Raw genomic sequence first — 57,671 nt, forward strand, 5'->3', positions numbered from 1 at the left:
TCAGCAAGCTGGACTCCTACGGCCTTCGGCCAGAAGCAAAGGCGCTGTCAACGCCGCAACCTACCCTCGGCCAAAATCACCCCCGCTACCCACCACAACCCGCCTCTGCCCGCAGGGCGTAGGAGCCTGGCTTGCCGGCGATCTGCCGCCAAGCGGCAGCAAAACCGGTGCACGCGGTACGTCTGATACAACCGAGCCGTCCGGTGCCATGGTCGGTGCCCGGCAGGTAAATCGCGCCCAATAAAAAAGGGTCGCGTTCACACGCGACCCTTCTCTTTATGTTATGCAACCAGCTTACAGCCTGGTTACCCGCTGTTTTTCATGCCGTGTTGCTGGCCAAATCAGAACGATTTGCCGGACTTCACACGCTCCAAGTCGCTCTTGACCATCAGGTCACACAGCTGTTCCAGCGTGGTCGTGGCTTCCCAGCCGAGCACACGCTTGGCTTTTTCCGGGTCGCCGATCAGCAGTTCGACTTCGGCGGGACGGTAGAACTTGGGGTTGACCTGAATAACGGTCTTGCCGGTCTTGGTGTCGATGCCGTGCTCGTTGTCTGCGCTGCCTTTCCATTCCAGATTGATGTCGACGGCCTTGAAAGCCATGGACACGAAATCACGAACGGTTTCGGTGCGGTTGGTGGCCAGCACGAAGGTGTCCGGCTCGTCGGCCTGCAGCATGCGCCACATACCTTCGACGTATTCCTTGGCGAAACCCCAGTCGCGCTTGGCGTCCATGTTGCCCAGTTCGAGCACGTCCTGCTGGCCCAGCGAGATGCGGGCAACGGCGTCGGTGATCTTGCGGGTCACGAATTCCTTACCGCGCAGCGGCGATTCGTGGTTGAACAGGATGCCGCTGGAACCGAAGATCCCGTAGGACTCGCGGTAGTTGATGGTCATCCAGTGGGCATACAGCTTGGCCACGCCGTACGGGCTGCGCGGGTAGAAATCGGTGTTTTCGGTCTGCGGGACCTGTTGCACCTTGCCGAACATCTCGGAAGTCGACGCTTGGTAAAAGCGAATCTTCGGATTGACGATGCGGATGGCTTCCAGCAGGTTGACCGCGCCAATGCCGGTGATTTCGGCGGTGGTCACAGGCTGTTCGAAGGACACACCTACGAAGCTCTGGGCGGCCAGGTTGTAGATCTCCGAAGGCTCGGCCTTCTGCAGCAGACGTATGCTGGCGCCCAGGTCGGTCAGGTCGTGCTCGACCAGCTCCAGATTCGGGTGGTTCAACGCGCCGACTTCTTCAAGGCGCCAAAAGTTGACCGAACTGGTACGACGATAGGTGCCGTAAACCTTGTAGCCCTTTTCGAGAAGCAACTGGGTGAGGTAGGCGCCGTCCTGGCCGGTGATGCCCGTAATGATCACTGATTTGCTGGGTGCATTCATTGCTTCGCGTTCCGCTGTGGGACAGAGTCCGTTTTACTGTTGTTACTCAACCAGATGTTCACGCTGTCGACGCTTTCCTCGGAAAGCTTGCCAGCCCAACGATTGAGGATGAACAGGTTCGTGATGAAGTCGTACTGAGTCTTGAGCAGGTCACGACGAGCCTTGAACTCGTTCTGCGTCGCAGTCAGGACATCCACGGCATTCACCACCCCGTAAGAAAACGCCTTGTCTGCCGCAATGCTCGACTGCGCGGCAGAACTGAGGGCGTTTCGATTGGCGCGTATTTTTTCGACACTGGAGTCTGCGGTCAAGTAAGCATTTGTGGTTTCTTTGACAACCTGACGCCGCGTTGCCTCCATTTGCTCCTCTGCGGTGATCTGATCCTGATAAAGACCGCGCACACGCGCAGAGGTGGAACCGCCACTGTAGATTGGAATCTGCACGTTGACGCCCGCCACATAGCTGTCGGTCTTCGGCGCCAGGGCGTTGTTATAGCCTTCGTTGGTATTTTGCGCGCTGAGGTTCAGGCTGATGGAAGGGTAATGTGCGCCCTTACCGCCCCGCAGCGCAGCCTCTGCCGCTTCGACGGCATGTTGGCTGGCGAGCAGCTGAGGGTTGTTGACCGTCGCCAGCTCAACCCAGCTGGCGAGGCTTTCGGCCGAGACCTTCAATTCGACGTCATCGCGAACCCGGCTTAGACGCTCGGTGACCGGACGGCCGATGATTTCCGACAACGCCGCGCGGGTCACGCGAACCTGATTGCGGGCATCGACTTCCTGGGCTGCCAGCGAGTCCACGCGCGCTTGAATATCGAGCTTGTCGGTAATCATCGCCAGCTGTTTGGCGTACAGCGCGTTGACCCGATCCAGGTTTTTCTGGGTGGCGCGCAGTTCGGCCTGCACCAGTTCCAGCTCGTCGTCGGCCGCCAACGCGGCGAAGTAGCGCTGCGCCAGGTCTACCGTTGCTTCGGCCTGGGCTTCCTTGGATTCATCGCCGGCCTGCTTGGCCAGGCTCTTGAACTTCTCGTAGTTCTCCCAGGCAGCCTTGTTGTAGATGTGCTGGCTGAGCTGGATGCCGTAGTTCTCACTGCTGTACGACTGGGTGACCAGTTCGTTTTCCTGGTGGATGCGGTTCTTTCCCGCGGTGATATTCACCTGGGGCAGCAAACCACCGAATGCTTCGCGCTGTTGTTCCTTGCTCGATTGAGCGCGGGAATAGGAAGCCAGGACCCGAGGGTCCTCCAGGCGCGACTCACGATACAGCTGCATCAGGTCAGCGGAATACGTCGTGGCGCTGACGCTGCTCGCCGGCGGCTTGGGCTTGGAGGGTTCAGCGGTTTTCGGCTCAGCGGCCTGGACTTGCAGCGCCAGCATTCCCAACATCAGGCATGGAAACAGACGCACATTCACTCCTCGATCATCGATTGCGAGATGGCGTTGCGGGCAGGCTGCAGCAGGTATTGCAGCATGGTCCGCTCGCCCGTCTTGACCAACACGTCGGCCGGCATACCCACCAGCAGTTTGCGGTCGCCCAGCTTGTGCGCACCGGCTTCGGTCACTTTGACGCGGGCCAGGTAGTAAGGCTGGCCGGTTTTCTCGTTGGTCAGGCGGTCAGCCGAAACGCTGGTGACAACGCCTTCGATGACCGGCGTGGTCGCACTGTTGAAGGCACTGAAACGGATGTCGGCGAATTTGCCGATGGCGACCCGGTTAATGTCCTGCGGCGGCACTTGCGACTCGACCACCAGATCGGATACCGAAGGCACGATGTCCAGCAGCGGCGTGGCCTGGCGTACCACACCACCGACGGTGTGCACGGTCATGCCAATCACCATGCCGTCGTCGGGGGCACGGATGATGATGCGGGTCAGGCGGTCAGCCAGCGCGGCGGTTTTCTCTTGCAGGTCGTAAGCTTTGGTCTGGACTTCTGCCAGTTGCTTGGCGACGTCAGAGTTGAAGTCCTTGTTGATCTGCAGGATCTGCAATTGCGTTTCGTTGATCTGCAGGCGGGTCTTGGTGATGGTCGAACGATGGTCCGCCACTTCCGATTTGAGCATGTCCAGCTTGCGCTGCTGTTCGAGCATGCGTTGCTTGTCGACGAAGCCTTGAGCCAACAGGTCGCGCAGGTCACCGATTTCGCCGGTGTAGGAACTTTCAAGATTGGTTTTGGTGCCAATCATGTCGTCAGTGCCCTTGATCTGCTGGTTGAGCTGACCGATACGCTCCTGCAACACGGAAATCTGCCCCAGACGGGCACCGCGACGGGCATTGAACACTTGAGTCTCGCCAGCCCGGGCCTCGATACCGCGCGGGGTATCGGCTTCGTCCATCGAGCCAAAATTAATCGCCGGCAGGTCGTCGCGCTCGGCCATCAACCGCGCTTCCATCGCGCGGGCGGCAATCAGCTGGTTGTGGTTCATGTCGTATTCGGCGCGCAGTTGCGCGTCGTCGAGAACGATCAGCGGGTCGCCCTTCTTGACGATATCCCCGTCGTGCACCAGCACGTCTTTGACGATCCCGCCTTCCAGATGCTGAACGGTTTTGCGGTAAGCCTGCACGGTCACGACGCCTGGCGCATACACAGCGCCGTCAATGGGGGCGAATGCTGCCCAGCCGCCGAAAATACCGAAGGTGACGAGCAGGATGCCGAAGCCCAGGCGACGGGTCTTTTTGTCCGAAACAGGTAAATCCGAGAAGTTATCGGGTTGAATACTGAGGGTGCGGGTCATCGATATCTTCCTGTCAGGCGCGAACGGGCGCGCCTGTGCCAACCTGGGCTTTTTGTTGAGCGGCGACTTGTTGCTTGTTCAACTCTTCCATCACCTGGTCACGCGGACCGTACATGCTGATACCGCCGGCACTCATGACCAACAGGCGGTCGAGCTGGGACAGAATCGTGGTGCGGTGGGTGATGACGAAGATGGTCGCACCGCTCTGCTTCAATTCCAGAATGGCCGTCGCCAGCGCGCGCTCGCCGACCTCGTCGAGGTTGGAGTTCGGCTCATCGAGCAGGATCAGGCGTGGCGAGCCGTAGATGGCGCGAGCCAGGCCGACACGCTGACGTTGACCGCCGGAGAGGTTGACGCCGTCGCTGCCGATGACGGTGTCGTAACCTTCAGGCAGTTGCAGGATCATTTCGTGAACGCCTGCGGTCTTGGCGGCCTTGACCACCAGTTCAGGGTCGACATCGGCAAAACGTGCGATGTTTTCACTGATGCTGCCTTCGAACAGCTCGATGTCCTGCGGCAGGTAACCCAGGTGCGGGCCCAGCTCGTGCTTGTCCCAGTTGGCGATATCGGCGCCATCGAGGCGAACCACCCCGTGTTGTGGCGCCCAGACGCCCATCAGCGCACGGGCCAGCGTCGATTTACCCGAGGCGCTCGGGCCGATAATGCCAACGACGGCCCCGGCGGGCACGGCGAAGCTGATGCCACGAATGATCGGCGTCTTCGAACCCGGTGCCCCGACGATCAGGTTGTCGACCAGGATATTGCCCTGCGGAACCGGCAGCGACATACGCTCAGGCTCGGCTTTCTGCTTGTCGAGGATGTCGTTAAGACGGTCGTACTGCGAACGTGCGGCAATGAAGCCTTTCCAGCTGCCGATGATCAGGTCGATCGGCGCCAGTGCACGGCCCAGCAGTACGGAACCGGCAATCACCAGCCCCGGGCTGATTTCGTGGTTAACCGCCAGGTAGGCGCCCAGGCCCAGAATCAGGGACTGGATCAGCATGCGGAAGGTCTTGGAGACGGAACTGACGATCCCGCCCTTGTCGCTGGCATGGGATTGCAGCAACAGGACATTGCGCTGACGACGGCTCCAACGCTCGATGAGCGTGTTGAGCATGCCCATCGATTCGATGACTTCGGCGTTACGCAGATTCTTGGTGGTGTACAGCGTCGCGGCGATGTTTTCCTTGTTCGCCTGACCCAGCGCCTTGCCGGTAAAACGCTCGTTGAGGAACGCCAGGATAAGCAAAACGATTGCACTGCCGATCGCCACCCAGCCGTACCAGGGGTGGAACATGAACATCACGGCGACGTAAATCGGCAGCCAAGGGGCGTCGAAGAAGGCGAACAGGCCGTTACCGGTAAGAAACTGGCGCAGGCCGGTCAGGTCATTGAGCGACTGCGCCGAGGCGTCCATACCGCCAGTGCTCAAGGCGCGTTTGAAGCTGGCCTTGTACACATCGCGGCTGAGCATCACATCCAGACGCGTACTGACCCGCACCATGATCCGCGAGCGAATCCACTCCAGCGACCCCATGGTGATAACTAGGACGGTCATGATCAGGGTGAGCATGGTCAGCGTTGTCAGGTTACCGCTCGTCACGACCCGACCGTAGACCTGAAGCATATAAAAGGTAGGCACGAGCATCAGCGCATTGACGAACAAGCTGAAAAAGCCGACCGAAATAAAACTGCTCCTGCAAGATTTCAAGGCAGCCTGCAAGCTGTTTTCGTGTGTGCTGCGCATATTTTGAATGCCGAAATGGGTATCAGGAAAAGCGCGCGAGTGTAACATCGCCAATACCCCTGACAAATGAAAAGGTGTTTAACGCCGTAGGTATCTTCCAGGCGGCTCGTAAGACTATTCAGTGAGCATTGAGCGCACAGGCCGCGTAAATCGCCGACGCAAAGAATTTGCCTGTCCACTGCAAGCCCCCTAGACTCGGCTCCGGCCGTGCCAACGTGGCTTGAACGCGCCTGCTAATCGTCAGAAAACTGGCGTTGATGTCGCCCCGCTCTATCGTTTTCGAGGGGATGGTTTTGGATGATCCTGCAGCCCATGCGATGGACGGCAGGCTCATCTCCGGTCGTCGCTTGACCGCTGAGCGCTGTTCCCAGTGAGGCGCGCTCGCTCAACACCGACAGCCGGTTCGACACTGCCCGGCCTTGTCCAGTGGCAAAACAATTCCTGCTTCGATTGCCGCTAAGGATCAGCATGATCAACTCTTCAAAAATCGCCGTCGTCATCCCCTGCTACAAGGTCAAATCCCACATCCTCGACGTGCTGCACAACATCGGCCAGGAAGTCGACCATATTTACGTGGTGGATGACTGCTGCCCCGATCAGTCAGGCGAGTTCGTGACAGCCAACTGCACAGACCCACGGGTCAAGGTCATCATGTGCCCTGTGAACCAGGGCGTCGGCGGCGCAGTGATGACCGGGTATGAGGCCGCGATTGCCGAGGGTGTCGACATCATCGTCAAGGTTGACGGCGACGGGCAGATGGATCCGGCGCTGATTGCCGATTTCGTGTTGCCGATTGCCAACGGTGAGGCGGATTACACCAAGGGCAACCGTTTCTTCGATCTCGAAGAGATCCGCCAGATGCCCAAGGTGCGGCTGTTGGGCAACGCGGCGCTGTCGTTCATGACCAAGCTGTCGTCAGGCTATTGGGACTTGTTCGACCCGACCAACGGGTTTACCGCGATCCACGCCAACATTGCCTCGCACTTACCGATGAAGAAAATCAGCCACCGGTATTTTTTCGAAACCGACATGCTGTTTCGTTTGAACATCCTGCGCGCGGTCGTGATAGACGTACCAATGGATGCCAAGTACGACGATGAAGTCAGCAACCTGAAGATCTCTAAAATCGTGGGCGAGTTCCTGCTAAAGCACATTCGCAACATGAGCAAACGTGTGTTCTACAACTATTATCTGCGCGACATGTCACTGGCTTCGATCGAACTTCCGGTCGGCGTGCTGCTGGTGCTGGCCGGCGCCCTCTTCGGCCTGAACCACTGGGCGGGCGCGTTAAGCTCCGGCGTTCAAACCACACCCGGCACCGTGATGCTCGCTGCGTTGCCGATCATCGTCGGCACTCAGTTCATTCTGGCGTTCCTGGGGCAGGACATTGCGTCCGTGCCTCGGCGCGTCCTTCATTTGCACAAGAAGAAGAAAGCCTTCTCCCAGAGCCCTAAACCATGATTTATTTCGTTGCGCTGATCTGCGTCCTGGGCATCGCCGCCGGGCAGATCCTGTTCAAACTCAGTGCTACATCGCTGCACAAGACCGGCAACCTGTTCGACCCTTCCACGCTGATGACGCTGTTTTCGGCCTTCGCGCTGTATGGCATCACGACCCTGGCATGGGTCTGGGTCCTGCAGAAGATCGAACTGGGTAAAGTCTATCCGCTGATGGCCCTGGCCTTTGTCATCGTTCCCATCGGCAGCTACTTCGTCTTCGGCGAAAAATTCCAGACCCAGTATTTCGTCGGCGTCGCTGTCATCATCGCCGGGATCATCATCACGGTCAGGGCTTGAACCACCTGCCGGGCTGACACCGCCCTTGCGAACTGCCCCTGCCCGACGCACCGCGCCGGCTGGTTTTGCTGCCGGTTCCCGGCAGATCGTCGGCAAGCCGGACTCCTACGCCTTCGGCAGAAGCGGGCCAGTGTGAACGCGCCTCTGCGGCAGAAAAATCGAATGGCGCTAAAGACACAAACGCTCTGATTCCGCCCGCAAGCACATAACCCAATGACGCCAAAAACTTCAGGCTTTTGATTCGGCCCAAAAGCACATAACCGAATGACGCCCAAAACCTGCGGCTTTTGATTCTGCCCGAAGGGCGTAGGAGCGCAGCTTGCTCGCGATCGGCTGCGCAGCAGTCGTAAACCCTGCCACCCCGGCCTGTCTGACACACCGCGCCGGCTGGTTTTACTGCCGGTCCCCGGCAGATCGTCGGCAAGCCGGACTCCTACGCCTTCGGCAGAAGCGGGCCAGTGTGAACGCGCCTTTGCGCCAGAAAATTGAATGACGCCCAAAACCTGCGGCTTTTGATTCTGCCCAAAGGGCGTAGGAGCGCAGCTTGCTCGCGATCGGCTGCGCAGCAGGCGTAAACCCTGTCACCACGGCCTGCCTGGCACACCGCGCCACCTGGTTTTGCTGCCGGTTCCCGGCAGATCGTCGGCAAGCCGGACTCCTACGCCTTCGGCAGAAGCGGGCCAGTGTGAACGCGCCGCTGCGGCAGAAAATTGAATGGCGCAAAAGACACAACCGCTTTGATTCTGCCCGCAAGCAAATAACCGAATGAAGCCAAAGACCTTAGGCTTTTGATTCGGCCCAAAAGCACATAAACGAATGACGCCCAAAACCTGCGGCTTTTGATTCTGCCCGAAGGGCGTAGGAGCGCAGCTTGCTCGCGATCGGCTGCGCAGCAGTCGTACACCCTGCCACCACGGCCGGCCTGGCACACCGTGCCGGCTGGTTTTGCTGCCGGTCCCCGGCAGATCGTCGGCGAGCCGGACTCCTACGCCTTCGGCAGAAGCGGGCCGGCGTGAATATGCCTCTGCAGCAAGCACATCCGGCCAGGTTCAGAAGCCCAGAGAAACATCGAGCAAATATCCTCCCGCACGCTTCCTTGATCATCTCCTAGCCTTGCTCCTACGTTGATCACCAAGGTGCAAAGGAATGCCGACACTCCCTCCACACGCCCGACAGTTACGCGCTGGTCGGTACTCCGGCACGCATCAAATTTACCTGCTGACGTCGGTTGTACAGAATCGCTACCCCTTATTCACCGACTGGCGACTCGGACGATTGGTGGTGGATGAGTTCAGGTTGGCAGAAGAGCAAGGAGCCGCGCGTTCATACGCATGGGTGGTCATGCCTGACCATTTCCACTGGCTTGTTGAATTGCGCGACAGCACGCTACCGACCCTGATGCGTCGCGCCAAATCACGCAGCGCGCACAGCATTAACCGACGGTTGGGCAAGCGATGCCGGGTCTGGCAGAAGGGCTACCATGACCGTGCACTGCGTTCGGAAGAGGACCTCGTTCACGCCGCACGGTACATAGTTGCCAATCCTTTGCGGGCCGGGTTGGTGTGCAGGATGGGAGACTATCCGCTGTGGGACACAGTGTTTTTGGCCTGACAGAGCCACGTCATCTGCTGTTGAGGCCGGTTCCCGGCAGATGGTCAGCAGGCCGCACGTCTACGCCATCGGCTTCAGCGGTTCGGTGTCTGCCGCCTCCCGCCTTTGGATGCGGACCGCAGGGCGCAGGCGTGCAGCCTGCTGCGATCTGGCGCAACGCCGCAGTAAAGCCGGTACCTGCGATACAACTGACGCCACCGCGTCGTCCGGTTTGCAGAAGCGTCCAGCGGTAAATCCTGCGCAAGCAATGCCCCTCTACGCCGCCCTCACGTCCACGGCGCCGGATCCCCAAACAATCGCCCCTGCACCCCTTTTATTCCCATTTCGGCAATCACCTGATGCTCGCCTTCGGTCTCGACGCGTTCGGCGATCAAGGGCAGGTCGATGCTGTGCGCCGCACGCTGGACCGCCTCTATGAACAGGCGTTTGTGGCTTTCTTCATCGATGGCGCGGATGTAGCTGCCGTCGATCTTCAGATAAGCCAGGCCCAGATGCGCCAGGTTGCCGATCATGCTGAAGCGCCCGCCGAATCGCTGCAGCGCGAGCGTGAAGCCGGCGGCCTGCAAACGACGCGTGAGCTGTTCGAGAACCGCTTGATCGGGCAATTGCTCTTCGCCGATTTCAATGGTCAGTTTGCCGCCGAGCTTGGGATGCTGGCGCAGGGCATCAAACACCTGGTTCAGCACAGCAGGATCGTTGAGGGTAGCGGCCGAGAGGTTTAGCGCCAGCGGCTGGCCGTGGCTGTCGAGGTGCCTGAGCACTTGATGCAGCATCAGCAGATCGAGGCGGCTCGACCAGCCGAAGCGTTCGACCCAGGGCAGGAAGCGGCCTGCGGAAATGGTGTGGCCTTGCTCATGCACGAGCCGCGACAGCGCTTTGTGATGCAGCACCTGGCCGGTATCGTGCGTCGCAACCACCGGCTGGAAGAACAACTCGAAGCTGCCGTGGGTCAGCGCATGATCGAGCACACGATGCCAGGTGTGTTGATCCTCAGTGACTTCGGTGAGCTCGGTGACTTCGCCTTTTTCGACGTAGTTCCAGGTCCGCTCGCCTTGGGTTTCGGCCTGCGATAACGCCTGGTCTGCAAGGCCGAGCAAGGTCAGCGGCGCTTCGCCTGGGGTATACGGGGCCACGCCCATGTGAGCGACCGGCGACACATCGCTGGCGCCCGTTGCGCTCAGGGTTTTCAGGGCTTGCTCCAGATCCTCGGCCAAGGCCAGCGCTTGCTCACGGGCCATGCCCGGCGCCAGCACCGCGAACTCGCCGCCCCGTGAGCGGCTGATGAGATTGCGGGTCTGGGGGTACTTGTCACACTGCTCAAGCAACACCTGCGCCACCGCCACCAACAAGGCATCGGTGCGCTTGCCGCCCAGACGAAGGTTCAGTCCCGCCAGATCGCGCACGCGCAACAACAGCAGATGGCCTGCCCGATGCTCTTCCTGATTGCTGACGTGGGCCTTGAGCTGCATGTCAAAGTAACGCCGGTTGGACAGGCCCGTCAGGCTGTCCTGATACGACTCGATGCGCAGTTTTTCACTGCGCTCGGCGCTTTCCTTGAAGAGCGCCTTGAGCTTCTCGACCATCTGGTTCATCGCCTCCACTACCCGCCGCAACTCCGGCGTACGTGGCAGCTTCGAGAGTGTGAGGAACTCTCGACGAGCGATGGCCTGGGACTGCGCGACCATGTAATCCAAAGGTTTCAACTGGCGACGCAACAGCAATGCGCCAAGAAGGGCGCTCACCACACCACAGACCATCAGCCAGCCCAAGGTGCCAAGCACGCTCTGCCATAGCCGGGTCTGAGTGAACACCGGGTTGCTGACCACCTCGACCCGCGCCGCCGGCTGCCAACCGCGGCTGACGATGGCCTCGGCCCCTGCCGCGTCCAGCCCAATGCAGTCGATGAACCACTGCGGCACTTGTGGGTTGTCCAGCGTCGTGCCGCGCTCGACCATCACCGCGTTGGTCGCCAGATTAACCACGCGGATACGGGTGTAGTACCCACTGTCGAAGATCGACGAGGCCAGCAACTCGACCATCGCCGGGTCGTCGATGTTGGGGGTCAGCGACAGGGCCAGGGACGTGGCGGCATCCTGCGCATGAGACCTCAGCTGATTGATTGACTGTGCACGCGAGCTCTCGAAGCTAACGACGACGCTGCCGGCGAACGCAACCAGCAGCACCAGACAAATACCCATCAACAGCTGTTTCAGCAGAGACATCAGCGCTCCTCATTCTCAGGCTCGGTCGGGAAGCCTTCGGCGGTCATTTTCTTCAGTACGTCCTGCCAGCGGGACAGGCGCTTGGTGTCGCCCACTTTCTTGTTGCCCTGCGCGCCCGGCAACCACAGTCCCTCGGCGTTGAAGGCGTAGACCGGCAGCAGGTCCGGCCGCTCGCTGGCGGGTTTTATGTCGTTGATCAGACTGTCGAGCACCAAGGGTATCGCGGTCGGGCTGGCGTAATAGGTCAGGACCATGTGCGCACGATTCAGGCGCAGCGCCTTGACATAGGTAATCAGCAGCTTCTCGCCGGGCACGCCCAACCGGCGCAGGCTGAAATATTTGGCGATGGCATAGTCTTCACAGTCACCGCCGCCCTTCCACAATGACTGGATCGGCGTCGCCCAATAATCGACCTCGTGCCACAGGTCGATGTCTTCCACGTAACGCATCTGCGTGTTGAAGAACTGGTTGACCCGCGTCAGCTTGTCCATCTCGCTGGCCTGCTTTTCGGTAGCCAGCAACTGCTGCCATGCATCGATCCGTTGCTTGCCGGCGCCCAGCGGCCCATAGAGCGCCTCGGCCCGACGACTGATCAGGGAAAAATCCCAATCGGCGCTCAGATGGCCCGCAACCGCCGTGCACGCCAGCGCAAGCGCCAGAAGGCACCACAATGCTGGGCGCGTGTGAGCTGAACGTACCGCCAATTCGTGGAGTCCATAACGCAAGCGGATAACTGGAAAGCGATGGTGAGGGGTTGATTGGGAAAAGACAATGGCGTCAGCGGTGCACGTCACGCTGCACAGGCGGTTCAATGCACAATCGAGTCGCGATAACGGATATAGCGAAACGATATCGCAGGGTCGCGAAATCGCCAGTACGCGCCCCAAGCGGGCTTGTATACTGAGGCCCCGTCACCTGTGGGGGCGTGACCCTGCATTTTGATCCCGTTTACGCAAAGCGCCGGGGTGCACGCCGCTTGGGAGAGAGTCCGGAGCGCGCAGGCCAGACGCTCTACTGGATGAAGAAAGCGCTGTGCGTTCGAACTTAAATATGGCCTCAAACTCAGACATAATCAGTCACCCCTAAACTCAGACATAATCAGTCACCCCTGTTACCATTCGCGCGCCATTCTCGTGACCCAATCAGAGTCAGCAGAGCCTCGGCGCTTGATTCCTCGCGTCCAAATGGCGGGTTGCAAGTCGAGAAAGCAAATTGCAAATGTGAGAGAAAGCTGTGACCAAAGCGGAATTTTTGAAGAGAGAAATGGCGACCTTCGGCGAAGGTTGGCATGCATGGTATTTGCTGGCGTTGCACGACGTCAAAGGCCGCTACCGACGATCAATCATCGGGCCATTCTGGCTCACACTGACCTCGTTATTGTTCGTCATCGGCCTGGGGCTGGTGTATTCAAGGCTTCTCAATCTAGACCTTAAGGAATACCTGCCTTTTCTGGCCTGCGGCATTATTGCGTGGACATTCATCATCACTTTTGTCAACGAGGGCGCCAGCTCGATCATTAACTCGGGCCACATCATCAAGCAGATAAACATGCCGATCCTTACCCACGTCATGCGTGTGGCGTTCAGGAACGTGCTGATCTTCCTGCACAGCTGGATCATTCTTATCCCGCTTTTGATGTGGTACGGCTACCTGACGGTTTACGGGCTGCTGTGCTCGATCATCGGCATCGTGCTGGTGGTGTTTGTCCTGACACCTCTCGCGGCACTGCTGGGGGTAACCTGCGCACGTTATCGCGACGTCCTGCCGATGATCGCCAGCGCCATGCAGTTACTGTTTTTCGTGACCCCGGTGATGTGGCACCCGCAGCAACTGGCCGGGTTGAGCGCCGTGATTCATTACAACCCATTCGTCTATCTGATCGATCTGATACGCGAGCCCATGCTCAATGGGTATTTCCCGCTCGCTTCTGCCGGGCTGGTGTTTGTGATGGGCGTCGTGTTGTGGGCCGGTGCGCTCACCACGCTGTTTCTCAATCGTAAAAAAATTCCTTATTGGCTTTGACGATGACTTATCTAACCGCAGACCGCGTCACGGTCGATTACCCCATCATGGATGTCTCGCACCGGTCATTCAAAAAAGACGCCCTGTCATGGGTGACAGGTGGACGGATTGGCGAAACGCCCCAGCATCACCTGACCATCCGGGCGCTGGACAACGTGAGCCTGGATATCCAGCCCGGGCAAAAGATCGGCTTGTTGGGACATAACGGCTCAGGCAAAAGTACCTTCCTGAAGGTCATGGCACAGGTGTACTGGCCGACCTTCGGGACACTGAAGTCCTCCGGCAGGATTACCTCCCTGCTGGATCTGACACTGGGCATGGAAGTCGAGGCAACGGGCTACGAGAACATTTACCTGCGTGGGGCGATTCTGGGCGTCAGGCCGGGAGAAATTAAGCAAACGGTCAATGACATTGCCGAGTTTTCCGGCCTTGGCGATTATCTGCGGCTGCCTCTGCGCACGTACTCGTCAGGCATGCTGGTGCGCCTGGGCTTCTCGATTTCGACCGCATTCCCCGCCGACATCATTTTGATGGACGAATGGCTGGGGGTGGGCGACGCCCAGTTTCAGGAGCAGGCCAATACACGCTTGAACGAGATGACCTCCAATGCGTCCATTCTCGTGCTGGCGTCCCACTCTCCGGAGCTAATCAACAGCGTGTGTAACCGCTGCATCAGACTAGAACACGGAAAAATCGTTGAAGACTTTCCTATCGGGTGACCGCCATGAAAATAGCTATCGTTTCATCGTACAAGCTTGAGTGCGGCATTGCCCGATTCTCAGAAGTGCTATACCGCAATTTTGCGCCGTCCAACGATGTAACTGTATTTGAGCTACCGCCGCAGGAACTCAAGAAGAGCTTCGGCGCGACCGATGTAGAGGCTGACCGTTATATTGCCGGGCTGTGCGAACAACTCAAATCGTTCGATGCCGTTTCCATCCAATGCGAATATGGGTTGTTCTCCGACTCGATCGGGCTGTCGATCGCGCGAATCAAGCGGTTGCTCGGTGCCAACCCCAATTCCACGATCACCTTTCATACCGTTTTCAGTAGGTCGGTATCGGCGGAGACGACTTTCCCTTCCGCAGGGCGACTGCTGACGCAACCCCGCTCGTCGCTGATCGAGTATTCGAAAAGCTGGCGTAGCAGCAAGACTGCGCGTTATGAATTGAGTCTGTTCGAGTACATCCGCAAGAACAAGATCAAGGTCATCGTCCATACCGACACCACCAAGCGTGTACTTCAGCATCGATTCAAACTGACCAACGTCCAATGCCATCCGCTTTGCTACACCAGTGAAGCCGAAAAGGCCGGGTTCAGCCATGAACAGTGCCGCGCCGAACTGGTGGACCGCCTGGGGTTCAGTGAGAAAGACAAACTGATCGGCGTATTTGGCTTCTTCGGCGGCTACAAGGGGTTCGATTACGCGATCCAATGCATCGCTCGACTGCCGGAAAACTACAAGCTTCTGATATTCGCAGGCCTGCACCCGACTGCCATCAAGCAGTCCGATACTTCACAGATAGACCAGTTGGTCGGACTGTGCCGCAAGTACAAGGTGCTGGGCCGTACGTTCTTCATGGGCAGCGTTGATGACACGTCGATGTACCGGGCAATCGCCGGTGTGGACTTCTCCTGGCTACCCTATCGAGAAGTCGGTCAGGAAGCGTCTGCCATCTGCAGTGAAGTGGCAGAGCTGTCTCAGCGCATGATCATTTCCAGAAACTTCGCGTTCGTTGACTACATGAAGTTCAACCTGCGAGACGACTATGAGTTTTTCGAGATCGGCAACGTGGAGGAGCTCAGACTCAAGACTGTCCACTATGATGCGTATCATCCGCCGGCCGCTGCTTCGATTCGCGATCACGCGGCCTTGCAGACCAAGTTTTATATTGAGGTATTGAGCAAACAGGCGTCGTAACACGGGTGACAGGCATGGAAGCCGATCACCGCCGGGAGCTGGGCAACGCGTTAATGGGTGAGCAGAGACTTCTTCAGCATTTGAGCTACATTGCTTGCAACAACTGGTGAGCCAGGAAGTACACCATGACCGTTAAAATGTCGCCCGCTTTTTCGATATATCTGGATCTGGTTCGCCTGGCATCGGCAGGCGTCGTCCTGCTGTCGCACTACCCCACCACGGTGAGCCAGGCAGCCATCACCAACCGATTCAATTTTGCGTATGACGCCGTCATCGTGTTTTTCGTCCTTTCCGGGTATGTGATCAGCTACGCGGTGGACACGAAGGAAGATAACGGTGTCGTTTATAGCGTCAATCGCATCGCGAGAATATTACCTGTCGCGGCAGTAGCGGTTGTACTCTCGTTGTTGCTCATGATGTGGGGAAGTCAGACTAGCCCGGCGATGTATCCAGACGTCTCACAACTGCAACTCCCTTTCTATTACGTGGCCCGAACACTCTCATTCACTAATGAGTTCTGGTGGGATGACATCCGCCCATTCATGAATGGGCCATACTGGAGCCTGGCATTCGAGGTGTGGTGTTACGTCATCTATGGTCTGGTCGTGTTCACGCGTGGACCATGGCGCGTAGCGTTTGTGTCATTGGCGTTACTGGTGACCGGCCCCAAACAATGGTTGATGCTGCCTATCTGGTTCGCAGGTGTTGCTGCCTACCGGTATCGAGACCGCTTCAGTCCCTCCCGAGGGCTACTTTGGTTGCTCTGCCTGGGGCCTGTCGCGCTGTTTGCTGGCATCCAGCTGAATAATCCGCGGGACTGGTCCTATCCGTTGGTGGGTATGCAGATAGAGCGCGTGTTGGGCCACGGCCTGGATAGTGCTGCCAATTTCGGCTGGGGGTACGTGCTCGCAGCGCTCATGTCCGTTCACCTTATCGCGGTACGCCAGCTCTGCCGGACGACCACGCTCGATACCGAAGGGCGCGCTGGTACGCTGGTAAGACAACTCGCTTCCTACACCTTCAGCCTTTATATCCTGCATTACCCGTTGACGCTTTTCTGGCGAGCACAGCTAGAGCCGGCACAAGAGTCCTGGGATCCGGCCCTTCGGGCGTTGATCTATGCAGGTATCTTGATCCCGGTGTTCGTTCTGGGGCAGCTCGTCGAGCGTAGAAGAAAGGCGTTTCGGCAAGCAGTACGCAGGGTATTGACCCTTGCGCAGCGGTTAACCGCGCCACGAGCGCAATAGGCCGCAGACCGATCCGATCATGACGAGACCGAGGCAGTTTCGCCGGCGGTTCTCTGGTATTCTTGCAGCCCTTCAGAATAAGGCGAAGCCCTTTGAAACCGGTTGAATCGGGCTGCTTCGTCTCTGTGCATTCACAGGACTGAGCGCAATGAAAAATGCCAGCTCGGTACCTTGTTATTCCAGTTGCGCCATTTGGCACTTTAAGGATTTTGAACCATGGGATTGATACCCGTAATTTTGTCTGGTGGCGTAGGTAGCCGGTTGTGGCCCGTGTCTCGCGAGGCCCACCCCAAACCCTTCATGACACTGCCAGACGGGCAGAACCTTATTCAGAAAACCTTTCTGCGTGCAACCGGGCTCGACGGTGTGTCGGAGGTGCTGACTGTCACCAATCGCGAGCTTCTCTTCAAGACCGAAGATGAGTACCGCACCGTCAACTCCAGCGGGGTTGCCCAGAGCTATATTCTTGAGCCATTTGGTCGTAACACGGCAGCCGCCGTCGCGATGGCCGCCTTGCAGCTCAAGGAGGCTCATGGCTCCGATGCTCATATGCTCGTACTCGCGGCTGACCACCTCATTCAAAACGAAGCTGCGTTCGCCCAAGCAGTGGCCAAGGCTGTGCAGCTTTCCGAAAAAGGCTTTCTGGTCACTTTCGGCATCAAACCCCAATACCCTGAAACCGGCTTCGGTTACATCGAAGCCGGCGCCGCCATCGACGCTAACGGTGGCCTGCAGGTCGCGCGCTTCGTCGAGAAGCCGGATCTGCCAACCGCCGAATCTTACCTGGCCGCTGGCAACTACTTCTGGAATTCGGGCATGTTCTGCTTCCAGGTCGGCACCGTTATCGAAGAGTTCGCCAAGCATGCGCCGGACGTACTGAGCGCCGTCGCCGTTGCGATGGAGCGCTCGCGCCTGACGCAAGCCGATCGCTACCGCTGCCTGGCACTGGACGCGGAATCCTTCGGCGACGTGCCTGACATTTCCATCGACTACGCGCTGATGGAACGCTCCGACAAGGTTGTCACCGTCGCCTGCGACATCGGCTGGAGCGATATCGGCTCCTGGAACGCCGTCAGTGAACTGACCCCCGAAGACGAAAACGGCAACCGTTTCGAAGGCGAAGTGTTGTCTCACGGCGCGAAGAACAACTACGTGAACAGCGAAGATCGCCTGACCGCGCTGGTCGGGGTTCAGGAACTGCTGGTGGTCAATACTCCGGATGCGCTGATGATTGCGCACAAGGACCATGCCCAGGACGTCAAGCATATCGTTGGCCAGTTGAAGAAATCCGGCCACACGCTGCACATGTTGCACAGTACCGTCCACCGTCCCTGGGGCACGTACACGACGCTGGAAGACGGCGAACGCTTCAAGATCAAACGCATCGTGGTCAAGCCAAAGGCGTCGCTGTCGCTGCAGATGCACCACCATCGCAGCGAACACTGGATCGTGGTCAGCGGCATGGCCGTGATCGTCAACGACGATCAGGAACTGATGCTTAACACCAACGAGTCGACGTTCATCCGCGCCGGTCACCGACACCGCCTGAGCAACCCGGGCGTCATTGATCTGGTGTTGATCGAAGTCCAGAGCGGCGACTATCTGGGTGAAGACGATATCGTGCGATTCGAAGACGTCTACGGTCGAGCCAACTGACCCATCCCGGCCTGCCTGTTGCCATTAACCGATGCCCTTCATCCCTCATGGGTGAAGGGCATTATCCGATGCCAGGATTCTGCGCAACACATTCGCCGCGCACCCGTACTCTTACGCTCGGGACAGCAATGATTAAAGTTCTGCACTTCTTCAAAACCTACTTCCCGGAAACACCCGGCGGCGGAATCGAGCAAGTCATCTTCCAGCTGGCCCAAGGCAGCGTGAATCACGGCATTGAGCCGCAGGTGCTGTACCTGAGCGCCAATGGCTCGGCGCGTAACCAAACGGTGGGTAACCACATTACCCACCGCTCGCGACAGGATCTGTACATCGCATCCACCGGGCTGTCGTTGTCCGGCATTAGTGACTTCAAGCAGCTTGCAGCGTCCGCAGACGTCGTGCATTACCACTTTCCGTGGCCGTACATGGACGTGGCGCATTTTGCCAGCCGACTGAAGAAACCCTCGCTGGTGAGCTACCACTCCGACATCGTTAAACAGAAAACCCTGCTCAAGTTTTATACGCCGCTGATGAACCGGTTCCTTGGCAGCGTCGACCGGATCGTGGCCTCTTCCCCCAACTATGCGGCCAGCAGCGAAGTGCTGACGCGTTTCAAGGACAAGGTCGAGATCATTCCTTACGGGCTCGATCGCGCGACCTACCCTGCCCCGTCGCCGTCGAAGCTGGCGTACTGGAAGCAGCGATTGGGCGAGCGTTTCTTTCTGTTCGTTGGCGCTTTGCGCTATTACAAGGGCCTGGATTTTCTGCTCGAAGCCGCGCACCAGACGAAATTGCCGGTGGTGATCATGGGCGGCGGGTATGAAGAGCCACAACTGAAAGCCAAGGCCAGGGCGCTAGACCTGAACAACGTGACCTTTCTTGGCGGGCTGGACGATGAGGACAAGAACGCATTGCTCACACTCTGCGAAGCCTTTGTGTTCCCCTCACATCTGCGCTCGGAATCCTTCGGTATTTCGCTGCTCGAAGGCGCCATGTATGGCAAGCCGATGATTTCCTGCGAGATGGGCAGCGGGACGACGTTCATCAACATCGCTGACGAAACCGGCCTGGTCGTGCCGCCGCGTGACGCGAATGCGCTGGCCGCGGCCATGACCACACTGTGGAATGACCGGGATCTGGCGAGCCGCATGGGCGCCAGGGCAGTTCAGCGCTATGAAGAGGTGTTTACGGCAGACAAGATGGTGCGGTCCTATGCAGCGCTCTATCAGGACATACTGAACAAGCGTTGAGTCGTCCTGGCAGCCGCCCAGCCGGGCGAGAGAATGTCACCCGGATGGGGAACGACTCGCAGCTATTAAGGCTTACGCTTGCGCGGCCCGGTATTGAACGCCGGGACTTTTCTCACTGGCTTCGCCGCCGGGGCGTCGGCTGCCGCTTCGCCACTGTCGACCCACTTGCCCAGATTGCGCTTTGCACCGCCGCTGGTTTTCGGTTTTTTAGGCTTTTTCGGTTTTTTCAGAATCTGCCCGCTCGCATCAGTGGTCGGTACGCGGTGCTCCGGAATGAAGTCCGGTTCTTCCCTACGCTGCAGGGTCTGACGGGTCAGCACTTCAATCGCGCTGAGCAGTTCAACTTCGTCGGCGCACACCAGCGAAATCGCCTCGCCGGTTTGCCCGGCCCGACCGGTACGGCCGATGCGGTGCACGTAATCTTCAGCAACAATTGGCAAGTCGAGATTGACCACGGCCGGCAGGTCGTCGATGTCCAGGCCGCGCGCAGCAACGTCGGTCGCAACGAGAATCTGAACCTCACCGGCCTTGAACCGATCCAGCGCCCGCTGGCGGGTCGCCTGCGGTTTGTCGCCGTGGATGCCGTCGGCATTGATGCTCAAGCCTTGCAGGCGATCCACCAACTGATCAACCCCGACGCGAGTCTTGGCAAACACCAGCACCTGGCTCCAACGCTGCTTTTTCAGCAAGTGAATGAATAGCTCGCTCTTGCGCTTCTTGTCGACCGTGACGACCCACTGCTTAACCGATGACGCCGCCACGTTGCGCGGGCTGACTTCGATGCTCAGCGGATTGTCCAGCATCTGCCCGGCCAGGGCGCGGATCGAGTCAGAAAAGGTTGCGGAAAACAGCAGGGTCTGGCGACGCTTGGGCAACGCGGCATAGATGTCACGCAGCTCTTCGGAGAAACCCAGATCAAGCATGCGATCAGCCTCGTCGAGGATCAGCGTCTGGACCTGGGAAAACTTAACTGCGTTCTGACGATGGAGATCGAGCAAACGGCCCGGCGTCGCGACCAGCACATCAACGCCACGGCGCAGCTTCATCATCTGCGGGTTAATGCTGACCCCGCCATACACCGCGTAGGTGGCCAGCGGCAGGTGTTCAGCGTATTGGCGAATTGCTTCATGCACCTGTTCGGCCAGTTCACGGGTCGGCACCAGCACCAGCGCGCGCACTGAGTTGGCAGCGACTTTCGGGCCTTCCATGGTCAAGCGCTGCAGCAGCGGCAAGGCGAATCCGGCGGTCTTGCCGGTGCCGGTCTGGGCGGCAGCCATCAGGTCGCGGCCTTCCAGCACAGGCGGGATTGCCTTGGCCTGAATAGGAGTTGGCGTCTGGTAGCCAAGCGCTTCAAGGGCGCGCAGCAGAGGTTCGATCAGGCCGAGAGAGGCGAATGTCATGGGAATACCGTTGAAAGGATCAGCGCAAAAAGCGTCTATGGATAGACGATGGCGCGCAGTTTACCCTTTCTGTAGCGGTTTCTGCTTGCGCCACTGTTCAACGACCACGCTAGGTGCGGTACAGCGAGCGGTTACTATCGTTGCAGCAGCAATACCGTCAAAATATACAATAAGCAACTTAGAACCAATGTCGCGAGACCACTCTACACAACTTACAACCTGTATGAAGCAACCTATACAACTTAGAGAAACGTCTCGTTCACAAACCCGCTAGACTTTCCCGGCATCAGCGAAAAGCTTCTGGTATCGAATACGCGGAGAGAGCAACGCGTTTTCGTCTGGCTTTGCTATGGACAATGAGTTAGTGAGTGATTATGTCTACCGAGATACCAAAGCACATGCGGATACTTTCCAGCCTCATCATCAATGACTTGAAAGCTCGATATTTAACAAATTACCTTGGTTTCTTCTGGGTTCTCATACAACCGTGCGCGACTGCGCTGATTCTCTGGTTTGTCTTTGAGCACGGCGTCAAAGTCGCACCCCATCACGACTTTCCATTTCTGCTATGGCTGATATGCGGATTAATCCCATGGTTTTTTATAACCGAAGCGCTCAATACGGGATGCCACGCCATAAAAGACAATAGCTTTCTAGTTAAAAAAATTGTATTCACGTATCACTTCTGCCGTTAGTCAAACTCACATCCGCCCTTACTGTGCATTTGCTTTTTGTTTGAATTTTGATTGGCCTGTTCCTGGCTTATGGATATTCCGTCAATGTTTACTGGCTACAATTCCTTTACTACATCACCTGCCTCTATGTTCTCTTGCTTGCACTTGCATGGCTTACAAGTTCATTGGTCATTTTTTTCCCGGACCTCACGCAGGTCATCTCTATGGCCACTCAGGTAGGTTTCTGGTTGACCCCTGTGTTTTGGGACATCACTGCACTCCAGAGTTCGGTCACTTCCGCCTCGTGCGCGACGTTAACTTCGACGCTTATGACTACGTTGCGTTTTCGGATCAAGACGACGTGTGGTACCCCGACAAACTGAGACGGGCTACCGAGATGCTCAAGAATAAAGGAGCAGAAGGGTATTCGAGCAACGTTCGGGCGTTCTGGCCAACAGGGCATAAATGTTTTGTAGACAAGGCTCAAGCCCAAGTACGTTGGGATTTCTTGTTTGAGGCCGCAGGTCCGGGATGCACCTATGTGCTAACAAAACGTCTGGCTTGTGCGCTGAAAAAATCGATTTCTAGACAATGGCGGGAGTTGCAGCGGGTTACTTTCCATGACTGGTATTGCTACGCCTTCGCTCGCAGCAATGGTCATCGGTGGTATATCGACCCCCAGTCGTCAATGGATTACCGGCAGCACGCCCACAACCTGCTAGGCGCTAATATTGGTCTGCGCAGATTGGTAGAAAGATACCGACGCATTCAAGATGGTTGGTGGTTTGGCCAAGTTCACCTCATCTCACGCCTGATAGGCGAACCGTCAAATCCGCTAAAAACCACTAGCAAGCTGCCCTCCCCTAGACAGCTCCTCTTCCTGTCTCTCAACGCCTGGCACTGCCGGCGCAGGATGAGAGATAAGATAGCGTTCGCTGTCGCCTGCTGGATCGCAATCCTCAGTATTCGCAAAGGTTGAATGCTCGTGTCCTCTCTCAAGCTCATTACTCATTGGTAGCTTGCATCGGTTTCTGCTTGCGCCACTGCGGCAGGCCGATCAGCACTACTGCGCTGATAATCACGGTCATGGCCGCCGCTTCTGCCGGGCCGATGTGTTCGTCAGCGAAGAGCACACCCAGTAGCACCGCCACGGCAGGGTTAACGTAGGCGTAACTGGTGGCGGCGGCGGGACGTACGTTTTTCAGCAGGTACATATAGGAGCTGAATGCGACGATGGAACCGAACACCACCAGGTAGGCCATCACCAGCCAGCCGGAGAAACCAGGCGATTGGGTAAGGCGCTCGCCGCTGGTATAGCTGCCGACCAATAGCATCACCCCGGCCACCAGCATTTCGCAGGCGCTGGCCATGGGGCCGGGCGGCAACGGCAGGTAGCGACTCCAGACCGAGCCGAACGCCCAGGCTGCCGCCGCCGATATCACCAGCATCGCGCCCATGGGGCTGGCTTGCAGGTTCGAGCCTAGATTGAGCAGCGCGATGCCGATCAGACCGAGCACGATTCCCGCCCATTCCAGCCCGGTATTGCGATGCCTCCAGATCAGGCCGAATAACAGCGTAAACAGCGGCACCACGGCCACCGCCAGCGCTGCGACACCTGAGGCGACGCCTGCATGCTCAGCCAGCGTGACGCCACCGTTGCCACAGGCCAGCAGCAGGAAACCGACCAGTGCCGCCGCTTTCCACTGCTTCCAGCTGGGCATTGGCGCTCCGCGAAGACGCATGAACGCGAAGAGAATCGCCCCGGCGATCGTGAAGCGAACACCCGCCATCATGAGCGGTGGCCAGGTTTGGATTCCGATACGAATAGCCAGATAGGTCGAACCCCAGATCACGTAAAGCGCGAAAAAGGCTCCGATGAGCAGCAAGGGAAAGCGGCGAGGGGAAGGCATGGCAGGCTCGACTTTGTTCTGTGGTTGATCCCTTGGCTGGGTCGGCAACCTGATGTTTTGAAGCGCTATTCTAGGAAAGCCGGGCTGGTGGGATTAGTAACAAATGGGGAGTATTCGACCCGTACACTTTTTTACAGCAAGCGCGGGTGCGTTAGATCCCGCGATGCTTGCTGATCGCCTCGGCGATTTTTTTTGCCGGCACCTTCTGCAAGGTGCAAAGCAACTGGTGGGAAACCCCGGCGACACCGTGGGTGTTCCGCAGTTGGTGGCTCAGATGCACCGTGAGATTGGCAGCCATTTCGGCGTCAGCCATCGCTCGGTGAGCCTTGCCGGTGTGCGGCAGTCCTGCCCAGGACGTGAGCGTACCCAGCTTGTGATTCGGCGCATTGGGCATCAGGCGTCGCGCCAGCAGCATTGAACATGCGAAGCTTTGCTGCCGATTGCGCTTGATGCGCGACAACTCGAAGTCCCAGAACTTCTGGTCGAAAGACGCGTTGTGCGCCACCAATGGCGTCAGACCGACGAACTCAACCACCTCGTTCATGACTCTTTCGGCAGGTGGCGCGGTGCGCAGCATGCTATTGCTGATGCCGGTCAACGACTCGATGAATGATGGGATGCGCACGCCTGCGTTCATCAGGCTCTGATAGCGCTCGACGATGACACCCTGCTCCATGATCACCACAGCAATTTCGGTGGCGCGGCATCCGCTGCCAGGGGATATACCGGTGGTTTCAAAGTCGATGACAGCAATGCGTTCGTGCATGAAAAAACCTTTGATGCGATCAATGTCTGTAGCTGAACGGGCTGGCCGGTGGTGGTGATTTCGAGAACATCACCGCTGGCAAGCCGCGCTGCTATGAGGTGGGGCTGGGTCAATGCTTGAGCAACAACCCACCCTCGACCGGCACATATCGGCTGGCGGCGCGGATCAAGGAGTTAGCGGTTAGCCCAGGCACGCCATAGGCCACGGCCTCGACCCCGTGCTTGCTGATGATGCGATCAAGCAGGAGATCGAAATCGCCATCCCCCGATGCCAGAACGACTTCATCGACGTGGGGGGCAACGTCCATGATGTCTATGGTGATACCCACGTCCCAGTCGCCCTTGGCCGAGCCATCGCTGCGCTGGATGTAGGGTTTGAGTTTGACGGTGAAACCGAGGTTACGCAGGATCTGCTGGAACTGCTGCTGCTTGCTGTCGCCACGGTCGATGGCATAGGCGTACGCCTCGACGATCTGCCCGCGCTGACTGATGTCCGCCCACAGAGCGGCATAGTTGAAATGACATCCATGGGCCTGACGCACGGTGTAATACAGATTCTGTACGTCGGCGAACACCGCGATTCTTCTCACCAGGACTCCTCGATGCGCTGACAAGCGACGATGGCCGAAAACCGGACCGGCGCCCAGTATGCCATTTTGAGAAGGGGATTGAAGCGACGTGTCGGATTTGTGCAGGTGTGCACCCTCGGCCGCCCGTCGAAATCAGGTAGCAGCACGGCCTGTCGGGGCCATCCACAAGGGAGTGAACGCCGACAAGCCGGGCTGCTAGAGGGTCCGACGCAGGCCGGTTTTATGAAGCGTCAGACGTAAGAGTCGTCATCGTCACCGCCGAACATGCCGCTGTCATCGCTGCCGTAGTCGGTATTGGCGAAGCCGCCGGCGTCATTGCCCCAACCATCGTTGCCGGTGACGCGTTGCTGATCGTCGCCCCAGCCGCTGTTGCCGCCAAATTCACTGTCACTGGCAGGTTGAGCCGGTTGTTGCTCGATGATTTCGACGATCTCCTGCGGCTGGCTGTTGTGGTGAAACAGGCTGCTGATGCCTTCGGCCAGCATGACGCCACCCGCCACACCGGCTGCGGTTTTCAGTGCGCCGCCGAGGAAACCGCTGCCAATCGGGGCGGCAGGCGCCTGCTGTGGCGGCGACGCGTAATTACCTTGCTGCGGCGGATTATACGGTGGGGGGCTCGCCGGCCCGTTGTCGCGCCAGCCACCGCCAGCGGACGGCGCGCTGGCAGGACGGGAAAAGGACGACGCGGGCTGTTGTGCCTGTGGCTCGCGCGAGCCGCCACCAAAGATGCTCGACAGAAACCCACCGCTGCTTTGCGCAGGCGCGGTTTGTGCCTGAGCCCTCACGCGCTGGAGTTCGGCCTGCAACTGTTGGATCTGCTCGTCACGCTGGCGGCTCTGGGCTTCCAGCTGTTTGACTGCGACTTCCTGAACCAGGATCGCCTGCGCCATGTAATAAGGCGCAGCGGGCTGGCGCGTCAGGTGTTCCCTGATCAGCGCCTCGGCCTGGGCGTCTCGGGGGGCGGAATCGGTTTCAGCTTGCTTGAGCTTGCCAAACAAGCCGTCGATCAGGGTTTGCTCTTCGCTGTTCATGGCGACCTCGTTAGATTGCCGTAGGAATTCTGTGGCTGATCCGTGTCAGACACGAACAGTAATGGGGCGTTTCAAAGGTGTTTCAATAGGGTGTAGAAAAAGTTAACCAGGCCCCCCACCGTCCATCTGATTGGCCCACCGGGTGCCTCTACGCTAAAGTGTCGGCCTGCTTCTGCCTGTGACGCATTCATGAATCCGTTGACGATCATCCAAGACTCGCTGTACTTCTTCCGGCGTAATTTCGCCAGCATTCTCACGCTGTGCCTGCCGCTGGTGGTTCTTGAGGCCCTGACCAAGCAGTTGCTGGCCAGCGCATCGGGACCGGATAGCTCGGCAAGTTGGCAGCTGCTGATCGGCCTGTTGTTCTACCCGCTCTACACTGGCGCGCTGATCCTGTTCCTCAGCGCCAAGACCCGCAGCGAGACACCCGCCAAACGCGATTTGCTGGCAGCAACCCTGCGCATGTGGCCGACCTTTGCCGTACTGACCGCGCTGAGCACCTTGTTGATCATGGCCGGGCTGTCGCTGTTCATCGCTCCTGGGGTATGGGTGATGATCAAGCTGGTGTTCTCCGAGTATTTGCTGGTATTGCGCGGGTTAGGGCCGCTGGAGGCGATGCGCGAAAGTTTCCGTATGACCCGTGGTCACATGGTGCGAATTCTGACCTGCGTGCTGTTCGTTTACATTCCACTTTCGGTCCTCGAAGCGCTGAGCTACTACGTCTTGCCTGATCAGCAAAGCCCGCTGCTGTCGCTGGCAGTGGACAGTATTTCGAGCTTTTTGCAGCTGTTCATCAGCGTAGCGATGTTCCGGCTGTTTATGCTGATCGACGAGCCCGCGCGCCCGGCCTGAGGAGCGCCGATGCAACGTTCACTGCGCTACCTCATCGTGCTCATGGTGCTGATGGTTTTGACCGCAGGGTTGCTTTACGACATTACCTGGCATCCGGCCAGGCATGAACGAATGCCGGTCATCTGCAACCCCAAGGATGCCGCTCCCCCGCTTCTGGTGCCCGGCCAGGCGTTGAAGGTCATGACCTGGAACATCCAGCACCTGGCTGGCAAGCGCTACGTCTTCTGGTACGACATGGCCGACGGCAGTGGTCCGGATGAGCGCCCGACCCCCGAGGACATCGCCTATAACCTCGATGAAGTGGCGCGAGTAGTCCGCGATGAGCAACCGGACATCGTGCTGTTGCAAGAAGTGGATGACGGCGCCAAGCACACTGACTACACCAACCAACTGGCGCTGCTGCAGGAGCGGGTAACCGATCTTTATCCGTGCACTACCGAGGCGTTTTACTGGAAGGCTGACTTTGTCCCTGACCCGCATATCTATGGAAGCGTCGGCACCAAGCTGGCCACATTGAGTCGCTATCGGCTGGACAAGGCCGAACGCTTGCAATTGCCCTCACCCGAGGGCCATCTGATTGACCGCCCGTTCGAGCCAAAGCGCGCTTTGCTGGTGAGTTATCTGCCGCTGCGCGACGGTGGGCACCTGGCGGTGGTGAACACCCACCTGGGGGCGTTTCGTCCTGGCGACGACACCCTTCAGCGCCAAGTGGCGGCGACTAGCCAACTGCTGACGACGTTCGAGCGCGGCGGCACACCCTGGATCAGCGGCGGCGATTTCAATCTGCTGCCTAAAGGGCAGTACGAGCACCTGCCTGCCGAACAACGGGCACGATACGCTCCCGAAAGCGCGCTGCATGCCCTGTGGGAAAAATTCCCGATGATCCCCAGTAACGAGGACGTCAGCGGTGAGGAGCGTCGCAAGTGGTACACGCGCTTCCCCAATGACCCAAGGGTAAGCGGACCGGATCGCACCCTGGATTACCTGTTCTACAGCCCGACGTTACAGCGCGTCGATGGGCAGGTACGACGGGAAGATACGCTGTTGATCTCCGATCATTTGCCGGTAATCGGACGATTTTTGCTGCCGGGTGCGGCGCAATGACGGGTGTGTCACGCGATCGCGCTTCTGGCCGCACGCAGTGGGAAATGGCTTGCCTGCGATGGGTCGGTAACCAGCGATTAACCCCAAGACGTCATGTCGGCCAGCCTGTGTAGGCTGATCTTACTGCTGGTACGCACGTCGTCCGCAAACTAACGCCCACGGCCGTCGGCCAGACTAAAAGCAATCGCAACCATGGCGGTTATTGCCTGGATTTGACCCGTGCCGTCGGCTCTGCAATCAGCGGGTCATCCGGCCAATAGTGTTTGGGGTACCGGCCCTTCAAATCCTTCCTTACCTCGGCATAGGTGCTGCGCCAGAAGTTGGCCAGGTCTTGCGTCACTTGCACCGGCCGGCGCGCCGGGGATAACAGGTGCAGCTTGACGAGCTGACGCCCGCCGGCGATACGAGGCGTGTCGCAAAGACCGAACAGCTCCTGCAGCCGCACCGCCAGAATCGGCGGAGTTTCGCTGTAATCCAGCCGCACCGAAGACCCCGACGGTACGCTTAAATGATGGGGTGCCTGTTCATCCAGTCGTTGCGGCAGCGGCCAGGGCAGGAGGCTGCGCACGATCGAAGACAAATCCAGATTGCCGAAATGGCTCAGGCGCGTGACCTTGCCCAGGTACGGCAACAGCCATTGTTCGAGGCTCGCGAGCAAGGCATCGTTGCTGACATCCGGCCATTGGCTGCTGTCCTGCTTTTGCAGATCCAATTGTCGCAACAAGCTGACCCTGGCTTGCCACTGCCGCAGCTCTGGTGTCCAAGGGAGCAACTCCAGCCCTTTTCGCCGCACCAGCGCCAGCAAGGCCTGACCGCGCGCAGAGTCATCCAGCCCCTTAAGCGGTTCACGACTGATGATCAGCTCACCGGCCTTGCGCTGTCGCTCGGCACGAAACACGCCCTCGCGCTCGTCCCAATCCAATTGATCGAACAACGTGACTTGCTCTGAAAGCACCGAGTCGAACAGCGCCGGATCGAACTCGGCCGCCAGATAGATACGCTCTTCGCGCTGACCCTGGCGGCTTCCTAGCTCAGCGATGACCAGCCACGCGTGCTTCATCAGCGCATCGGGCTCGGCGAATAAGGCCGCGCGGCCGTTGGCCAGTCGATATTCAGCGCCGCCGGCCTTGCGTTGTTGGGCGACGCGATCGGGATACGCCAGGGCCAGCAAGGCGCCGAGCCAGCGTGGGTGATCGGGATCGGCAACCGGCTGTTTCGGGGCTCCTTTCAGCGCGCCGCGGTATTGCCTGGCCAGCTGTTTAGCCCGCTGCACCCCGCCCTGGGCACCCCGGCCTGCGCGTTCGGTGCCCCCCAGCAGGGTCAAGCGGGTATGCAGGTCCGCCCCCGCACCGCGCAAGATGTCGCGCTCGCCCAGCAAGGCCGCGACGTCACAGGCCAACACGCCAAGCCCCAGCGCCTGACCGCGCAGCAGCAGGTGCGCGATCCGCGGATGGGCGGGCACCTGCGCCATCGCTTGGCCATGCGGCGTGAGTTTCCATTGTTCACCCGGCTTACGGCTCAGCGCGTCGAGACGACCGAGCAGATCCTGCGCCTGTGCATAAGCCGCTCCGGGCGGCACATCCAGCCAGGCCAACTGCGCAGGCTCGACGCCCCAACGCGCCAGTTGCAACGCCAGCCCTGCGAGGTCAGCCTGAAGAATTTCAGCTGCGTCATAGGCCGCCATTTGCTCGTGCTGTGTTTCGGACCACAGGCGGTAGCACACACCGGGCGCAAGGCGCCCGGCCCGACCGGCACGCTGCGTGGCGCTGGCGCGGGAGATGCGCTGGGTATCGAGTCGGGTCATGCCGCTGCCCGGATCGAAACGTGGGACCCGTGCCAACCCTGCGTCGATCACCACCCGCACGCCATCGATGGTCAGGCTGGTCTCGGCGATATTGGTCGCCAGCACCACTTTGCGCTTGCCGTGGGGAGCAGGTTCGATGGCCGCACGCTGAGCACTCAGATCCATTTCGCCATGCAGCGGGCACAGCATCACCTCACTGCGCTCGCCCAGCACATCAGACAGCTGTTGGTTAACCCGACGAATTTCCGCCTGCCCCGGCAGAAACACCAGCAGGCTTCCGCACTCACTGCCCAGCGCATCGAGCACCGTTTGCACCACGCGCGGCTCGATGAACTCGCCCGGTTGAAACGGGCGCCCCCACTGCATCGTCACCGGGAACATGCGCCCTTCACTGCTGATCACCGGCGCGTCATCCAGCAAGTTCGACAGCCGCTCGCCCTCCAGGGTGGCCGACATCAGCAAAATCTTCAGCAGCTGCTCGTCGCGAAATAACGCCCGGCCATTGAGGCTCAACGCCAGCGCCAGATCGGCATCCAGACTGCGCTCGAGCATTTTGCCACTTGCACTGACTTGTCAAATCCACGAGAATATAGATATCACAAGGGCTATGGGCACGCAATACCGTGGATAAAAATTTGACAATCATCAAAGGAATGCTTGCCTTGGTGAACTATCCGTTCACCACCCTCCCGGAGGACGTCGTAGCCCTGATGACACGCACCTACGCTCCGATCGCCATGGACGGGATGAGCCAATTGATCAAGCTGTTCGATGCGTACTGCAACGTCACCAAGGCGGAAATCACGTACATGGGGATGTCCTCGCCCAGCTTCGAAAGCACAATTCGTGGCTTCTTAGGGGCCCTGTCCGATGACACCTTTATTGGTGTGACCCGTGGCCTTCGAACGAGTTATGCAAAGGAATTCGTTCGGCTGATCCACGAGATGGCGAAAGACGTTCCTTTGCTTCCGACCTTTGAAGGGAAAGATGGCTGGCCTACGCCCAATGCAAGATATTGGGCAGTTGCCAAAGAAAATCTCGACCCGTCCGCAGTTAGGTTTTGGAACGGCTGGCCCGTAGAAAGCGCCGACGGTAAGACTATCTACATGTCCTTTGCCAATCTCTGGATCTCGCACGGGGCGGAGTTTACGGAGCAAGCGTACAAAGCCCTTTGCCAGTGGGCGATCAAGATGCGGCGCCCAAGATGCAGTGAGTTCAGTGCATTCCTAAATTTTGTGTCAGAGCGGGCCAATAGTTGGCCTGTGGAAACATTCCGGGATCCTATTCAGATCAAACATCTGTTCTTGGATTTCATGGTTTGGTATTTCAAAGACCAGCTCGCGCAAGACAACGATCTTGCGACGGCTACAAAGTCATATGCTGCTTTCATCAACCTGATCACCTCTACCATGCTGGCCGGGGGATCGTGGGTGAAGCCGTTCATGGGAAATTTGCCAAAGCCAAAAGTTATCAATGTCGCCGGTGTAGACACGAATAAAAAGAAGAACAGCAAAGGTGAGGTCATCAAGGCGAAACTCATTACCGAGATTCCGTATGAAGTAACCGATACACAAGCCATCGAACTATTGTTTAAGATCATCAAAGCTGACAATGATATTTTGTACCGCTGGGCAAATGCTCAGGCCTGGAAAACCTCGAACAACCGAAAAGCCAGAGAACGCCTAGCCAAGTCCGGAAGTTCCGACAAGGTTATCTATGCCACACATTCTCAACCCCATGACCTCAACCCTGCCGACGTGTGTGCAGCTTTCCAAGAACATGGCTTTGACTACGTCAAACGAGACTTCTCAAAGCGGTTTGGGAAAAATGTCAACCGCGAATTCTTGAATGGCTTTCTAAATGTTCCAACACCTGATGATCTGTATCCATTCAAGCTACTCCTGGTACATGCTTACCCTTGTATCACGCAATCGTTCATCGATAACTTGGAGCTATATAACGAGCAGGGCGTACTCCATGGCTTTGTGAAGCTAGAGGGCTACTATCAGCTCACTGGCTACAAAGACCGAAGAGGCGGGAAACTCAGTGAGATCAAGGTCAAGCTGACGCCTCGGGACGCGGTGCGTGTGCGGCAGGTGATCAGGGCGACACAGCCCCTGAGAGATTACCTCAGAGACCAGGACGACGACGCATGGCGATATCTGTTCATAGCCTGCTCTCGCGGCCTGACGCACCCCACGAAAATGGTAGCGACGAACTGGAATTCAGGCACTTTGGCAACCCGCTATCAACACCTTTTCGACGAATTCTCCCCCTACCTGAAGCGCCCGAGGGAGGAGGTAGAGGACTACATCTGCCGGATCTCGATTACGTCACTGAGGGCGACCAGAGCGGTTCTCACCTACATCGAGAGCAACAGCATCACGGACACAGCGAAGGCACTCGGGCATTCCGACGTGTCGCTCGATCTGCTTGAGCGCTATCTACCTGAGCCGATCCTGGCTTTTTTCCAAACAAGATGGATCCGAGTCTTTCAGAGAGGAATAATTTGCATGGCCATGAAAGACAGTAAGTATTTGCTGAAAGTCTCGAATTTTCAAACCTTCGATGAGCTTCATACCTTTCTGGAGAACAATGCATTGAAGGACATTCCAGAAAGCATGCGTGACCCAGAGGCCCTGAAGAATCCAAAGCTCTCAAGATCGTCCCCCCAGGACAAAGAAGCAGCAGATCGGGTCGTCATCTCGCTCGACGTCGGGATCTTGACCGCGTTGCTCTCCATTGAGGAAGCCGTTCGGATGTCTACCCGCCGCGATGAGATCAATGCTAAGGCGCTGTACTGGGCAAAACTGACCAGCCTTCTTGTCAACGATATCGCAGACGGGAACGAGTTTGACCTGCAGGACTACTTGGCAACCGCGCGCGGTCAAGTCGACGCAGCACAAATGGAGGCCATCATTTATGCTACTGCCGCCTGAACTCGCTTTCTTGGCCCCCCTGCTCCGATCACCTCGTGAGGAGTATAAGTCAGCAGCTTGGCTGATCAGTGACTTCGACAGCACAATATGGCAGTACTCTTTTGAGTACAAAAAAGCCCCAAAGGAGCTGGACTGGAATGTCCCTTTGTCCGATGGCAGCTCGCTTCTCGACGAAAAAAACAGAGACACGCTGCTGGGGTTTAAGTACTTCCTTACCTGTAGCACTCGCAACGAAAGTGATACTGGCGAAACTAATGATCTCAAAGGGCAACAGGCAAGGCAATTCTGGCGCGCCTGTCACATTATTGATTTCTTGCTCATCAACGACTCTCGCTACCAAATTTTCAGGTACGGCCTGGCAGGGCTAACGGGAGGCAATCTGATTGAGTTGCTGGACACCCTCTCAAAAAACACGTCTATTTCCGAATCAGTCTACAGTTGGACTCCGACTCTGCGGGAGTATTGCTACACCCTTCTTAAAGAAACGGACGATAGCAGGATCTTTGAGACCCTCAAGGCACGTCCCCAGCTTATGATCCTTACCAACGAACAGAAGGATGAAGATGAGCTGGGCATCCCGTTCGACCTGATCCCGCCAATTAGGGCTTGTTTATACCTAAATGACATGTACGGCTCGCCTCAAGTTGATTATGGTCTTCAACCCAATACGATACGTCTTTCTCAGGTTCTTTATCCACAGTGCCTATGGGGCAGGACGCAGGCTAAGACCGTACATTCTGTATTAGGCTTCAACGATGATACATCGATGTTCACTCGTGAATACGCTGGTGTGCCGGCGCATACGGGCACGAACACAATAATGCGTGACCAAACATACTTCGATTATCGATCGAGCTTGTACAATCTTGGGACGCTCTTGGAAATCGGACTACCGGCCCCTCAAATTTCAGCACTTGTGGAGGCGGACGCCTATACCCCAAAACTCGGGCTAAAGGGAAGGTTTAGAACCGTACCCTCCGATACTGTATTCAAATCGATTCGACACGCAATCGAATTCCACATTGAACACGGCGAAGAGATTATCAAAGGGTTTTGTCGAATTGCCCTGGAATGCCAAAAGCGGGGCGTCGCCCCATCAACGCTTTCGGAAGCTGAAGTCAAGAGTATTATTGGCCCGTACCTGGTCAATCTGGGTGTATCACAGCTGTCTCTGAGTTCGCGGATCATCGACACAAAAACGCTGCGCGAGTCAATCAAAGGCAATAAAGAAGAATATTTTATCAAGCTAAGGAATAATGTAGGACTATACGATCTGCTAGCCGCCTATGTGGGCGGAATCCAGCTCACGGTCGGCGTGCTAATGGCCAGGCGGGTTAGCGAGCTTTATACACTTAAGGCTAACAAATGCCTAAGTGAATGTGGAGACTGGCTTTATTTCCGCAATGCCAAGAGTAGCAAGCACCTGTTCGGCCATCGCCGCTCCGAAGCTCGCCCTATCGAACCTATCGCTGGGGATATGATCAAAAATTTAATAAAAATGCAAAAGATCCTTTTGCGTATCGGCTACATTAAATCCTACCACACCCTTTTTGCGCTTCCGCAGATGCGGGGCAATCGGGGCTTGGTAGATTCGGGCAATGCCGCTTACAACCGCAATCTCGATATTTTTTGTGATTACTTCGAAATGCCGGTCAATGCACTGGGGCAGCGTTGGTACCTGCGCCAACACCAGATGCGACGCTTCTTCGCAATGCTCTTCTTCTATTGCGGCAGTTTTTCAAGCCTTGATACGCTGAGATGGATGCTCGGCCATACTGACATCAAGCATGTTTGGAACTACCTCACTGAAAGTACGGAGGGCGCCATCCTGGCCTCGGCCGCTGCGCAGCATGCAGCCGAAAACATCCACATCGGGAATACAGAAAACTTCAAGGAACTCGTAGAGCTCATCAAAGAGCATTACCAGACTGAAAACTATACTCTCATTGCAACTTCCGAGCTTGAAGATTACATCAGCGACCTTATGAGCGAAGGCATGGTTGAGATCGAACCCGAGTTCTTCACCGATGCTGACGGCACCCACATGAAGATCGTTTCTCGTTTGAAATACAAGGAGGCAGCGTGATAGACAACAAGCCTTCTCGGGCTGACAGTGCCCGTGCGGGCGCTGTGGCTTTGCAACGCCTTCTGAGCCAGGTCATCACAACTCCGCACGCCTTTGCTGCGGACAAACCGCTGATTGCCGCTCTGAATTCCCAAGCTGGCCTTGCAAACCTTGATCTAACTGTCCAGGCCGATAATGGGGATACACTTAACTGCTTCCCCACAAGCCTTAATACCCTCAAAAAATACAGTGATGAGGTGCTCATAGGCGGATTCAAATCCCTCAACGCGCTTCGGGCAAAAGCCCTGGAAGCCATCGAGCGCCATGACCGCCAGAAAACCAAGAGTAATAAGCGTACAAAAGAGGGCCTAAAGCTAACAGTCGCCGACCATGAACAAGAGCTTGATATGCTTCGCCAGACCAACTTCTTGCTCCTGCGAGCGCTGCAAGAGTCTATGGGTCAAATCAAAAGCATCAGCACAGCAAGTGATCCGTTAACCCGCGAAAAATGGGCATCAGATGCCATCGCTACCCTTTTGGCGATCACAAGCCTCGCTATCCCCCCTTTTAATCTTGCTGACACCCCACAACAACAAAAGCATAGACCTTCCACGGTGGCGGACATCAATGACTACCGAAAGTAAGCACTCAGATCGTTATTCTAAAAAAATGTACACGCTTTTAGGCGAGCATAAAACATTCGGAAGCTTCTCGGTTGACCGGATATTGATGCGCGACGCCACCAACATTTCGTTTATGAGTTGGCCTAATGGCTCCCCATGCATCATTGGAAATCTGTATATGCTTACCCTATTCAATAGGAAGGGGCGAGGCGGTGGACATGGCCTGTCCCGATCGGGCCAAGGCGGAGGGACAATGGGCGACTATGCCGCCAAGCTCAGTCAGCTCCTCCGTCGTTGCTACCGGGATGCACGCGATCCGATAAGAATGAACGACGGCGATTTTGCAGACTATATAGAGGAACTAAGAACAGAGCCTTCCCCTACGAACCCATCAAGGAAAAAGCGTACTGAAGATTCAATTTCTGAAGTTGGCCGGGTATGGCTAGATTTTTTAGGATTCGTAGGGCGCATCCACGGATACGAGGACTTCGTCTCCCCGGAAGGTCGAATCCGCGCCGAGCAGAAAACATTTGTGTTTGTAGACCACGCAGGCAACAAATCGAACCGTAATTTTTTGACTCACCACTCCTTTGGCCCCCCTTCTAGAAAAAAATCCAGAAACCCTATCACCAATGAGCAAATTATACTTCTTAAGGAAACCTCTAGGAAGTCCAACGACACTAACTTTGTTAAAACTAGGCGCTCATTACTGATTGACGTCCTGACGGATACTGGTGCCCGCCGCTCGGAAATTCCCAACCTGACTATTGACGACATAGAAAGGGCAAAGGCGATGCCAACTCCGACTTTGTCAATGACCACATTGAAAAGAGGAGGCGAAGTATTCATAAGAGAAGTACCTGTACATCCTTCCATGCTTCAACTTCTGGATACATTTATTCAGAAGCAGCGTCGGAATATTATGAAAAAATTTCTCAAGGGCAAAAAAGATCACCGTTTCCTCTTCGTATCGGAAACAACCGGAAAACCACTGACCAGTAAAACGTTGTACAATGAAATAGCAAACCTTAGAGACCTCGCCGGAATCGAATCTCAAACCTGTCCGCACATGTTTCGCCACAGATACGTCACTGAATACTTTATCGACTTTATCAAACAGCATCAAATCAACAATGCTGATGACTTTCGCCGGACTTTGCTTCTTGACATTACAATATTCAAAGAAAAGGTCATGAAATTTACCGGCCACCTCACTCCAGCCTCCATCGACACATACCTGCACCTAGCTCTGGAAGCACTGAGCGAGTATTCCACCACGGTAACGTCTATTTACGTCAAGCGCGCCATGGATGGATACTTCAGGCGTGAGAAGGAACTGCGTCAGCGCCTGCAGGAAGGGATGCCCGTCGATGAGTATCTGATGGAACTCGACCTCCTTCAATCGATGTACAAAGATGATCTTAAGGTAGCTGAGTCAAGGACGGAATAATCTGCGTCTGCGGGTCTGAGTAGCGGAGGATGTAGCCGCCCCAGACACCCAGCTAGTCGGCCAGCCGGTATCGTAGGCTAAGCATTCAGGCAGTGGCCCCCAATCTTACTTCACGTCCCACGAGGCTTCGCGCGCGCTGTTGCTTCTGCAACTAATGGGTCTTCGGGCCAATAGTGCTTAGGGTACCTACCTCGCAGATCTTTCCTTACATCGCTGTAGGTCGAACTCCAGAAACTCGCCAGATCCTGAGTAACCTGCACCGGACGGCGAGCGGGGGACAACAGGTGGAGCTTCAGTACCTGTCGTCCCTGAGCTATACGCGGTGTATCGGAAAGCCCGAAGAGTTCCTGTAATCGAACAGCAAGAACGGGCGGATGCTCGCTATAATCGATGCGGATGTTGGAGCCGGACGGAACCTTGAAAGTCTGAGGGGCCATCGCTTCGAGGTGGTTAGGTAGAGGCCACGGCAGCAGTGTCACAAGCACAGATGCTAGATCGAGCCGGGCGAAATGGCTAATCCGGGTCACTCCCTCCAAATAAGGCAAAAGCCACTCTTCGAGAGTGGCCAGAAGCGAGGCATCACTAACGTCTGGCCATTGGCTAGTGCTTTGGACATCCAATTCGAGCGTACGCATAAGCCCTACACGTGCCTGCCACTGACGAAGCTCTGGCGTCCAAGCAAGAAGCGCCAGCCCCTTACGACGTACGTAGCTCAATAAGGCTCGGCCACGGGCCTCGTCAGTGAGGTCTGTCAGCGGGGCTGTGGAGATTACGAGTTCCCCAACGCGCCGCTGCCTTTCAGCGCGAAGGGCACCCTCACGCTCATCCCAATCCAGCTCATCAACCTGGCGAACCAGATCTTGCAGAACATTTTCGAAGAGATTAGGGTCAAGTTCAGCAGCAAGGTAAATCCGCTCCTCGCGCTGGCCTTGTCGACTCCCAAGATCAGCAGCGACAAGCCAAGGATGCTTCATCAGCGCATCGACGTCGGTGAACATTGCTGCCCGGCCGTTACTCAAGCGGTATTCCGCACCGCCTGGACGCCGTTGGTGCGCAACACGATCGGGATACGCCAGTGCAAGTAGGCAGCCTACCCATTTCGGGTCGTTGGGATCAACCACAGGCTCCAGTGCAGGGCCCTGCAAGTGTGAGCGGTACTGCTTGGCTAATTGTTTGGCCCTTTGCGCATCCCGGTGTAACCGCTGCCCTGAAAGCATGGCCATCCTGCTGTGAACGTCAGCGCCTCCACCGCGCAGGATGTCTCTTTCCCCCAAAAGCGCTGCGAGATCACAGGCCTGTTCAGACAAACCCAGATTATGACCACGGAGTAGCAAATGGGCGATGCGGGGATGAGCGGGCAATTGGGCCATGGCCTGCCCGTGGTGGGTAAGTTGACCGTTGGTATCCAGCGCACCTAACCGATGTAACAGATCACAAGCTTGTGCGAAGGCGGCAGCGGGTGGCGCATCGAGCCATTTCAACTCGTCGGGTGAAACGCCCCAGCGCGCCAGCTGCAGAGCCAGCCCTGCGAGATCGGCCTGTAGCATTTCTGGGTGACTAAAGCTGGAAAGCTGCTCATGCTCCGTTTGAGACCACAGTCGATAGCACATCCCTGGTTCGAGACGCCCTGCCCGTCCAGCGCGCTGAGTTGCGCTAGCATTGGAGATGCGCTGAGTCGCGAGACGAGTCATCGAACTACGCGGATCGAAACGCGGTACGCGCTCCAGTCCTGCGTCGATCACAATTCGTACTCCCTCGATGGTAATGCTGGTCTCTGCCAAATTCGTGGCTAGTACGACCTTGCGCTTGCCAGAAGGCGCTGGCTCAATGGCGGTGCGTTGTTCGTTCAGTGAGAGCTCCCCATAAAGTGGGCAGAGCAAAATGCGGGACGCGGATTCGCGTGGCTGTCTTCCGAGCCAGTCTTCCAAATCCCTGTAGACCCGGCGAATTTCGGCCTGGCCAGGAAGAAACACTAGTACGCTGCCCGTTTGCTCTTCGAGCGCATCGATGCAGGTCGACACCACACGGGGCTCTACATAATCTCCGGGCTGAATGGGCTTGCCCCAGACAATATCCACGGGGTGCATCCTGCCTTCGCTGGTCACGATAGGCGCATCGTCGAGCAGAGTCGAAAGCCGTTCGCCCTCCAACGTAGCGGACATCAGCAGAATCTTTAGCGGTGAGTTCTCTCGGAATAGCTCTCGGCCATTAAGAGCGAGCGCTAGAGCTAAATCTGCATCAAGATTTCTCAGGTGGAATTCGTCGAAAATAATTAGGCCTACACCATCCAACGAAGGATCGTCCTGGAGTCGGCGAGCGAGAATTCCCTCCGTCACGACCTCTATGCGGGTCTTGGGGCCGACCCTGCTTTCCAGACGGATTCGATAGCCGACGGTTTCGCCCACTTGCTCACCAAGCTCCTTAGCCATCCGTTCAGCTGCAGCACGAGCAGCCAGGCGGCGTGGCTCAAGCATCACAATGGTCTGGCCGGCCAACCATTGCTCATCGAGTAAGGCCAGTGGAACTCGTGTGGTTTTCCCTGCTCCAGGGGGAGCTTGGAGCACAACGTCATTGCGATGCTGAAGGGCTTTGATAAGGGCCGGCAGAGCGGCGTCGATCGGCAACGAGTTCATGGTGTCTCCGGCAGTAGTACCAGAATTATACAAGCTGCATGGCCTTTAGGGTTCGAGAGGTCACCGCCTCACCTATAGCCCATATACGCCGTAAGCTACCGAGCTGATACACGCCAATTTTACTCGCACCATATACCCGTACATTGGCGCACACGAAGGGTTTGTCATAATCTCCACTACCAGAAATATCATATTGCCCAAAACTAGATTTTCGCTCAAACAATCGGAAATCCGAGGTCGTGCGATGGGGCGTCGACCTTGCTGACAGCGGCGCATTGGAATTTGACATAGCTGACAAAATGCGAAAACCCTCTGTCCACCGCTACTTCCTAGATGGATAGCGAGGCCGCTTGCATGGCTGGGCTTAACCAGCTGAGCCAAGCAATCAAAGCGCATTACCCTAGCGAGCTTCCGTCTCGACGCTGCGCACGGTCACGGTCACGGTGCCCAGGCTATGATGAGTAATTGCCAGACTAATTCCATTAGCCGAACCCCGTAGCCAGAGCAGCACCTAGGAGCTTGCATGCCAATTGAAACGCGCATGAGGTATCTCACAACCGAAGAGTTTGACGCGATGATGAAGGAGTTCGCGGAGGCGGAGGATTGGATGCATGAACAACTGCTACAAAGGCGCTGCACCGCACCAGCTCCAGCTACTCCCCCTACGACAGGCGATAGCGGTACCCTGAATCGATAGCCTCCTGGCCCAAAGTTCAAGCAAGCGGCCGAAAAGAAATCGCCATTCAGCTATTTCCCATGACACTTCTTAAATTTCAGCCCAGAATCACATGGGCAAAGTTCATTTCGTCCGACTTTACCCATCCCCAATCCATTAGCGACGAGCCGCTGCTCGTTGGCTATATGCCTGTGCTCGCGCAGGATAAAGGCGATGTAGTCAGTTTGATGCTCGACCTCCCTCCTCTGAATATCAGAAAGCCCCTCTATGTAAGGATCCAGTCTTTTGATTTCCGTCATGCTTCCTTGATGATCTCCCGCCAGCGCAAGTATCACGGCGTACTGGCTTCTGACCTGAACCATGCGCGCGATGAGGCCGGCATCGGCCACGACGGGTAACACATGCTGTTCCATCACTTCCCTGGCGCCCTGAAAATCTTTGAGGCCCACAAACTCATCGGCTAAATCCTGGCCAACACGGACTATGGAATCGAACGCTTGCACCATGCCGTAGAATTTCATGGAGTAAATTCGCTCACGGAGAGCCTTGAAGCCCTGTTCCTCCCTAACCTTCGAGAACAACTCTAAGACATCTGCAAGATGCTTGATATGCTCGTGGACATTGTGCGGTCGTTTAATTACTTTCCAGAGCACATCAGAATTTTTGCCAGTAACATCTTCTGGCTTCAGCCCCAAAACCTCAAAGTACTCAGCGATTATTCTTCGACATAGGCCTTCGGACTCTCGAACAAGTTTCAGCTTCCACAAAGCAATGGCGTGGTTGTAGTCAAAAATTCTCTGATGTTCAGCATCAGGGATCTTAGGGCTGGCGTATTCAATCGCCTGTCGTACCTGTTCTTCACTACCTTGATCGGAAGCGAAGAGTATCTTCTTCATCGCCCAAGCGACCTGCTCCCGAAACTCGAACTCGTGCTCGTTCAGAAGCTGCTCCATCATGGACAAGCGTGCTGAAACCTCGTCAAAGCGCCCATCCCGCATGAAGGAGAACACCAGCCCGTCCAACGCCCAAAATGCCTGGTGAGGCCCCAAAGCCCCGCTATCTACTGCCAGCTCCAGGCTGGAGATGAGGTCTGCCGATATCCCCATTTCATAGAAAACTTCTTCTCCGGATAGCCCGATCAGTGTTTCTACGTCCCCGAGCCTTATGAAGACCTGAGTGAGGAGTGAAAACCGAGAGGTATCCCGATCTTTCTCCAGACCTTGTATCAGCAACTCCTTCAACCCTACCAGTGCCGTTGTGACGCGTTCTTCGCCCATCAGCTCCAGGTGTCGAAGGCCTATCACTCGCACGGCATCATGGACTTTAAGCGTTCTTGCTCCGAATACCTCAATCGTACCCGTGGCTTGGATTTTTTTGATCGCGGCCGCAGCCCCGGCCAGAGATAGCCTCAGAGCGGTAGTAAGTAAACGCACCACTTCTTCGTGCGTTAGCCCCACATCAGCCAGGCTGACAACTCCTAGGGCGTCTTGGGTAACTTGGTCATAACCCTCATACACACGCGCGAGTATGACCTCTTGGGCGGTTTCCACGATATTAGCTTGCTGGGCGAGATCCGAGCACAGCTCATCCACGCTGCTGCCGTATTCCGCCATCGCGACCTTCGCAGCGCTGTCGACGTACAGAGGAAGTCCGCCTGTGTAGACACGTAGCTGTTCAAGCGACTGCGCGCTGCCAAAAGCCCCTGCACTGTGCACCACCCCAGCTACGGTATCGAGATCCCATCCCCGCAGGTTTTCACGCCGCAGCGCCAAGAGCGCCTCAAGCTCGCGGACATTTTCATGGGGCTGGCATAGAAGAACAAAACGGATGTGATGGGTGACATTCAATAGGTCACGTAGGTTGGCGACTGGCACCCTATGAGCATTGTCGATGACCATTAAAAGGCTGGTTTCATCCTTCTCCAGGAATCGATCAAAAGCACGAATCGCTTCCAAGCCGCTGGCACCAGGCAAAAGTATCTTCCGGATAGCTTCAGGATCGCGCTTGGAATACTTTGAAGCCAGTTCACGCACGATGGAGCTTGCGATGGCGGGGCCTGGCAGATCACCTACGTCATAGTAGGCGCAATGCTCGGGGCTATGCAGAGCTGAGTGGGCAGCCCAGGAGGTTTTGCCAGCACCGGACAAACCGCACACGATGCGTACCCGTTCAGAGGATACGAAGTCGGGCTCATGTTGCTGGGGCCTGTAGGACTGGGGAGGTGTTGGAAAATCCTGGAGCTGCACGATCAGTTGCTCGAACAAGTCCGGCAGATCTGTGGTACGAAACACATGCCTCGAATTCCCGCCCCCACCTGCAGATGCCAGTGTTACCAGGCCTGCCAATTTCCAGATCAACGAGGACGGAGACAATAGGGAAAAATTTAGCTTCTCAGCTTGAGCCGTGCACCACCTCGCGGCCTCATCCAGGGTTCGCCACGCAGGGGGAAGACAGTTGAGGCGCGAAGTCGCCGCTTCTGGATAAACATAACATAAGTCAGATGGACACTTTTCCTGGTCTACCTGGGATCGAAGCGTCGGCCCAAGCTCTTGGTTTGCCACGATCACAAAACGGGCTTTGCCGGAGCGGCGACCAGCCTCGTGCTCATTCTTGATTAGGTCGAAGCGCTTCAGGGCGCCTGAAACATCTCCCGGCATAATTGGAAGTGAGCGCGTCTTGACCTGCACATACACTCGACCGGAATCCATGGTGAGCTCAATATCCTCATCCATCTCCACCAACACTTCCTTTACACCTGATACCGCTGCGAGGAGAAGGCATCCCACTGCGTAAAGATGCTGGTAAAGAAAGCCTCTGTGGACAGATTCGATCCGAGTTAGCTGTGCTTGGTCGAGTACTTCGCCGTGATCATCCTGGTCATTGAGCTTCATGGCACGTCCATTTGTAGGGGGGCAGGTCTGACTGGCGTAGCGCCAAACCTTCCGACGCCGTCCCCATGATAAACGTCAGATCCTATGATGGTAATTCGCTGAGGTAACCTGGGCCAGGCTTGGCGACGCATAGGCTTGAAACCAGGTATCAACACACCCTGCAGCCGTCGACCGAATATAGCGTTGCAAGTTGAGGCCATGACGCACTTGGCACCCTGATAGTCCTATAGCCTTCTTTCAGTACACTATCCCCTTCGAAGCAATCTCCGGAACGGCCGGTTTGGCAGGCAATGAAGGCCTTTGACGCGCTATCTCAATGCCAAAATGTGCCATCGTCAACGCATCGGCCCTTGAGTCCGTCAGCAAGAGCCGCGCGAGCATTTGCACTGGCAGATTTACGCGCCGCCAGAACAACGTTACGGAGACTCAAGACAAGATTCCTTGAGCACTATGAGGGGTCTGAACTAGAGACCTTGCTCGGCGTGTCGGGCTCTGACTGCCAACCCCTTTCTCTTAACTGTAAGCGTCCGGCCAACTCACCTACCCGATCCCAGCAATAAGGGCGATGTTCTCCACCTAAAAATACGTGGACACCATCACCCTTATCGTCAGGATTCCCATGCGCCAAAGAACGTCTTATCCCAAACCCCTCAAAGCCCAGATAGTCCAGGAATGCCTGCAACCCGGCGTGTCGATGGCCAGCGTTGCACTGCGCCACGGCATCAATGCCAACCTGGTTCGCAAGTGGATACCTCTTTACCAACATATTCAGGCTCCGGCGCTACCTGCTTTCGTACCAATAAAACTTGAGCCCGTAGCTCGGCCTGATCAGCCATTGCCGGTGACTCTCGAAATCCCGCTCGGGCAGCAGTCGATTATCGTGAAGTGGCCTTCGGCAGATCCTGATGGCTGCGCCCGATTCATCCGTGGTCTAGCCCGGTGATCCGTATCGACGCCATCTGGCTGGCCACGGAACCTCTGGATATGCGCGCGGGCACAGAGTCTGCGCTGGCCAAAGTGATCGCCGTGTTCGGTGCGGCGAAGCCGCACTGTGCTTATCTTTTCGCCAATCGTCGCGCTAACCGGATGAAGGTTCTGGTACATGACGGTGTGGGGGTCTGGCTCGCAGCACGGCGACTCAATCAGGGCAAGTTTCATTGGCCAGGCCTCCATCGTGGAACGGAGGTCGAACTCGACCCCGAACAACTCCAGGCGCTGGTACTTGGATTACCCTGGCAACGAGTCGGTGCGGGCGGTGCAATTACATTGCTTTAACTGCTGCCTTTTAGCTGAAGCAGTCGGGCTGCTTTGGTAAAATCCACCCCCATGACTTCCTTGCCCGATCTCGACCAAATGACCCCCGAACAACTGCGCACACTGGCTGCGCAGTTGATGTCCAAGGTCGACACCCAGAGCCGAAAGATCCATCGTGACGAAACGATTATCGAGCAGCTCACTCACGAGATCGCCATCCTTAAACGGCACAAGTTCGCCAAGCGCAGCGAGCAGATCAGCCCGGCGCAGGGCAGCTTGCTCGATGACCTACTCAATACCGACCTCGAAGCCATTGAGGCGGAGTTAAAAGCTCTTCATCCCGCACCCGCGCAGGCAGAGCCACGCCAGCAACCCAAGCGTGCGCCGTTACCACCGCAGTTCCCACGCACTGTGATCCATCACGAGCCGGACAACACCCAGTGTGCGTGCGGCTGCCAGCTTCAGCGCATTGGTGAAGACGTCAGCGAAAAGCTGGACTACACACCCGGCGTGTTCACTGTCGAACAGCACGTTCGTGGGAAATGGGCCTGCCGGCAGTGCGAAACACTGATCCAGGCCCCGGTGCCGGCGCAGGTGATCGACAAGGGTATCCCCACTGCCGGCCTGCTGGCCCACGTGATGGTGGCCAAGTTCGCCGACCACCTGCCGCTGTACCGGCAAGAAAAGATCTTCGGCCGTGCCGGCCTGGCTATCCCGCGCTCGACACTGGCGCAGTGGGTGGGTCAAACCGGCGTGCAGCTTCAGCCCCTGGTTGATGCGCTGCGAGAAGCAGTACTGGCCCAGCGCGTCGTCCACGCCGATGAAACGCCGGTACAGATGCTGGCGCCAGGCGAGAAGAAAACCCACCGCGCTTACGTTTGGGCCTATAGCTCTACGCCGTTTTCGGCACTCAAAGCCGTGGTCTACGACTTCAGCCCGAGCCGTGCCGGCGAACATGCGCGTAACTTCCTGGGCACCTGGAACGGCAAACTCGTCTGCGACGACTTCGCTGGCTACAAGGCCAGCTTCGAGCTGGGCATCACCGAGATCGGCTGCATGGCCCATGCGCGCCGCAAGTTCTTCGACCTGCATATAGCCAATAAGAGCCAGTTGGCAGAGCAGGCGCTTCACTCGATTGGCGGGCTGTACGAAGTCGAGCGACACACCAAGGAAATGAGCGACGAAGACCGTTGGCGATTACGCCAGGAAACAGCGGTACCCATCGCTGAAAAATTGCATGAGTGGATGTTGGCTCAGCGTGAACTTGTGCCCGAAGGTTCGGCCACGGCCAAGGCCCTGGATTACAGCCTCAAACGCTGGGTAGCGCTGACGCGCTACCTGCAAGATGGTGCTGTGCCCATCGACAACAACCAGATCGAGAACTTGATCCGGCCGTGGGCGCTTGGGCGGTCTAACTGGTTGTTTGCCGGGTCGCTGCGTAGCGGCAAGCGGGCGGCCGCGATCATGAGTTTGATCCAGTCAGCGCGCATCAACGGGCATGATCCGTATGCTTATCTCAAGGATGTGCTGACGCGGCTGCCGTCGCAGCGGGCGAGTGAAATTCATGATCTACCACCTCACGTATGGAGGGAATTTGAGTAGCACTGTCCATACTTTGCAAATCTGACGGCGCATCAACTGGTGAGGAAAACATGGAAGTACGGCGTATCACCCTTAACGATCTCAACGCGTTTTACTCCCTCTTTTGTGAGGTGAGCGCGGAGGGCCGTTACTCGGCACGGCCAAGCCCGCCACCTATTCAAGCAATAGAAAGTGCGTTAGCACAGGTGGAGGAAAATCATTGGCCGGTATATGTGATCGAGCATGAAGGCCAGGTAATCGGGTCAGCTGAAGCCTATCCAGATAGCTTTTGCCGGCCAGGCGGTAGCGAATTGACTGGAATTCTGGGCATGCAGGTAAAGCGAGAGTACCGCCGGAATGGTTATGGATTTGCTCTCCTTTCAGCAGTGATAAGGCATTGTCGGGGAGCCGGTTTCAACTCTGTCGACCTCAGTGTTTTCAAGTCAAATACGGCAGCTAGATCACTTTATAAAAAGCTCGGTTTCACTTGGGTCGAGGATCTCCCGCCTTGCAAGCTTCCATGCGGTACAGTTGAACAGCCAATAAAAATGCGGCTCGCACTCTGAATGCATGGTTATGGCAGATACCGAAAGCATTGACAACGTGTGATGCCGAGCCGCTTACGGATTACAGCCTTAAACGCTGGGTAGCGCTGACGCGCTACCTGGAAGATGGGGCTGTACCCATAGACGACAACGCAGTCGAAAACCAGATTCGTCCGTGGGCACTTGGACGTTCCAACTGGTTGTTTGCCGGGTCGCTTCGCAGTGGCAAGCGGGCGGCGGCGATCATGAGTTTGATCCAATCGGCGCGCATAAATGGGCACGATCCATATGCCTATCTTAAAGATGTGCTGGCGCGGTTGCCGACGCAGCGAGCGAGTGAGATTGAGCGACTGCTGCCGCATCACTGGGTATCTGCCTAAGTCGTGCAAGGTGACTTCGGCGGACGCTTATCTTTCGTTCCCATGAAGCTTCCTGTAAACGGGCGGCGGCAAACATGAGTTTGATCCAGCTGGCGCGCATGAATGGGTGCCATCCTTGTCTATCTCAACGATGAGCTGAAGCGGCTGCCGACGCAGCGGGCTAGTGCGTAGACGGGCTATTGCCGCATCAATGAGTAGACGTCTCGGTGACACACATTATGACCTTATGGTGCGAATGCGTATCGCTGATCGAAACTGGATAAACTGTAACGGCAAGGCTTAGATGGCTGTGCCCTGCGGTTAATCGGTACCGACCATATCGACGGCTAGGTCAGCGAGTGCACGCAGTCTGTCCATTCGTCGCATATCGTGGTGATAGCCCATCCATATGTCACGACTGGGTGGCGCTTCGTCGACGTCAAGCAGCCTCAGCGCGGGCAGCTGGTCGCCAAGAGAACGCGGGAGTACCGCGAGCCCAAGTCCCTGCGCGCACATCTGTGCTTGCACCATGCGGCTGCTGCTCTTGAAAACGCTCCGAGCCAGTGGATACCTCTGCTCAAGCCAGAGCACATCAGGGTAATGGGCTTGGGCCGTATTCATGGTGATCAGACCAAGGCCTTCACCATCCTTTTGGGGCGACGGCACCCCAACACCCGCGTACAAACCGTAGCGCATCGTCATCAAACGACGCTGAACGATGTCAGGCTCGGTGAAAGGTACGATACGAAACGCAATATCAGCTTCCCTGCGGGCGAGATCGAACTGCCGATGTCCGGGAATTATCTCTGAAACAATCAACGGGTGGCGTTGTGTAAGCTCGCGCAGCACGGGCGACAGTACATAATTGGAAAACCACTCAGCACAAGAAATCCGCAATAGCCCTTCTAGCTGGTCGCTATCGCCTGCCATGCACCGCTCAATCGCCAATGCGCTTTGTTCCATCTCTTCAGCCAGATGCAGAATCCTCTCCCCGCTGTCGGTCAGCACAAGTCCTTGTCCGACGCGTCGAAAAAAAACTTGCCCGCTTGCCTGTTCGAGCACATGAAGGCGCCGCCCAACGGTGGGATGGCTGACGCCCAGAAGCCGGGCGGCTGCCCCTAGTGATCCGCTTCGAACAATCGCGAGAAACACGCGCAAGTCATTCCAATCCATCGCGCACCTCTAACAAATCTGAACGCCGAGGTTGCAGCAATGGCACTCCCGTCGCAAGACCCATGCCCGCAAACTGGGCTCATGTTTTTTCCGCAGCATTCCATATAGAGACAGCTTATGAATATTGGATTTATCGGGGTAGGCAGCATGGGCCGAGCAATCATCCCTGTACTGGTCGACGCAGGGCATCGAATCTTTGCTTGGAATCGCAGCCGTCAAGCGGTAGCAGGCTTGGAAGGCGTGCAGGTGCTTGAATCCCCGGCAGCAGCATTTCGGCAAGACATCGTTATCAGCATGCTCGCGGATGATCTCGCTATGCGGGAGGTACTGCTGTCCACGGGGGCCATGGAGGCTGCGCACAAACACGTTATTCACGTAGTCATGTCGACGCTGTCGCCCCAATTGATGGAGGAGCTGCAAGCGCTCCACGACACGCTCGGGATAGCCCTGGTGGCCGCGCCGGTTTTTGGCGTGCCGGCGGTGGCCGCCAAGGGCGAAATGAACATTCTCGCAGCGGGGCCCGATGACGCCATTGCGCAAATCCAGCCGATCTTCGATGTGCTGGGAAAAAAAACCTGGCGACTGGGCAATCATCCCGTTCAGGCCTGCATTGCGAAAATCGCCGGAAACATGATGATCACCCAAGCGATCGAATCACTCTCCGAAGCCTGTACGCTCGCCGAGCGCTACGAACTGAGCCCGGCAGCATTTATCGATGTCGTGACCCAGACACTGTTTGCCTGTCCCAGCTATCAACGCTACGGGCAGAACATTGTGAACGGTAGGTATGAGCCAGGTTTCAAGCTCTCTCTAGGCCTAAAGGACATCAACCTCGCACTCGACGCGGCTAGCTCCAAGAGCTTGCGGATGCCAGCTGCCGACGTCGTGAAGTCCAGAATGATTGCCGCAGTCGCTCAGGGATTAGGAGATAAAGATTGGTCGGCGCTCGCAACCGTGACTCGGGATAGCTTGGCGATCAGCCAGAATCAGGATCCATGGCGTACTGCGCCCGTGATCAGCTCACGGCGCGGCAGTTTTTGGGTGACCGGGCAGCGGGTCGTCCGGGAGGGGAAAAGCTACCAAAAAGGCCCGATGTATGTGGCCTGGGAAGCGCCAGAGAACATTACCCAACCTTATCCGGTCGTACTGGTACACGGCGGCACGCTGCAAGGCACCGAGTGGCTTGATACGCCAGATGGTCGTCCGGGTTGGGCCCAGCGCTTTGTCGAAGCTGGCTATGTGGTATTTCGAGTCGACAGACCGGGGCACGGTCGTTCGCCCTATCACAGCGAAATCATGGGAGAGATGGGGCCAGCCTTTTCCTACGAGCGTGCGCGTGAGGTTTATTTCCCCGAGGGTGGGGGCGAAACGCAGTGGCCGTTCGCAGTGGATGATGAGGCCGCTTTCGATTCTTTTATTGCGGCCTACGGCCCGATGCCAGCAGACCTGGCTGCTTCGCAAACACTGGATGCGGATCGCCTGGCTAGCCTGTTAGATCGGATCGGCAAGTCCATCATCGTTACCCACTCCGCATCGGGCCCTGATGGGTGGCTGATCGCTGACCGCAGACCAAACCTTGTCGCGGGGATCATTGCGGTAGAGCCCATGGGCCCGGCGTTTGGGGATACTCCCGGCATAGGATCTCTAGAGTGGGGACTTACAGCGGCACCGATCACCTTTGATCCTCCTCTCGCGACGGCGGCTCAGGTGCGGGCTGCGGATCCATTGACCTTAAAAATACCTGGGCTCAAGGGTGTACCCGTCGCACTGCTGACCGGGGAGACATCCATATTTGCGTCTTTCGCGACCAGCATTGTTCCTTTCCTACGGACTGCCGGGGCGAGAGTCGATCATTTGGATCTGCCCGCATTAGGCATCTATGGCAACGGGCACGGATTGATCTATGAGCGCAACTCCGACGAGGCCTTTGAGGTGGTTTCACAGTGGCTCTCTACGTCAGTCAGCGCTTCCAGCAAGCCATGAAGAATTTAGCCAATCGGGACACACCATGAATAATGAAACGCTGCTCGCCCGAGTGGATGCGTTAGAAAGTCGCGCTGCGATAGAGGCACTCATCTCGGGTTACGCCAATGCGTTTGACCGCAAGGATCGCGGGCTTTTGCAGGATATCTGGCACGAAGACGCAATCTTGGATCTACCGGGGTTTGGGAGTGCCGCGAGTCGTGATGAAATTTTGAGTATGGCGAATAACAACTGGCAAAAAATGCCGCACATGCACCACTGGATGGCCAACCCTTTGATTGAGATTGACGGTGAAAACGCCACTGCTACGGTGGCAGCTAACTGCCTGTTTCATGACATTGAGCTAGGCCCGGTACAAGTGAGTGGCCTCTACTACGACAGGTTTTCACGCCGCAGCGGACAGTGGCGCTTCTTGTCGCGGTGCTTCCAATTGCATTACCTCACTCCGCTAAAAAACTGGGTGCCAGTAGCAGGCACCGAGCAGTTCATCACAAGCAACTAAAAGGACTCGACAGGAGACCGTCATGATAAAGACTTGGTTAATAACCGGTTGCTCCAACGGCCTCGGCTTGCACATTGCCGAAGCAGCACTGGCCCGTGGTGATCAGGTGCTGGCCACGGCGCGCAACCCAGATACGCTTGGAGAGCTGGAAAAGCGTTTCCCCGGGCAAGTACGCATCGCCCGATTGGATGTGACTCAGCCTGAGACAGCCACGCAGGCCATTGCTCTAGCGGCGCAGGCATTCGGTGGAATCGATGTACTGGTCAACAATGCAGGCTATGGTTTGATGGGTGCAGTGGAAGAGGCAGTGGTCAGCGAATATCGTCCATTGTTTGAGACTAACGTTTTCGGCTTGATTGAGGTTACTCGTGCCGCATTACCCACATTACGCCGCCAAAGTGGACGTATTTTGAATATATCTTCCGGCGCGGGCATTGCCGGTGCTGCGGGCTACGGCTATTACAATGCAACCAAGTTTGCTGTGGAGGGTTTGTCTGAAGCGTTGGCACAGGAAGTCGCGCCACTGGGAATGCGAGTGATCATTGTCGAGCCAGGGCCGTTTCGTACTGAATTCCTGGGACGATCCATCGCCACCGCTGCGCAGCAGATACCTGCCTATGCCGCAACTGCTGGCAAATTGCGCGAATATTGCCAGAGCAATCACGGCCTGCAAGCTGGAGACCCAGTAAAAGCCGCAGCAGTGATCTTGCTCGCGGTAGACAGCGACGAGCCGCCATTGCATCTTCCTTTAGGGCCGATTGCATTTGACATCGCCGAGCGCAAACTTGCGGCATTTCGCGAGGATCTTGAAGCGTGGAGAAATACAGCGATTGACACCAATTACTGAATGGCGTGGCCGAGGCACGGATGGGAAAGGAGGAGGCGTCGTTGAAACAGGTGACGTTTTTCGGAAGCCTCGGTCATCCAGCGAAAAGTAGGCCCCGCATGGCTCGCTAGCTGCAAGGTGTGTTCGCTGGCCGCTTACTCTTAACTCGACTTGGGCTTCCATGCGGATGCCAACTTCCCTAGTACACGCTTTCCGTAAGCAACCCGGCTATGGGCAGTTGCTTGAAGCGCAGAGCAGCCGCATCAAGGAACGCTCATGCCGCCTGCGCCGCAGGCTGATTCAGGACGGCTTTGCAGACAGCAACATGATTGACGACCAAATGGCCTACGATCTGGGGCTATAAGCTCTTCCACCCATTCGGCATAGACGATGTGCCAACCACATGGGAGCCCTCCTGAGCTCTTCCGTCGTGGCGGCTTGGCCAAGACGCTTGGAATAGTTACAAGCCCGACTGCCTGTTAAGTAAAAATTCGATGTGTAAACCTAGCTGGCTTACGCATCAAAAACTAGGTTTACACCTGCGGCTCATCTCGCCTGATCGGCTACGCACTCACGGCAGCATAGGTGCTAAAGGCCAAGGTTAATAGCGAACAAATCATCGCGCATTGCGTCAGTAGCATGCCCTTCGTCGACCAAGCGTTGTTGCGGGTACCGAACGATGTGCCACCTCAATCGGTGCCGTATTTCGATGTAGCCCAGCGTCATGGCGCTTGATGAAGCTTGAGACAACGCTGAGACGAGAGCATCCAGCACCATGTTGCCCACCGACGAAGCATGCACTCGGGTCAGCACGTCGAATCCAGGATTGCGCCTGTACTGAGAGAGGGCATGGTTTACCATTTCGAAAAGAGCTCCGCCATAAGCGATGGAAGCTGTCTGCCAGATGCTCGTCTCAAGTTCAGATCCAAGCTTCACGAACCACCGCTATCAAATCACGCCGCCAAAACACAACATATAGAATAAAAACCGATAAAATCTCGAACAAACCACAATATGTAGTTTTTTTGAAAAAAATGCCATGTGTTTGCAATCAAAGCATAAGCAGCAGCCTGCCGGCTGCAAAGAAAGCGATTCCTCCCGAGCCCACAGCCCCCATTCCAACCTTGGACTCACCTCCATTCCTCAAAACCGCGTGACCGAGAAGCCGGAACTAACAGTCCCCAAAAGCCGCCTGTATTCTGTGGATACGTCGGTGTCTGGGCCACTGCTGCTTTTCTTTTGCTCTCAAATATAAGAACTCCGTCTCGTTTAAAAATTTTAAAGGGGGTGGTGTGGAAAAAAGATGAAGGCGCCGACGAGCGGTCAAGATATTGCCGGAATGGCAATGCGTTGTGAAGGTGGTTTATGCGTCGTAGAAATGAGAGTTAGGGCGCTGGAAGGCCCGTAAATACTGGGTTTAAGAAGATATCGGAAAGGTACGCGGGCAGCTTGAGCGGGTCAATTTCAAGAATCCGGCCACGCAATCTCATTTTTGGCTATCAGTGTTGTGGGCCGAGGTTCTGTAAAGGCGCACATACCTGCCCTACCCGGTTAGTCCCACGAGGTGTCCGCGTCAGAGATCAACTGCTCTGCACCAGTTCGTCCGGATTTTCTGGGTCATGGGTTCCATCCAGCTCAGCCATTACAAGACTTGATTAGCCTACGACTGGTTGAGGACAAGCCTGGCAAAGTCCATGAGATCCCTAACTCCAACTGGGCTTGCCCTGTTCAGGTGAACGCCGGCAATTCCCACCGCACGCGGCCCGTGGCAATCGCAGCGCAGGGAGTCGCCAATCATTATGATCCGGTTATCGCCGGTAATGTGCCCCGGCTCAACGCCCAGCATCTGGCATGTCTGGCGGTACATCCGTGGGTCTGGCTTCGTCACGCCTGCCTCAAAGCTGAACCCAAAAGCGTCCATCGTTGGAAACAGCCTCTTCACAGCGACGCCGTAGGGAAATGCAAGATTGCTGCAGATCGCAATCAGTCGGCCGTGCTCTTGCAATAGTGCCACGGCCTCCAACGCATCAGGAAAGGCTTCGATGCCGCTGACTTCTTCCTCCAAGATGTCCTGCAGCTCAGCCAAGCGCGAAGCAGCCACTTTGATACCCAGTTGCTCGGCTGCATGAGGTATCCCGCCGTTGAGCTTCATCAGCGCTTGTGCGTCATCTGGCTTGGGGCGGCGGCCTTGGCGGATGCCCTCCCTCAAAAGCAGCTTGTAGGGATGCTTCCCGTCCCTGATTTGAACAGTGGTGCCAAAAGCGTCGAGCAAAACCGCCTGGTATCTCATCGTCCACTATCTCTACTTAGGCCATCAGTTCAGCCTGCTCAACACTGGATTCCTGAGGTTTAACAAAAGCGCGGTGGGCGCAATTGAGCGGCTCGGACGGTTTTGGCATCGGCTGACTTTCGAAACCCGTTGCCCAAAAGCAGATATAGAGTGTCAGCGGTTTCAAATATACCGCCCCGGTAGGCCGACGTGGCATACCCTGAAAGCACGGTGTCTCCCACGCGAAGACTGCCACTGGTGTGCGAATGGACGCAGTGCGCATACATGACGATGGGGAGCATTGGTTTAGGCAGTGGCTCAGCCCCTACGGCGCTTTCAATATCAATTAGCACCCACCCTGAAACAACACACCAAGGCTTACCCGAGACATTGACTTTGGCTTCAATGTCATCGGCGTCTTGTGGCCCTGCCCCCGGAACAGGATCACCCTCAAGCGCAACCATTTCGACAATCGGCAACAATTCCATACTCATTCCACCGGTAATTTGAGGGTGTCGCACTGCGGAGCAATCAGTACGTAAGCGCTGCCGGTCAACGTTATAGCTACCAGGAAGTCGGCGATATCGATGAACTCAATGATGTTCGACGTTCGGATCAAACGACCGCTCTTAAATCTGTCTTTTTGATCAAAATAAACTCTACCCACGAGGCTAAACCCCTCGATCAGGGGCTGGTATAAAAAGGCAGTGATTGCCCGGCCAAAATTGATCCTGGAAGCTTCCAACACTTCATTCGGCACTACTGGTTCTAACGCCATCCAGTCAGCCCTCCCCGTGTTCGCTGACAATGACGTAATGGTCGTTGCGGCAGGCGCTGCGCACCAGCAAGAACCCTTCTCTATTGAGCAATAGGACGACTGGCGGAGTGACCACTGTCATACCATCGCTGATCGCGCCTGAGCGGTCGAAGTAAGACTCTGCAGCATAGCGATCGCCGACTCGCGCAGCGTTCGTGAGAAAAGCGTCAATGATTACCCCCCAGTCGATACGACTGGCGACCAAAACCTGCATAGGAACAGTGGTGGGGGCAACCACGCTCAAACGATGTTTCCCCGTCATGTGGTGATGACCACGATTTTGCCTGGATCGAATCCAGTTTCTTCGTTCGGATACCCACGAGGATTAGAGATGACGCGGCACTGGCCAAACATCGCGTCGATGGCCCGATGCGTGTGTCCGAAGATCCATAAATCTGCCTTCTCGACGAGCGCGTGCCAACGGTTGTAGTACCCAGCGCTTACATGGCCTTCGTCTTCGCCCGCCGCTTCCGAAATCGGACAATGGTGAGTGACGACAATCGTCGTGCCCGCAAAAGGTGTACTTAGCTCACGATCCAGAAAATCGCGGGTGGCGTGGTTTTTTGCTATCAGGTCAGCTGGGCGCAGACGGCGATATTGAGCATCAGCCCTGATCAGTTTGAAGTCTGTCATCTCACGCACACACGTCATCGACGCAGCAAGAACATCACCCGTCGAAGAAAAATCCGTCCAACCTGTCGCAACCAGGAACCGCACCCCGCCGTGAATCCATGCCTGGTTTTCCAAGACATGCACGTTAGGCTCGGCCGCAGCCTGCATCTTGACCAATGTGCGATCAAGATGGCCCCGGTACAGCTCATGATTACCGCAGCAATAGACCACTGGGCAGCCAAACGCCTTATTGGCCCAGATGACTCCTCGGGCCTGCAAATCGATATCTCCCGCGAGCACGACCAGGTCAACCGCATCATCGGGCGGCGTGAACGCTGAGAATTCGTTGTGCAGATCCGATAAAACCAAAATTCTCATGAAGACTCGCGTGTTCTCTGCACCATTGGATTAGCTGCGGGGTAATGCCAAGAGACCAGGGCAGCTTGGCCAGCAATAGTCGTTTTAGCGGTATATTGAAGGGAGCACGCAGACACTGAGCCCCCTAGCGGCATTCAGTGTGTCCGCCGCCTCCTTCGCTATGGCACTGCCGCTATGCGGCAACGAACCTACCCAACAAGGTCAGTCCCCTATTAGCAACTATATACAGTGGAAGGAGACTAGGCAACATGGCTTTATCGTAAGCTTTGGGAATGCTTCATGAATCTCAAGCTTGCGATCGGTGCAGTGCTTCGCACGCTACGGAGTAAAGCAAAGCGAACCCGAGAGAGCCTCGCGGATGCAGGCAGCACTACCTACCTCGGGAGACTGGAGGACGGCAAATCCGGTATTTCTGTCGATAAGCTTGAGCTGATCAGCGAGACGTTCGGCATGAGTCCTGTGACGATTTTGACTCTGGCAGTCGCAACCAGCCAAGCGAAAACGATCCAGGAAGTACTAGCGCAAGCGCGCATAGAGCTTGATGCTTTTGAAGCCTCAGGCGCTATCGCGGAGCTGGGTGATCAGATTAAAGATGGTGAGCTTGTCGCTCGCAGGCCCGGTAAACCTATCGACTACCAGCGGCTGGAGAATGTCCTCAGATGTAAATCTGAAGGGATGTCTCAAAAGCTGACTGCTGAGACCCTTGGTATCAGCAAGCAGACCGTTCATAAGCTCTGGCACCGCGACCCTGTGTAACTGCAGATTGCCCTAACCACGACACCCCACCCGCCTCCGAATAAACAGTGTTGATCTGCGACAGCATCCGCACGCCTGGCGCGAGTGCAGGGCTCCCTGGCTAGCCCATTCGCCCAAGGCTGGGGTTTGCGACCCAATTGACCCAGGCGGCAGTAGAAGCGCCCCTGGCCCATGCGTCTCCTTTGAGCCCAAAGGTCGCATGACAACAACTCTGGGATGCCCCACACGGCCTTGAGCAGACAGCTAGGGTCAAGTGGCATTCGCCTGAGTAATAAATCTGACCATCTGATCTAGCTCGTGCGAAAACTCCCAGAGCATGTCTTCCGGCTCCAGGCCCTCGAAGGTTAGAGCAGCCCTCATCATTGCCACCTTATTAGCCTCTCCCCATAAGCTTTTTCCATGAGCATGCGTGTACTCGATGTCATTTTTGACTTTGGATGTGCTGATGCCAGCACCCACAAAAAAAGCCTCCAGAGCCTTATGAAAAGGTTCGTGCTGCCCGCATACGAAATCGTCAACTGAGAATTTTGTCTTGTGATCCGCGTAGCCTTGCCAGCACGTAGCAGCTGCGTGGAGCAGCGCTTTGGGGGGTAGATAGTTTTCAATCTCGCGCCCTTTAGTGACGCAAAACAGCGCAGAGCCGGGTCTGCTGGCGTTTAGTCGATCCACCTCTGCTTTCACAGCACGGGCGCCTGGCTTCAGACGCTCAGCGTTATTCCCATCCACAACCCCATCGCGGTCAGAGTCGATGGCAATAATGACGTTGCGGCAGATACTGAGCGCATCAAAAGCCAATTCACGGTGCTCATCGTCAGCGATCTCAAGGTACGCGATCAGCCCGCCGCCGTAATGCATGATCGTGTAATGAAATCCCTCCTCCAGATCCGTCCCCTGGAGGGCATACTTGAGCCAGTGACGGTAGAACACCAGTTCCGTAGGGCCCTCTACCCAGAGCACGACATTCGCGGTGAACAGGGTACGGGCGGGCTGTACACCCAGCGCTTCCAACAGAAGGAAGCCGTCTTTGCGGTTGGTCACTTCCTTGACTTGAAGCGTCGTGTTCTCTGCATCCTCTTCGTACGAGGAGTCGCACCGGTAGATTTTGCTATCGATCGCGAAGATCGGGGCAAACTCTAAGGCGTGCGTAGCGATCAGGAATTGCCGTGGGTCTTGTTGAATGAGATCCAGGATCCTGATCCTGCGAGTGGGGTGCAGGCCATTTTCGGGCTCGTCCCAAATCACCAGGTCTGTTGGGTTCAAAAATTGAGTCAAACCAAAGTAAGCAAGCGAAACCCGGGTACCTGAGGAAGCCCTACGGTAGTCGACCCCGTCAATTGAAAGGCACTTTTCACCATCGATTTCGTGAAAATCAATTTCGTGCTGGAGGAGCCGTCCCAGATCCTCTAAGGCAGAGCGAAACTTCCTTTTTTCCACTGGCTTTCCAGATTGCTGATCGCACATCCTTCTGATGAAATCGGGAATAACGTTATCGATGTTTTTGTTTGAGTCCACGAGAACGGCAGAAGGAAACAAGGTATTATTGAGGGCATCATCTAATACGCTCCGTTCCACGACCTCGGTCAAAGCGCCAGGCTTGATGATCTCGCACTGCGAAACCCGT

45 protein-coding genes and 2 pseudogenes (1 of these 47 running past the window's edge) are annotated in these 57,671 nt (G+C 56.6%); 26 read left to right on the forward strand and 21 right to left on the reverse strand.

What is annotated here, in order from left to right; all coding sequences use genetic code 11:
- Positions 1-341: 341 nt before the first annotated feature.
- The 4 genes from gmd to B3I26_RS15445 are packed head-to-tail and all read right to left on the reverse strand — an operon-like array spanning position 342 to position 5,863.
- Complete coding sequence (gene gmd / locus B3I26_RS15430) at positions 342-1,388, reverse strand: GDP-mannose 4,6-dehydratase (RefSeq protein ID WP_296258806.1); 1,047 nt, start codon at positions 1,386-1,388, stop codon at positions 342-344.
- Positions 1,385-2,761 (reverse strand): TolC family outer membrane protein, encoded by a 1,377-nt coding sequence (locus B3I26_RS15435; RefSeq protein ID WP_409522108.1) that lies wholly within the window; start codon positions 2,759-2,761, stop codon positions 1,385-1,387. The genes gmd and B3I26_RS15435 overlap by 4 nt, the downstream gene beginning before the upstream one ends.
- A 32-nt stretch (positions 2,762-2,793) precedes the next feature.
- Positions 2,794-4,116, reverse strand: a complete 1,323-nt coding sequence (locus tag B3I26_RS15440; RefSeq protein ID WP_296258808.1) for an HlyD family type I secretion periplasmic adaptor subunit — start codon at positions 4,114-4,116, stop codon at positions 2,794-2,796.
- A 13-nt stretch (positions 4,117-4,129) separates the two neighbouring features.
- Positions 4,130-5,863 carry a type I secretion system permease/ATPase gene (locus B3I26_RS15445; RefSeq protein WP_296258810.1) on the reverse strand — a complete coding sequence of 578 codons (1,734 nt, stop codon included), beginning with the start codon at positions 5,861-5,863 and terminating at the stop codon, positions 4,130-4,132.
- 468 nt (positions 5,864-6,331) lie between these two features.
- On the opposite strand from B3I26_RS15445, the gene B3I26_RS15450 reads away from it, so the two are divergent.
- The 3 genes from B3I26_RS15450 to B3I26_RS15460 all read left to right on the forward strand — a co-directional run bounded on the left by B3I26_RS15450 (position 6,332) and on the right by B3I26_RS15460 (position 9,270).
- Positions 6,332-7,324 carry a glycosyltransferase family 2 protein gene (locus B3I26_RS15450; RefSeq protein ID WP_296258811.1) on the forward strand — a complete coding sequence of 331 codons (993 nt, stop codon included), beginning with the start codon at positions 6,332-6,334 and terminating at the stop codon, positions 7,322-7,324.
- A complete protein-coding gene (locus tag B3I26_RS15455; RefSeq protein WP_296258813.1) occupies positions 7,321-7,659 on the forward strand; it encodes a 4-amino-4-deoxy-L-arabinose-phospho-UDP flippase in 339 nt (112 codons plus the stop codon). The genes B3I26_RS15450 and B3I26_RS15455 overlap by 4 nt, the downstream gene beginning before the upstream one ends.
- 1,146 nt (positions 7,660-8,805) lie before the next feature.
- Entirely contained in the window at positions 8,806-9,270 is a 465-nt protein-coding gene (locus B3I26_RS15460; RefSeq protein WP_296258815.1) for an REP-associated tyrosine transposase, read from the forward strand.
- A 266-nt stretch (positions 9,271-9,536) separates the two neighbouring features.
- Here B3I26_RS15460 and lapD read toward each other — a convergent pair whose 3' ends face one another.
- Together lapD and lapG are read right to left on the reverse strand one after the other, a co-directional pair.
- Positions 9,537-11,492 (reverse strand): cyclic di-GMP receptor LapD, encoded by a 1,956-nt coding sequence (lapD, locus tag B3I26_RS15465; protein WP_296258817.1) that lies wholly within the window; start codon positions 11,490-11,492, stop codon positions 9,537-9,539.
- Positions 11,492-12,196, reverse strand: a complete 705-nt coding sequence (gene lapG, locus B3I26_RS15470; RefSeq protein WP_409522042.1) for a cysteine protease LapG — start codon at positions 12,194-12,196, stop codon at positions 11,492-11,494. The genes lapD and lapG overlap by 1 nt, the downstream gene beginning before the upstream one ends.
- 559 nt (positions 12,197-12,755) lie before the next feature.
- On the opposite strand from lapG, the gene B3I26_RS15475 reads away from it, so the two are divergent.
- From B3I26_RS15475 to B3I26_RS15500, 6 genes are all read left to right on the forward strand, one after another.
- Positions 12,756-13,514, forward strand: a complete 759-nt coding sequence (locus B3I26_RS15475) for an ABC transporter permease (protein WP_296258818.1) — start codon at positions 12,756-12,758, stop codon at positions 13,512-13,514.
- A gap of 2 nt (positions 13,515-13,516) precedes the next feature.
- Complete coding sequence (locus B3I26_RS15480; protein WP_296258819.1) at positions 13,517-14,233, forward strand: ABC transporter ATP-binding protein; 717 nt, start codon at positions 13,517-13,519, stop codon at positions 14,231-14,233.
- Between the two features lie 5 nt (positions 14,234-14,238).
- Positions 14,239-15,435, forward strand: coding sequence for a hypothetical protein (locus tag B3I26_RS15485; protein WP_296258820.1), 1,197 nt, complete (start codon positions 14,239-14,241; stop codon positions 15,433-15,435).
- 125 nt (positions 15,436-15,560) lie between these two features.
- Positions 15,561-16,682: an acyltransferase family protein gene (locus tag B3I26_RS15490; protein ID WP_296258821.1), complete on the forward strand. Its 1,122-nt coding sequence runs from the start codon at positions 15,561-15,563 to the stop codon at positions 16,680-16,682.
- Between the two features lie 216 nt (positions 16,683-16,898).
- A complete protein-coding gene (locus B3I26_RS15495; protein WP_296258823.1) occupies positions 16,899-18,338 on the forward strand; it encodes a mannose-1-phosphate guanylyltransferase/mannose-6-phosphate isomerase in 1,440 nt (479 codons plus the stop codon).
- Positions 18,339-18,466: 128 nt separating this feature from the next.
- Positions 18,467-19,588, forward strand: coding sequence for a glycosyltransferase family 4 protein (locus tag B3I26_RS15500; RefSeq protein ID WP_296258824.1), 1,122 nt, complete (start codon positions 18,467-18,469; stop codon positions 19,586-19,588).
- A gap of 65 nt (positions 19,589-19,653) precedes the next feature.
- Here the strand turns inward: B3I26_RS15500 and B3I26_RS15505 are convergent, their stop codons facing one another.
- The gene (locus B3I26_RS15505; RefSeq protein ID WP_296258825.1) at positions 19,654-20,988 is read right to left on the reverse strand and encodes a DEAD/DEAH box helicase; all 1,335 of its coding nucleotides are present in this window, start codon (positions 20,986-20,988) and stop codon (positions 19,654-19,656) included.
- Positions 20,989-21,831: 843 nt separating this feature from the next.
- On the opposite strand from B3I26_RS15505, the gene B3I26_RS15510 reads away from it, so the two are divergent.
- On the forward strand, positions 21,832-22,641 hold the full coding sequence (locus B3I26_RS15510; RefSeq protein WP_296258826.1) for a glycosyltransferase family 2 protein: 810 nt from the start codon (positions 21,832-21,834) through the stop codon (positions 22,639-22,641).
- 25 nt (positions 22,642-22,666) lie between these two features.
- Here the strand turns inward: B3I26_RS15510 and yedA are convergent, their stop codons facing one another.
- The 4 genes from yedA to B3I26_RS15530 all read right to left on the reverse strand — a co-directional run bounded on the left by yedA (position 22,667) and on the right by B3I26_RS15530 (position 25,958).
- The gene (gene yedA, locus B3I26_RS15515; RefSeq protein ID WP_296258827.1) at positions 22,667-23,572 is read right to left on the reverse strand and encodes a drug/metabolite exporter YedA; all 906 of its coding nucleotides are present in this window, start codon (positions 23,570-23,572) and stop codon (positions 22,667-22,669) included.
- Positions 23,573-23,723: 151 nt separating this feature from the next.
- Positions 23,724-24,338: a 3'-5' exonuclease gene (locus B3I26_RS15520; protein ID WP_296258828.1), complete on the reverse strand. Its 615-nt coding sequence runs from the start codon at positions 24,336-24,338 to the stop codon at positions 23,724-23,726.
- Between the two features lie 109 nt (positions 24,339-24,447).
- A complete protein-coding gene (locus tag B3I26_RS15525) occupies positions 24,448-24,927 on the reverse strand; it encodes an NYN domain-containing protein (RefSeq protein WP_296258829.1) in 480 nt (159 codons plus the stop codon).
- A gap of 230 nt (positions 24,928-25,157) precedes the next feature.
- Positions 25,158-25,958 carry a DUF2076 domain-containing protein gene (locus tag B3I26_RS15530; RefSeq protein ID WP_296258831.1) on the reverse strand — a complete coding sequence of 267 codons (801 nt, stop codon included), beginning with the start codon at positions 25,956-25,958 and terminating at the stop codon, positions 25,158-25,160.
- Positions 25,959-26,147: 189 nt separating this feature from the next.
- Here B3I26_RS15530 and B3I26_RS15535 point away from each other — a divergent pair, with 189 nt between their 5' ends.
- On the forward strand, positions 26,148-26,810 hold the full coding sequence (locus tag B3I26_RS15535; RefSeq protein WP_296258833.1) for a YciC family protein: 663 nt from the start codon (positions 26,148-26,150) through the stop codon (positions 26,808-26,810).
- 9 nt (positions 26,811-26,819) lie between these two features.
- The gene (locus B3I26_RS15540) at positions 26,820-27,914 is read left to right on the forward strand and encodes an endonuclease/exonuclease/phosphatase family protein (protein ID WP_296258834.1); all 1,095 of its coding nucleotides are present in this window, start codon (positions 26,820-26,822) and stop codon (positions 27,912-27,914) included.
- Positions 27,915-28,113: 199 nt separating this feature from the next.
- Here B3I26_RS15540 and hrpB (B3I26_RS15545) read toward each other — a convergent pair.
- Positions 28,114-30,264: pseudogene (gene hrpB, locus B3I26_RS15545) on the reverse strand (ATP-dependent helicase HrpB); the annotation flags it as partial.
- 89 nt (positions 30,265-30,353) lie between these two features.
- Here hrpB (B3I26_RS15545) and B3I26_RS15550 point away from each other — a divergent pair.
- The 4 genes from B3I26_RS15550 to B3I26_RS15565 are packed head-to-tail and all read left to right on the forward strand — an operon-like array spanning position 30,354 to position 36,795.
- Entirely contained in the window at positions 30,354-32,657 is a 2,304-nt protein-coding gene (locus tag B3I26_RS15550) for a hypothetical protein (RefSeq protein WP_296258836.1), read from the forward strand.
- Positions 32,641-34,743, forward strand: a complete 2,103-nt coding sequence (locus B3I26_RS15555; RefSeq protein WP_296258837.1) for an integrase — start codon at positions 32,641-32,643, stop codon at positions 34,741-34,743. Before B3I26_RS15550 ends, B3I26_RS15555 begins: the two co-directional genes overlap by 17 nt.
- Complete coding sequence (locus tag B3I26_RS15560) at positions 34,740-35,366, forward strand: hypothetical protein (protein ID WP_031596709.1); 627 nt, start codon at positions 34,740-34,742, stop codon at positions 35,364-35,366. The genes B3I26_RS15555 and B3I26_RS15560 overlap by 4 nt, the downstream gene beginning before the upstream one ends.
- Positions 35,350-36,795 (forward strand): tyrosine-type recombinase/integrase, encoded by a 1,446-nt coding sequence (locus B3I26_RS15565; RefSeq protein ID WP_296258841.1) that lies wholly within the window; start codon positions 35,350-35,352, stop codon positions 36,793-36,795. Before B3I26_RS15560 ends, B3I26_RS15565 begins: the two co-directional genes overlap by 17 nt.
- A gap of 110 nt (positions 36,796-36,905) precedes the next feature.
- Here B3I26_RS15565 and hrpB (B3I26_RS15570) read toward each other — a convergent pair whose 3' ends face one another.
- Positions 36,906-39,428, reverse strand: coding sequence for an ATP-dependent helicase HrpB (gene hrpB, locus B3I26_RS15570; RefSeq protein WP_296258844.1), 2,523 nt, complete (start codon positions 39,426-39,428; stop codon positions 36,906-36,908).
- 747 nt (positions 39,429-40,175) lie between these two features.
- Positions 40,176-42,995 (reverse strand): SEC-C metal-binding domain-containing protein, encoded by a 2,820-nt coding sequence (locus B3I26_RS15575; RefSeq protein WP_296258846.1) that lies wholly within the window; start codon positions 42,993-42,995, stop codon positions 40,176-40,178.
- Between the two features lie 619 nt (positions 42,996-43,614).
- Here B3I26_RS15575 and tnpA point away from each other — a divergent pair.
- From tnpA to B3I26_RS15600, 5 genes and pseudogenes are all read left to right on the forward strand, one after another.
- A complete protein-coding gene (tnpA, locus tag B3I26_RS15580; protein ID WP_296258997.1) occupies positions 43,615-43,938 on the forward strand; it encodes an IS66-like element accessory protein TnpA in 324 nt (107 codons plus the stop codon).
- Positions 43,935-44,270: an IS66 family insertion sequence element accessory protein TnpB gene (tnpB, locus tag B3I26_RS15585; RefSeq protein WP_296258848.1), complete on the forward strand. Its 336-nt coding sequence runs from the start codon at positions 43,935-43,937 to the stop codon at positions 44,268-44,270. The genes tnpA and tnpB overlap by 4 nt, the downstream gene beginning before the upstream one ends.
- A 51-nt stretch (positions 44,271-44,321) precedes the next feature.
- Positions 44,322-45,851, forward strand: coding sequence for an IS66 family transposase (gene tnpC, locus B3I26_RS15590; RefSeq protein WP_296258850.1), 1,530 nt, complete (start codon positions 44,322-44,324; stop codon positions 45,849-45,851).
- 50 nt (positions 45,852-45,901) lie between these two features.
- Positions 45,902-46,396 (forward strand): GNAT family N-acetyltransferase, encoded by a 495-nt coding sequence (locus B3I26_RS15595; protein ID WP_296258852.1) that lies wholly within the window; start codon positions 45,902-45,904, stop codon positions 46,394-46,396.
- Positions 46,393-46,755: pseudogene (locus B3I26_RS15600) on the forward strand (IS66 family transposase); the annotation flags it as partial. The gene B3I26_RS15595 and the pseudogene B3I26_RS15600, both read left to right, overlap by 4 nt.
- A gap of 300 nt (positions 46,756-47,055) precedes the next feature.
- On the opposite strand, the gene B3I26_RS15605 reads toward B3I26_RS15600, so the two are convergent.
- The gene (locus B3I26_RS15605; protein WP_296258853.1) at positions 47,056-47,907 is read right to left on the reverse strand and encodes a LysR family transcriptional regulator; all 852 of its coding nucleotides are present in this window, start codon (positions 47,905-47,907) and stop codon (positions 47,056-47,058) included.
- A gap of 117 nt (positions 47,908-48,024) precedes the next feature.
- Here B3I26_RS15605 and B3I26_RS15610 point away from each other — a divergent pair, with 117 nt between their 5' ends.
- The 4 genes from B3I26_RS15610 (at position 48,025) to B3I26_RS15625 (ending at position 51,582) form a co-directional block, all read left to right on the forward strand.
- Positions 48,025-49,890 carry an NAD(P)-binding domain-containing protein gene (locus B3I26_RS15610; protein WP_296258854.1) on the forward strand — a complete coding sequence of 622 codons (1,866 nt, stop codon included), beginning with the start codon at positions 48,025-48,027 and terminating at the stop codon, positions 49,888-49,890.
- 25 nt (positions 49,891-49,915) lie between these two features.
- Positions 49,916-50,392 (forward strand): nuclear transport factor 2 family protein, encoded by a 477-nt coding sequence (locus tag B3I26_RS15615; RefSeq protein ID WP_296258856.1) that lies wholly within the window; start codon positions 49,916-49,918, stop codon positions 50,390-50,392.
- A gap of 22 nt (positions 50,393-50,414) precedes the next feature.
- Positions 50,415-51,239: an oxidoreductase gene (locus tag B3I26_RS15620; protein ID WP_296258857.1), complete on the forward strand. Its 825-nt coding sequence runs from the start codon at positions 50,415-50,417 to the stop codon at positions 51,237-51,239.
- 166 nt (positions 51,240-51,405) lie between these two features.
- Positions 51,406-51,582 (forward strand): hypothetical protein, encoded by a 177-nt coding sequence (locus B3I26_RS15625; RefSeq protein ID WP_296258859.1) that lies wholly within the window; start codon positions 51,406-51,408, stop codon positions 51,580-51,582.
- A gap of 1,296 nt (positions 51,583-52,878) precedes the next feature.
- On the opposite strand, the gene B3I26_RS15630 is transcribed toward B3I26_RS15625, so the two are convergent.
- The 5 genes from B3I26_RS15630 to B3I26_RS15650 are packed head-to-tail and all read right to left on the reverse strand — an operon-like array spanning position 52,879 to position 55,294.
- The gene (locus B3I26_RS15630) at positions 52,879-53,508 is read right to left on the reverse strand and encodes an HAD family hydrolase (protein ID WP_296258860.1); all 630 of its coding nucleotides are present in this window, start codon (positions 53,506-53,508) and stop codon (positions 52,879-52,881) included.
- A gap of 59 nt (positions 53,509-53,567) precedes the next feature.
- Positions 53,568-53,975, reverse strand: coding sequence for a DUF6957 family protein (locus B3I26_RS15635; RefSeq protein WP_296258861.1), 408 nt, complete (start codon positions 53,973-53,975; stop codon positions 53,568-53,570).
- A gap of 2 nt (positions 53,976-53,977) precedes the next feature.
- Positions 53,978-54,265 carry a hypothetical protein gene (locus B3I26_RS15640; RefSeq protein ID WP_296258862.1) on the reverse strand — a complete coding sequence of 96 codons (288 nt, stop codon included), beginning with the start codon at positions 54,263-54,265 and terminating at the stop codon, positions 53,978-53,980.
- A gap of 4 nt (positions 54,266-54,269) precedes the next feature.
- Positions 54,270-54,542: a hypothetical protein gene (locus B3I26_RS15645; RefSeq protein WP_313483578.1), complete on the reverse strand. Its 273-nt coding sequence runs from the start codon at positions 54,540-54,542 to the stop codon at positions 54,270-54,272.
- A 20-nt stretch (positions 54,543-54,562) separates the two neighbouring features.
- The gene (locus B3I26_RS15650; RefSeq protein ID WP_296258864.1) at positions 54,563-55,294 is read right to left on the reverse strand and encodes a metallophosphoesterase family protein; all 732 of its coding nucleotides are present in this window, start codon (positions 55,292-55,294) and stop codon (positions 54,563-54,565) included.
- A gap of 279 nt (positions 55,295-55,573) precedes the next feature.
- Here B3I26_RS15650 and B3I26_RS15655 point away from each other — a divergent pair, with 279 nt between their 5' ends.
- Entirely contained in the window at positions 55,574-56,050 is a 477-nt protein-coding gene (locus tag B3I26_RS15655) for a helix-turn-helix domain-containing protein (RefSeq protein WP_296258865.1), read from the forward strand.
- A 249-nt stretch (positions 56,051-56,299) separates the two neighbouring features.
- Here B3I26_RS15655 and B3I26_RS15660 read toward each other — a convergent pair whose 3' ends face one another.
- A protein-coding gene (locus tag B3I26_RS15660) for an ATP-dependent nuclease (RefSeq protein WP_296258866.1) crosses the window boundary here: on the reverse strand, positions 56,300-57,671 show its 3' portion. 530 nt of this gene lie beyond the right edge of the window; the window shows 1,372 of its 1,902 coding nt (coding positions 531-1,902); its start codon lies off the right edge, out of view; the stop codon is at positions 56,300-56,302.

Source organism: Pseudomonas sp. UBA5706, assembly GCF_002419965.1.
Taxonomy (GTDB): Bacteria; Pseudomonadota; Gammaproteobacteria; order Pseudomonadales; family Pseudomonadaceae; genus Aquipseudomonas.

Excerpts from the sequence above, each read along its gene's own strand:
- gmd (WP_296258806.1), bottom strand. The coding sequence starts at position 1,388 with ATGAATGCACCCAGCAAATCAGTGATCATTACGGGCATCACCGGCCAG.
- B3I26_RS15435 (WP_409522108.1), bottom strand. The coding sequence starts at position 2,761 with ATGCTGGCGCTGCAAGTCCAGGCCGCTGAGCCGAAAACCGCTGAACCC.
- B3I26_RS15440 (WP_296258808.1), bottom strand. The coding sequence starts at position 4,116 with ATGACCCGCACCCTCAGTATTCAACCCGATAACTTCTCGGATTTACCT.
- B3I26_RS15445 (WP_296258810.1), bottom strand. The coding sequence starts at position 5,863 with ATGCGCAGCACACACGAAAACAGCTTGCAGGCTGCCTTGAAATCTTGC.
- B3I26_RS15450 (WP_296258811.1), top strand. The coding sequence starts at position 6,332 with ATGATCAACTCTTCAAAAATCGCCGTCGTCATCCCCTGCTACAAGGTC.
- B3I26_RS15455 (WP_296258813.1), top strand. The coding sequence starts at position 7,321 with ATGATTTATTTCGTTGCGCTGATCTGCGTCCTGGGCATCGCCGCCGGG.
- B3I26_RS15460 (WP_296258815.1), top strand. The coding sequence starts at position 8,806 with ATGCCGACACTCCCTCCACACGCCCGACAGTTACGCGCTGGTCGGTAC.
- lapD (WP_296258817.1), bottom strand. The coding sequence starts at position 11,492 with ATGTCTCTGCTGAAACAGCTGTTGATGGGTATTTGTCTGGTGCTGCTG.
- B3I26_RS15475 (WP_296258818.1), top strand. The coding sequence starts at position 12,756 with ATGGCGACCTTCGGCGAAGGTTGGCATGCATGGTATTTGCTGGCGTTG.
- B3I26_RS15480 (WP_296258819.1), top strand. The coding sequence starts at position 13,517 with ATGACTTATCTAACCGCAGACCGCGTCACGGTCGATTACCCCATCATG.
- B3I26_RS15485 (WP_296258820.1), top strand. The coding sequence starts at position 14,239 with ATGAAAATAGCTATCGTTTCATCGTACAAGCTTGAGTGCGGCATTGCC.
- B3I26_RS15490 (WP_296258821.1), top strand. The coding sequence starts at position 15,561 with ATGACCGTTAAAATGTCGCCCGCTTTTTCGATATATCTGGATCTGGTT.
- B3I26_RS15495 (WP_296258823.1), top strand. The coding sequence starts at position 16,899 with ATGGGATTGATACCCGTAATTTTGTCTGGTGGCGTAGGTAGCCGGTTG.
- B3I26_RS15500 (WP_296258824.1), top strand. The coding sequence starts at position 18,467 with ATGATTAAAGTTCTGCACTTCTTCAAAACCTACTTCCCGGAAACACCC.
- B3I26_RS15505 (WP_296258825.1), bottom strand. The coding sequence starts at position 20,988 with ATGACATTCGCCTCTCTCGGCCTGATCGAACCTCTGCTGCGCGCCCTT.
- B3I26_RS15510 (WP_296258826.1), top strand. The coding sequence starts at position 21,832 with ATGGCTTACAAGTTCATTGGTCATTTTTTTCCCGGACCTCACGCAGGT.
- yedA (WP_296258827.1), bottom strand. The coding sequence starts at position 23,572 with ATGCCTTCCCCTCGCCGCTTTCCCTTGCTGCTCATCGGAGCCTTTTTC.
- B3I26_RS15520 (WP_296258828.1), bottom strand. The coding sequence starts at position 24,338 with ATGCACGAACGCATTGCTGTCATCGACTTTGAAACCACCGGTATATCC.
- B3I26_RS15530 (WP_296258831.1), bottom strand. The coding sequence starts at position 25,958 with ATGAACAGCGAAGAGCAAACCCTGATCGACGGCTTGTTTGGCAAGCTC.
- B3I26_RS15535 (WP_296258833.1), top strand. The coding sequence starts at position 26,148 with ATGAATCCGTTGACGATCATCCAAGACTCGCTGTACTTCTTCCGGCGT.
- B3I26_RS15540 (WP_296258834.1), top strand. The coding sequence starts at position 26,820 with ATGCAACGTTCACTGCGCTACCTCATCGTGCTCATGGTGCTGATGGTT.
- B3I26_RS15555 (WP_296258837.1), top strand. The coding sequence starts at position 32,641 with ATGCTACTGCCGCCTGAACTCGCTTTCTTGGCCCCCCTGCTCCGATCA.
- B3I26_RS15565 (WP_296258841.1), top strand. The coding sequence starts at position 35,350 with ATGACTACCGAAAGTAAGCACTCAGATCGTTATTCTAAAAAAATGTAC.
- hrpB (WP_296258844.1), bottom strand. The coding sequence starts at position 39,428 with ATGAACTCGTTGCCGATCGACGCCGCTCTGCCGGCCCTTATCAAAGCC.
- B3I26_RS15575 (WP_296258846.1), bottom strand. The coding sequence starts at position 42,995 with ATGAAGCTCAATGACCAGGATGATCACGGCGAAGTACTCGACCAAGCA.
- tnpA (WP_296258997.1), top strand. The coding sequence starts at position 43,615 with ATGCGCCAAAGAACGTCTTATCCCAAACCCCTCAAAGCCCAGATAGTC.
- tnpC (WP_296258850.1), top strand. The coding sequence starts at position 44,322 with ATGACTTCCTTGCCCGATCTCGACCAAATGACCCCCGAACAACTGCGC.
- B3I26_RS15595 (WP_296258852.1), top strand. The coding sequence starts at position 45,902 with ATGGAAGTACGGCGTATCACCCTTAACGATCTCAACGCGTTTTACTCC.
- B3I26_RS15605 (WP_296258853.1), bottom strand. The coding sequence starts at position 47,907 with ATGGATTGGAATGACTTGCGCGTGTTTCTCGCGATTGTTCGAAGCGGA.
- B3I26_RS15610 (WP_296258854.1), top strand. The coding sequence starts at position 48,025 with ATGAATATTGGATTTATCGGGGTAGGCAGCATGGGCCGAGCAATCATC.
- B3I26_RS15615 (WP_296258856.1), top strand. The coding sequence starts at position 49,916 with ATGAATAATGAAACGCTGCTCGCCCGAGTGGATGCGTTAGAAAGTCGC.
- B3I26_RS15620 (WP_296258857.1), top strand. The coding sequence starts at position 50,415 with ATGATAAAGACTTGGTTAATAACCGGTTGCTCCAACGGCCTCGGCTTG.
- B3I26_RS15625 (WP_296258859.1), top strand. The coding sequence starts at position 51,406 with ATGCCAACTTCCCTAGTACACGCTTTCCGTAAGCAACCCGGCTATGGG.
- B3I26_RS15630 (WP_296258860.1), bottom strand. The coding sequence starts at position 53,508 with ATGAGATACCAGGCGGTTTTGCTCGACGCTTTTGGCACCACTGTTCAA.
- B3I26_RS15635 (WP_296258861.1), bottom strand. The coding sequence starts at position 53,975 with ATGGAATTGTTGCCGATTGTCGAAATGGTTGCGCTTGAGGGTGATCCT.
- B3I26_RS15640 (WP_296258862.1), bottom strand. The coding sequence starts at position 54,265 with ATGGCGTTAGAACCAGTAGTGCCGAATGAAGTGTTGGAAGCTTCCAGG.
- B3I26_RS15650 (WP_296258864.1), bottom strand. The coding sequence starts at position 55,294 with ATGAGAATTTTGGTTTTATCGGATCTGCACAACGAATTCTCAGCGTTC.
- B3I26_RS15655 (WP_296258865.1), top strand. The coding sequence starts at position 55,574 with ATGAATCTCAAGCTTGCGATCGGTGCAGTGCTTCGCACGCTACGGAGT.